This is a genomic window from Streptomyces sp. NPDC001594 (assembly GCF_042893675.1).
Taxonomy (GTDB): domain Bacteria; phylum Actinomycetota; class Actinomycetes; order Streptomycetales; family Streptomycetaceae; genus Streptomyces.
Genome location: NZ_JBIAVB010000005.1, coordinates 47,087 through 102,468 on the forward strand (window position 1 = coordinate 47,087; position 55,382 = coordinate 102,468).

Consider the following 55,382-nt stretch of genomic DNA (forward strand, 5'->3'; position numbering starts at 1 on the left):
CCGAGTCGACTGCGGCGCCCGGGGTTTTCCCCCCACTGGCCCCCGCCCCCCCCCCCCCAACCCCCCCCCCCCCCCGGCCCCCCCCCCCACCCCGGCACCGACCCCGGCCACCCCCGACCCCGCCAACCGCCCCGCCAGGGCAACCGCCCCGACCCCGGCCGCCCCCGACCCCGCCCACCGCCCGGCCAGGGCAGCGGCTCGCCGACCCCGTTGACACGTGGTGACGCCGCAGCGGAGACTGCGGGCGCGCCCCACCGGGCGTGCCCGGTGGTGTGGTCCGGGGCCGCCCACATCGGCGCCGCCCGCGCCGCCGCTCGTACGGAGCCGCCCAGGAGAGCCCCCATGAGCATCCGCACCGTCCGCGACGTCTACGTCGTCGACGCCGTCCGCACCCCCATCGGCAAGTTCGGCGGCGCCCTCGCCGGAGTCCGCCCCGACGACCTCGCCGCGCACGTCGTCCGCGCCCTCGTCGACCGGACCCCCGACCTCGACCCCGCCCGCATCGACGACGTCGTCTTCGGCGACGCCAACGGCGCGGGCGAGGACAACCGCGACGTGGCCCGCATGGCCGTGCTCCTGGCCGGACTGCCCGTCACCGTCCCCGGCGCCACCGTCAACCGCCTCTGCGGCTCCGGCCTGGAGGCCGTGATCCAGGCGGCCCGCGCCATCGCCCTCGGCGACGCCTCCGTCGCCATCGCCGGCGGCGTCGAGTCGATGACCCGCGCCCCCTGGGTGGTGCAGAAGCCCGAGCGCGCGCACCCCGCCGGGCACCAGCAGATGTGGTCCACCACCCTCGGCTGGCGGATGACCAACCCCCGCATGCCCGCGGAGTGGACCGGCTCCCTCGGCGAGGGCGCCGAGCTCATCGCGGAGAAGCACGGCATCACCCGCGAGGCCCAGGACGCCCTCGCCCTCGACAGCCACCGCAAGGCCGCCGCGGCCTGGAACGCCGGCCTGTACGACGGCGAGGTCGTCCCGTACCCCGGCGTGGACCTCGTCCGCGACGAGTGCATCCGCGAGGGCTCCACCCCCGAGGCGCTGGCCCGCCTCAAGCCGGCCTTCCGCACGGACGGCTCCGGCACCGTGACGGCGGGCAACGCCTCGCCCCTCAACGACGGCGCCGCCGCCCTCCTCCTCACCGACGAGGCCGGCCTGGCCGCCACCGGCCGCGAGCCGCTCGCCCGGATCAGCGCCTCCGCCGTCACCGGCATCGAGCCCCAGTTCTTCGGCCTCGGCCCGGTGGACGCCGTCCAGCGCGCCCTCGCCAAGGCCGGCCGCGGCCTCTCCGACCTGGCCGCTTTCGAACTCAACGAGGCCTTCGCGGCACAGGCGCTGGGCTGCCTGGCGGCCTGGCCGGAGCTGGACCCCGCCGTGGTCAACCCGCGCGGCGGCGCCATCGCGATCGGCCACCCCCTCGGCGCCTCGGGCGCCCGGCTGGCGGGCTCGGTCGCCCACCAGCTGGCGGCCGCGGGCTCCGGCACGGGCATGGCGGCGCTGTGCATCGGCGTGGGCCAGGGCATCGCCCTGGTCCTGGAACGCTGAACGGAAGCACCCGCCCCGGGGCCGGGCCGGGCCGGCCCGGGCCGACCCAGGCCGCCCGGCCCCCGGCGCAGCGATCGTTTCCGGACAGGACCCCGCACCAACTGCCCAATAACTGAACAGAATCCGGAGCCCCCGGTCTGGCACGATGGCGCCTGCCACCGCCGCCCCCCGCCCCGCCCACCCCCTCCGGAGGCCCCGCGTCATGCCGCTGCTCGACCCGACACTCTGGCAGGACGGACCCACCCTCACCGGCGGCACGGCCCCGGTGGTCGAACCCGCGACCGGGCGGACCCTCGCCACCCTCGACCTCGCCGCCCCCTCCGACGTCGCGGAGGCGGCCCTGCGGGCGGCGGCCGCCCAGCGGGACTGGGCGGGGACCGGCCACATCGAACGGGCCGCCGTGCTGCGCCGCGCCGGGGACCTGTTCGCGGCCCACGCCGACGAGCTGAGGGAGTGGCTCGTGCGGGAGTCGGGCTCGATACCCGGCAAGGCGGACTTCGAACTGCACGTCGCCGCCCAGGAGTGCTACGAGGCCGCCGCGCTGGCCTCCCGCCCGGCCGGGCAGGTGCTGCCCAGCGAGGCGCCCCGGCTCTCCTACACCCGCCGCGTCCCGGCCGGGGTGGTCGGGGTGGTGGCCCCGTTCAACGCACCGCTGATCCTCTCCATCCGCTCCGTCGCGCCCGCCCTCGCCCTCGGCAACGCGGTGCTGCTCAAGCCGGACCGCCGGACCGCCGTCTGCGGCGGCCTCGCCCTCGCCGCCGTGTTCGCCGCCGCCGGGCTCCCGGCCGGGCTGCTGCAGGTGCTGCCCGGCGGGGCCGATACGGGCGCCGCCGTGGTGGCCGACCCGCGCGTGCGCGTCGTCTCCTTCACCGGGTCGACTGCCGCCGGCCGCCGCGTCGGAGAGCTGGCGGGCCGTCACCTCAAGCGGGCGCACCTGGAGTTGGGCGGGAACTCGGCGCTCGTCGTGCTCGCCGACGCCGATGTCGAGGCCGCCGTCGCGCAGGCCTCCTGGGGCTCCTTCTTCCACCAGGGCCAGATCTGCATGACCGCCGGGCGCCACCTCGTCCACGCCTCGCTCTACGACGAGTACGTGGAGCGCCTCGCCGCCCGCGCCGAGGCGCTCGCCGTCGGCGACCCCCACCGCGAGCGCGTCCACCTCGGGCCGCTGCTGGACGCCGCCCAGCGGGAGCGGGTCCACGGCCTGGTCGAGGAGAGCCTGGAGCGCGGCGCCAAGCTCGTCGCGGGCGGGACGTACGAGGGCCTGTTCTACCGGCCCACCGTGCTCGCGGGGGTCGGCGACGACACCCCCGCCTACACCGAGGAGGTCTTCGGCCCGGTGGCACCCGTACGCTCCTTCACCACCGAGGACGAGGCCGTGGAACTGGCCGCCGCCGGCCCCTACGGGCTCTCCCTCGGCATCGTCACCCGCGACGCGGCCCGCGGCCTGGAGCTGGCCGAGCGCATCCCGACCGGCATCGCGCACGTCAACGACCAGACCGTGAACGACGAGGCGGTGGCCCCTTTCGGCGGGGTCGGGGTCTCCGGCACGGGCGCCCGGTTCGGCGGCGAGGCCAACCTCGACGCCTTCACCGAACTCCGCTGGACCACCGTCCGCCGCACCCCGCCCGGCCACCCGTTCTAGGGACACCGGCGCCGGACCGGAATGCCACGGGACGGCCGTTCGTTCCAGCAGGGCAAGCAGAACGCAGCGACCAGGAGGTCAGGAAACCGTGGCTACCGTCGAGCTCACCAAGGAGAACTTCGACCGTACGGTCGGCGAGAACCCGTTCGTGCTGATCGACTTCTGGGCCGGCTGGTGCCGCCCCTGCCTCCAGTTCGCCCCCGTCTACGAGAAGGCCGCCGAGGCCAACCCGGACCTGGTGTTCGCCAAGGTGGACACCGAGGCCCAGCAGGAGCTGGCCCAGGCCTTCCAGATCACCTCGATCCCCACACTGATGATCGTCCGGGACCAGGTGGCCATCTTCGCGCAGCCCGGCGCCCTGCCGGAGGCCGCGCTCACCGACCTGATCGGCCAGGCCCGCGCCCTCGACATGGACGAGGTCCGCGCGAAGATCGCCGCGCAGCAGCAGGCGGCGACGGGCGAGGAGCAGGGCGGCACCCCCGGCACGCCGGAGGGCTGAGCTTGCCGGACGCGGCCCCCGTCCCCCGGGGACACTGGACGGCATGACCGAACCGGTGGAGTACGACGTCGTGGTGCTCGGCGGGGGCCCGGCAGGCGAGAACATCGTCGACCGGACCCGCGCCGCCGGGCTGAGCACGGCGCTGGTGGAGAGCGAACTCGTCGGCGGGGAGTGCTCGTACTGGGCCTGCATCCCCAGCAAGGCGCTGCTGCGCCCGGTGCTGGCCCGCGCCGACGCGCGCAGGGTGCCCGGCCTGGCCGGGGCCGTCTCGGGGCCGCTCGACGCCGAGGCGGTGTTCGCGCACCGCGACTACTGGACGGGGGACTGGAACGACGGCGGCCAGGTCGACTGGATCGCCTCCACCGGCGCCCACCTGTACCGGGGCCACGGCCGGCTGTACGGCCTCCGCAAGGTCGCCGTGACCAGCCCCGAGGGCGTGCACCACGTGCTTTCCGCCCGGCACGCCGTCGTCGTCGCCACCGGTACGCGGGCCGTCCTGCCGGACCTCCCCGGGCTGCACGGGGCCGGTGCGTGGACCAGTCGGGAGGCCACCTCCGCCCGGCACGTCCCCGGCCGGCTGCTGATCGTCGGCGGCTCCGTCGTGGCCTGCGAGATGGCCACCGCCTGGCAGGCCCTCGGCTCGCGGGTCACCGTCCTGGCCCGCGGCTCAGGGCTCCTGCCGAGGATGGAGCCGTTCGCCGGGGAACTGGTCGCCGAGGCCCTGACCGCGGCCGGCGCGGACGTCCGCACCGGGGTGGCCGTCGAGGCCGTCGTACGGGACGGGCCCACGGGCCCCGTCACCGTGGTCCTCGAGGGCGGCGAGCTGTTGGAGGGCGACGAACTGCTGATGGCGACCGGGCGCGCGCCGCGCACCGAGGACATCGGGCTGGACACCGTCGGGCTGACCCCCGGCGACTGGATCGCGGTCGACGACAGCTGCCGGGTCGAGGGCCACGACTGGCTGTACGCGGTCGGGGACGTCAACCACCGCGCCCTCCTCACCCACCAGGGCAAGTACCAGGCCCGGATCGCCGGAGCCGCCATCGCGGCCCGCGCGGGCCGGGGGACCGGCGCCCCCGCCCCGGACACCGCCCGCTGGGGCCCGTACGCCGCGACCGCCGACACCGAGGCCGTACCGCAGGCCGTCTTCACCGACCCGGAGGCCGCGTCGGTGGGCCTGACCCTGGCGGAGGCCGAGCGCTCCGGGCGCCGGGTGCGCGCCGTCGACCACGACCTCGGCAAGGTCTCCGGCGCCGGCCTGTACGCCGACGGCTACCGGGGCCGGGCCCGGATGGTGGTCGACCTCGACCGGGAGGTGCTCCTCGGTGTCACCTTCGTCGGCCCCGGCGCCGCCGAGCTGCTGCACGCGGCCACGGTCGCCGTCGTCGGGGAGGTCCCGGTCGACCGGCTGTGGCACGCGGTGCCGGCCTTCCCGACCATCAGCGAGATCTGGCTCCGCCTGCTGGAGGCCTACCGGGGCTGAGCGGCGGCCGCCCGTTCACGTGCGCAGGTACGAGGCCCCGTTGACGTCGAGGACCGCGCCCGAGCTCCAGCGGGCCTCGGGCGAGGCCAGGTACAGCACGGCGGAGGCGATCTCCTCGGGCTCGGCGACCCGGCCGAAGGGGCTCTGCGCGCGGATCCCCTCGCCCTCCGCGCCCCGAAGCCGGCCGGAGACCCGCTCGGTGGCCACGAAACCCGGGGCCACGGAGGCCACGGTGATGCCGTGGGGCGCCAGGGAGACGGCCAGGGACTGGCCGAAGGCGTGCAGGGCCGCCTTGGTGGCCCCGTACGCGGGATGGTCGGGTTCGCCCCGGAACGCCCCGCGCGAGCCGACGTTGACGATGTGACCCGGCCGGCCCTCGTCGATCATCCGGCGGGCCACGCAGTAGCTGACGTCGGCCGCGCCGAAGAGGTTCACCGCCGCCGTGCGCCGCCAGGCCTGCTGCCACTGCGCGTACGAGGTGGTGGGCAGCGGGTGCGCGACCATCGCGGCGGCGTTGTTGACCAGGACGTCCACCCCGCCGAGGGCCGCCGCCGCCTCGGCCACCAGCTCCTCGACGCGCGCCGGGTCGCCGAGGTCGCCGGTGACCAGGGCGTGGCCCTCCCCGTCGAGGGCGGCCAGGGTCTCGCGGGCCTCGGCGTGCGGCGCGGAGGCGTGGACGGCGACCCGGTCGCCCTGCCGGGCGAACGCGGCGGCGACGGCCCGCCCGATGCCCCGGGAGGCACCGGTGACCAGGACCCCCCGGCGCACGGCGGGGGGTGCGGAGCCGGGCGCGGGCTGGGGCTGGGGCATGGGAACTCCTTCGGTGGCCGGCCGGGGGCCGGAGTCCGGCCCGCTGACCGCCCCATACGATCATGAAAGCGCGCCCTGCCCACCCGTATTCCGGCGTCACCCGTGCCCGTCCTCCGGCGGCTCTCCGCCCCCCGCCCGGGCCAGTAGGGCGACGACCTCCTCGTCCGGGGTCTGGGAGAAGTCCCGGTACCACTCGCCGACCGCGCGGAACCCGGGCCGTACGGAGGGGCAGACCACCTCGTCCGCCGACCCGCGCAGCGCGTCGACCGCCTCGGGCGGTGCCACCGGGGCGGCCAGCACCACCCGCGCCGCCCCCGAGGCGCGGGCGATCGCGCAGGCCGCCGCGGCGGTGGCCCCGGTGGCGATCCCGTCGTCCACGACGATCACCGTCCGCCCGGCCAGCGGGACCCGCGCCCGGCCCTCCCGGTAGCGCCGCGCCCGCCGTTCGAGCTCCGCCTCCTCGGCGCGCTCGACGGAGTCCAGGTCGGCCCGGGAGGCGCGGCTGCGGCGGAGCACGTCCTCGTTGACGATCCGGACCCCGCCCTCGCCGATGGCACCGAAGCCCAGCTCCCGGTGGCCCGGGACGCCGAGCTTGCGGACCACGATCACGTCGAGCGGGGCGCCGAGGGCCCGGGCCACCTCGTACGCCACGGGCACACCGCCCCGGGGCAGGCCGAGGACCACGGGGCCCGCGCCCGCCAGGTGGCGCAGCGCGTCCGCCAGCACGCGCCCCGCGTCCGCGCGGTCGGCGAAGAACCTGCCGCCGAAGGACGTCACCACGGCTCACCCCGTCCCGGGGACCCCCGTCGAACGGACCCCCTTCGAACGAACCCCATCCGCGGCCGTCCCGCAACCGGACGGGAAGGCGAGCACCCCGCCACGGTGGCGGAAGGGACGGCCGCCGCCGCTCCCACCTGGTCGGTTAGGTTGAACGGGCCTTCCCCGGGCCCCAGATGACCGGTCGTCACCGGTGCGGTCGGGGCCGGGCGCCCCGTACCCGCGATGGAGGAGCCACCGCCCGTGATCGTGATAGCGCAGCTCAGTGACGTCCACTTCGACGGCGGCCCCCGGTCCGCCGAGCGCACCCGCGCGGTGCTGGAGTACCTGGACGCCCTCCCGTACGACCTGGACGCGGTGCTGGTCAGCGGGGACATCGCCGACAACGGGACCCCGGCCGAGTACGAGCAGGCCCGCGCGCACCTCGTCTCGCGGCACCCGATGGTGGTCTGCCCCGGCAACCACGACGAGCGCACCGCCTTCCGACGCGGCCTGCTGGGCGAGGCGGAGCCGTCCGCCGGGCCGGTGGACCAGGTGCTGCGCGGGGAGGGCTTCGTGCTGGCCGTGTGCGACTCCTCCGTCCCCGGCGAGCACCACGGGTTCCTGGAGGACTCCACCCTCGACTGGCTCGACGGGATCCTCACCGGGACCCCGCACGAGGTGCCGGTCCTGGTCGCCTTCCACCACCCGCCGGTCGAGCTGCACACCCCGTACGTGGACGGCATCCGGCAGTTCGGCGAGGAGCGGCTCGCGGCCCTGGCCGGACGCCACCCCCACCTGCGCGCCTTCCTGTGCGGACACGCCCACACCGCGGCTGTGACCACCTTCGCGGGCCTGCCGCTGCTGGTCGCGCCCGGGGTGGCGTCCACCCTGCGGCTGCCCTGGGAGGCGCCGTCCGGCCCCGACGAGCACGTCCACCTCGACGAGCCCCCGGCCGTCGCCTTCCACGTGCTGGGCGAGGACGGGCGGCTGACGACCCACTACCGGGTGGTCGTCGCCCGCCGGTAGCTGCTGCCGTCCCGGGTCCGGGTGAGGTGTCCCGAGGTGATCATGTAGCGGCGCAGCGCCGAACAGTCCTCGTGCACGGTCCGCAGCGCGTCGTTCACCTCGGGCTCCGAGTACTCCCGCTCCGGGTCGAACAGCGTCTCGGTGAGGTGGGCCAGCAGCTGCTCGCGCCGCGCGGCCTTGCGCGGGATGGCGACGAGACGGCCGCCGGAGAACAGGTCGGACACCCCGCGCGGCGTCCGGGCGGCGGGTTCCCGCGAAGGCGCTGCGGCGCTCTGCTGGTCGGCGCTCCGCTGCTGGGTGCTGTGTTGATCGGCGCTGTGCTGATCGGCACTCTGCCGACCGGTGGTCTGTGACATGCCCCGAGCTTCGCCCGTGCCCCGCGGCCGGGGCAACGCAATATCCGCCGCCGCCCCCGCGGACCGCGGGGGCGGCGGCGGACCGGGCCGCCGTCAGGGCGTGACGGTGATCTGCTGCGCCGGGTCGGTGGTGTCGGAGACCAGGTAGACCGCGTTGAAGGCGGACGAGGTCGCGCTGGTCGGGCAGCCGAAGCCGCCGGTCACCGTCACCGGCACGGAGGCGCCCGAGAAGGTCAGGCTGGACGGGGCGCCGTTGGCCCAGGTGGCCGGGACGCTCGCCGGGCCGCTCGGAGCCGCGGTGACCGTACAGGTGGCCAGGCCCGTGGTGTGGACGACCAGACCGCCGGTGGGCACCGTCATGGTGGCCGTGATCGGCGATCCGTTCTGCATGGACACCGACCAGGCGCCGCTCGTGGTCACGGTCGGGGTCACGCCCGGCATGCTGGACGTGCAGGAGCTGTAGGTCGGCGGGGAGATCGGCGAGGAGACCGGGCCGGCCGCGTTGTGGTTGCCGGGGGCGGCCGGCACCGAGCCGGTGGAGACGGAGACCGAGCAGGTCACCGTGACCGAACCGGCCTTGAGGGTGGCCTTCCCGCTGAGCGACGCCTTGAAGGCGTGCCCGGCGGGGGTGACGGTGGTCGACCCGGCCAGCGGTAACGGAGCGGCGTGGGCGGTGGTGGAGGCCACCGTCAGGGCGGCGGCCGCCGCCATGCCGAGGGCGAGCGCGGTGCGCGTACGGCTCATGGCTGTGCTCCTTGGGGATCGGGGTGCGGAGTGGGGGAGGTCCCGGCGGGGGAGGGCCGGGCGGGGGCGGCGGAGCCCCCGGTGCGCGGGGCGGCGACGGGCTGCCAGGCGAACATCAGGCCGCCGCCGAGGATGCCGAGCAGGGTGCCGATCAGGAACCCGCCGAGGTTCGACAGGACCAGCGCGGCGGTGGCGATCAGGGTGGTGAGCACCCCGGCGAGGGCGCGCTGGCGGGGCGAGAGCCAGGCGGTCAGACCGAGGACGATCATGATGACCCCCATCAGGACGGACGGGATCCCCGCGATGCCCTGCTGCAGCATGATCTTCAGTGGTGCCAGCGGAAGCACGCAGATCCACGCCCCGGCCAGGACGGCGAAGAGGCCGCCCCAGAAGGGCCTGCCGCGCCGCCACCGCCGCCAGCGGCTCAGAAGCATTCCTTCTTGCCCTTGCTGATGCCCATGCTCAGCCCGGAGAGCTTGAAGGTGCCGGCGTTGGTCGCCCACGCCGTCTGCTGGAGGCTGCTGATGGTGACCTTGTCCGCCTGCTGGGCGAAGAGGTCCTGCATGCCCTGCGCCTCGGCCGGTCCCTTGTCCAGCGTGGAGGCGTCGCGCCCGATCTCGATGTTCGTGAACTCCGCGTCACCGGCGAGCTGGGTGGCGTCCACGAACAGGTTGGAGGCCTCGACCGGGGACTTCTTGCCGGCGGTCAGGTTGAGGGAGATGTCCCCGATGACCGGCAGGGTGGTGACCACCGACTGGCAGAGGCTGTGGAGCTTGGCCTCCTTGATGGCGGTGACGGCCACCGGGATCAGCTCCTGGCGGGCGTTGACGTCGACGCTGCCGTACTGGGCGAAGCCCTCGCCCTCCAGGCTCTCCGCCGACACCTTGAACTGCTGGCCCGACACCGCGAAGGAGGCGGCGAGCGCGCCCTGGGCGAGGGCGACCCCCAGCCCGGCGGTCACGGCCACGGCGGGCACGGTCAGCAGTGCGAACCGGCGCCAGCGGACCCTGCCCTCGACTCTGCTCGCGGACTCGGCTCCGGCTCCGGCATCGTCCTCGGAATCGAATTCTGGTAAGTACGGTGAATCCGCCATGAGATCGTCCCTTATCTCGGCTGTGCACCTTTGTTACCGACGAGTTGAATGTAAGAGTGCCAATGGTGGTTGGCAAGGTTGTGCGAGCGCACCCTTTAGGCCGACTCCTACTGCTCCGTACGCAGCAGTTCGGCGACCTCCGCCTCCACCCGCCGCCCCATCGCCCGGGCGAACTCCGAGGCCACCACCTCACCCGCCACGGGCCGCAGCGCCGCCACCGCCTCGCGGACGTGATCCAGCTGGGTGGCCGAAAGCGGCCCCAGCCCCTCCGGGCCGATCACATGCCTGCGGAACAGTCCCACGAACCGGTCCGCCAGCGCCGCCGCCTGTTCCTGCACGAACTCCCCGGCGTCCAGGATCTCCCCGAGCGGCATCCCCTGCCGCACCAGCGCCACCGTCGCCTCCAGCAACCGCCGGCTCGGATACGTCACCCGGTCCCCGTCGACCCGTACGTAACCCAGCTCGGCCGCCCGCCGGGTGTGCGCGGCCGTCGCCCCCGGCCCGAACAGCTCGCGCAGCTCGGCCCGGGTCATCGTCACCGGCTCCTCGGACACCCAGTCCCGGGTCATCTCCCGCTCCAGGCCCAGGAGTTGTGAGATACCCCCGCCCTGCTCCCAGGCGTCCAGCAGCTCGCCGATCCCGTGGACCGTGTAGCCCCGGCCCAGCAGGTCGCTGATCAGCCGCAGCCGGGTCAGGTGGTCGTCGGAGTACCAGGCGATCCGGCCCTCCCGGCGCGGCGGGGGCAGCAGCCCGCGCTCCTGGTAGTAGCGCAGGTTGCGCACCTTCACCCCGGCCGCCCGGGCCACCTCCTCACGGCGCCAGCGCCGCCGCCCCTGCCCGTCGTCCGTCCCCGCCCCAGTGCTCACGCGGCCGAGTGTAGGACCTACCGGCGGGTGTACCGGCAGGTCACATGGGGCGGCGGGGGCGTGTCACCGCCCGGGCTGCCGCGCCTCGCGCTTGACGGCCCGCAGGACCACGAACCGCGGTTCGCTCGCGGTGACTTCGCAGTTGCCGAAGAGGCGGCGCAGGTGCGTGTGGTAGCCCATGTGGCGGTTGGCCACCACCCACAGCTCGCCACCCGGGCGCAGCGCCTTGCGCGACTGCGCGAACATGCGCAGCGCCGTCGCGTCCGTCGTCGCCTGGTGCGAGTGGAAGGGCGGGTTGTTGAGGATCAGGTCCACCGAGGACGGCGGCAGCATCGCCACCCCGTCGCCGACGAGGAACTTCGCCGTCCGCCGGCCCGGGCGGACGTTGGCCTCGTAGGTGGCCCGCGCCGAGGCGACGGCCTGGTACGACTCGTCCGTGAACACCACCTCGGCGTCCGGGTCGGCGACCTGGACCGCCGTGCCCACGACGCCGTTGCCGCAGCCCAGGTCCACGACCCGGGCCCCGTCGGTGTTGGTCGGGATGGACTGGAGGAAGAAGCGGGTGCCGACGTCGAGCCGGTCGGCGCAGAAGATCCCGGCGTGGTTGACCACGGTCAGCCCGGCGCCCGAGCCGCCGTCCTGGTCCACCGTGTAGGTCAGCGGCCATGGCGAGGCCCCGCCGGCGGCCAGCAGCGCCGGGTCCGGGGTGCAGAAGATGAGCCGGGCCTTCTTCTCCGCGAGGGAGGTCCGCGTCGGGCCGAGGATCTTCTCGAAGAGGTCCAGGGTCGAGGTGTGGATCTCCTTCACCATGCCGGTGCCCACGACGACCGTGCCCTCGTGCAGGCGCGGGGCCAGCCGCCGGAGCTGGTCCTCCAGCAGCGCCAGGCTCTTGGGCACCCGGACCAGCAGCACGTCGATCCGCGCCGGCGGCTCGTCCCGGGTGGTCAGCAGGGTCACGGTGGACTTGGCGGTGCCGATGCCGGCCCGGTCCAGGTTGGCCTCGGTGGCAGCCCGGGCCAGCGCGGAGTCGGTGATCTGCGCCGGGTGGTACGCGGCCAGGGCCGTGGTCAGCGCACCCCAGCGGTCGCCGACGACGGTGATCTGCCCGGCGCCGGCCAGGTCCACCGGGCCGCGCTCGCCGGTACCCGCGTCGAGGTGGTGCAGCAGGTACTCGTCGGCGGCGTCCCAGGCGCGGAGCCGGTCGCGCGGGTCGGCGGGGAAGCGGGTGAGTTCGTAGGAGCCGAAGGGCGTGGTCAGGCGGTTCATATCGGACCCAGGCTAGCCGAGGCGGCCGCCGGTCCCCGCACGCCGCGTCCTTCCGCGGAAAGGAACGGGGCAACGGGACCCCGCAGGGCTACCTTGTCCCGTATGAGCAATCTCGATCGCCAGCCCGCGCTCTCCTCCTGCGGCGGCCGCGGCTTCGTCGTGGCCGAACCGGTACGGGAGCTCCTCAGCCCGCGCACGGTCAGGCTGGGGGAGTCCACCGAGGTCCGCCGCCTCCTGCCGAACCTGGGCCGCCGCATGGTGGGCGCCTGGTGCTTCGTCGACCACTACGGCCCCGACGACATCGCCGACGAGCCCGGCATGCAGGTCGCCCCGCACCCGCACGCCGGCCTCCAGACGGTGAGCTGGCTGCACGAGGGCGAGGTGCTGCACCGCGACAGCGTGGGCAGCCTCGCCACGATCCGCCCGCGCGAGCTGGGCCTGATGACCTCCGGCCGGGGCATCAGCCACTCCGAGGAGAGCCCGCGCCCGCACGCCCGCTTCCTGCACGGCGCCCAGCTGTGGGTGGCCCTCCCCGACGCCCACCGCGACGTCGCCCCCCACTTCCAGCACCACGCGGACCTCCCCCAGGTCACGGCACCCGGCCTGAACGCCACCGTCATCCTCGGCACCCTGGACACCGCGACCTCCCCGGGCACCGCGTACACCCCCATCGTCGGCGCCGATCTCGCCCTGGCCGCCGGCACCGAGACCCGCCTGCCCCTCGACCCGGACTTCGAGTACGCGGTCCTCTCCATGTCCGGCGAGGCCCACGCCGACGACGTCCCCCTCCTCCCGGGCTCGATGCTCTACCTGGGCTGCGGCCGCACCGAACTCCCCCTGCGCGCAACGTCGGACGCGGGCCTGATGCTGCTGGGCGGGGAACCGTTCGAGGAGGAGATCGTCATGTTCTGGAACTGGATCGGCCGCTCCCACGAGGAGATCGCCCAGGCCCGCGAAGACTGGGCCGAGGGCACCCGCTTCGGCGAGGTGAAGGGCTATGCCGGCCCTCCGCTTCCGGCCCCCGAACTCCCGCCGACCCACCTGAAGCCGCGGGGTCGGGTGCGTTGACCAGATGACGTCGGCCGAAGTCCCAGGGGGCGGAGTGATGACAGAAGGGACCTCGGCGATGCGCATCGCCCCATGGATGCATGTCGTCGCGCCGGGCGGTGGCGTGCGGCTGGACGAACTCTTGCCCGTGTCCGGCACCGTTCACGTGGTGCGTCTGAACGGGCAGGACATGCCGGACGAGATTTCGGCCTTTCGGGAGTTCGATGAAGCGCTGAGGTTCCCCGAATACTTCGGATGGAACTGGGACGCCCTGTACGACTGCCTTCGTGACCTGCGATGGCTTTCGGCGGATGCCCATGTCCTGATCATCGAGTCCGCCGAGAGCGCCCTGGCCGATGACGAGGTTGCTCGCGACGAGTTCTTCAGGACCCTCTGGCGCGCGGGTCGGCGGTGGTCTTACACCAAGCGGCCCGAAGGTGCGACGCTCAGTCGTCTCTTCGTTGTCCTGTCATGTGGCACGGAGTCCGCGGACAGCCTCGCGACACGGCTCGGGGAAATCCAGGGGTCGTCCGACCACTGACCTGGGTCATGTGTGACGGGCCGCCGGTTCGTCGGTGGTCCTCACGGTGGGGTCAGGGCAGGTCGAGGAGGGCCTGGTGGGTGCCGCCGAAGGCTGCTTGGAGGTCGGTCAGGTGGAGTTCCAGGAGCCAGTGGGCCCGCCAGCCGCCCGTGGTCGTGCGGCGCAGGGGGCGGTCGTTGTCCGGGGAGATGTGGGCGTCCGCCCGGGCGCACATCGGGTTCGCGGCCGGGGCCTCGCCCGCGAGGTGGCCGGCGTGCCAACCGCCCAGGGTCCAGCCCGACTTGGCGGCGAGGGCCTGGAGCTCGGCGTACAGCTGCCGGCCGGTGATGCCCGGGTCCGCGCGGAACGCCTCGCGGGCCGCGCCGAACAGCTCCGGCAGGTCCTCGCGCAGCCGCAGACGGGCCGGGTCCTCGCCGAGGACGACGGTGTGGGGGCCGGAGCGGACGATCCGCCCGGGGCACCGCGTCCGGGTGCCCAGCACCTCCCGTGCCAGGTCCCCGATCCGGTCGGTGACCTCGTACTCGCTGCGGCCGGCGGCGAACAGCCCGCGCCGGGCGGCTTCGGCGAACAGGGCCCGGGCCCTGCCCTGGGCCTCCGCCAGGCCCAGGGCCCTCAGCCGCACGTCCATCCGGTCGGGTGTCGCCATCGTCATCGCCATCGTGCCGTTCTCCCGTCCGTCCTGCCGGCCGGGTGTCAGGACCAGAGCCGGAAGCGGCTCCAGCCGTTCACGGTGCGCTCGTAGCGCAGCCGCGTGTGGACGCGGTCGGCCGCCGCCTGCCAGAACTCGGCCTCCACCGGTGCGAGGGTGTAGAGCGTCCAGGCGGAGTCGACCAGGGAGGGGTCCTTCCCGATGAGGCCCAGGGCCTTCTCCAGTGCCTGGTCGCGTTCGCCGGTGTCGGCCAGGTACTGGCTCTGCCGCCCGAGCAGGGCCCCGGCGCGGGCGGTGGCGGAGCGGGCGGGGAAGTCCGCGGCGTTGTCCCGCGCCGAGCCGGGGGTGACGGGCCCGCGGAGCCGGACCTGCCGGCCGTGCTCCGGCCAGTAGAAGGTCAGCGCGGCGCGCGGGTGCACGGCCAGCTGATGCCCCTTGGGGCTGAACGCGTGCCCGGCGAACCGCCACCCGGCCGCGTCCACGTCCACGTCCTTGAGGATCACCACCCTGGCATCGGGGTCGCCGGCCTCGTCGACCGTGGACAGGGTCATCGCGTGCGGGTCGCGCAGCCCGTCCGCCACGGCGTCGGACAGCCACGACAGGAAGAGGCGGACCGGATCGGCCGGGGCCCGCTCGGGGGCGAACCCGGGCAGCGGCCCCGCGAAGACCTCGATACCGCGGAGCCACGCGCGGACGCCGCCGCCCCGCTCTCCGTCATCCATCTGCCACCTCCGCAACGGCACACCTTCGTGTCTCATCTTGCATCTGCGGCGAAAATTCGACAATTAGCTGGCAAATGCCTGGGTCATGGCCCAAAGGTGGCTGTTTTCGGGTGGGTGGATTTGGAGCTAGCCACAAGGTGGGCCGGTTCCTCGGCCGCCCGCCGTGCGGGGTGATGCTGAGTGAGTCCCGCTGCGGCGGAGGGGCTGGCGGAGGGGCCGGGTGAGGGGCGGGAGTCCGGTGGCCGTTGGCCTCGATTTTCCGTGGCGGCCGTCCGCCGGTCGTCCGGGAGGGAGGTTCCGTTTGTGGTCGCCGGTGGGGGCGGGCCGGAAGCGGGGTATGGGGTTCCGGGGGCCCGCCGGAGCGGGTACGCGCCATTCGCGGTTCCGGGGGCCGTCCGGACAGCGGAGCCGGGGGGTGGCGGTCGGGACCCTCCGTGGACTGCCCGTATACGGTGGGTGATCATCGCTCCGAGGGGTGCCGGGGCGCCTTCGCGGGGCGCACACTTCCGGCCGTTGCGCGCCCCCCGCGCTCCCCGGGGGGCAGACGCCGCGCGAGGCCTCGTCCTAGCCTCCCGGGCCATGCGATCACCTCTGAAGAGCCGACTCGGCCCCACCGCGTTCCTCGCCCTCGTCCTGGCCCTGTTCGGACTCGCCCCCGCGGCCCAGGCCGACCCCGCGCCGGCCGCCCTGACGTTCGCCACGAACGCCGCCACCGTCACCCCCGGCGGCACGGTGAACCTCTCGATGACGCTCACCAACAACAAGACCTACGACGTCTGGTTCGTCTACCAGACCATCTCGCCGACCTGGCTCACCAACCAGCGCGCCGACCTCAAGTACAGCTTCACCGGCTGCAGTGTGGCCACCCCGAGCGGCGCCGCCGCCTGTTCCGGCGTCGGCCCCTCCGACCTCGGCGGCAACTACGGCGCGACCATACCCCCCGGTCAGAGCCGCACCGTGACCCTCACCCTCAAGGTCGCCGCCGACTCCGGCTGCAACGGCAACATCGGCTTCTACTCGTACTACTACGCCGAGTTCAGCGACAGCACGAACACCAGCGGCGGCCCGGTCTACACACCGGAGACCCGCGTCCTCTGCGCCTGAGGGCCCCCGCCCCGACCAGGAGTGGCTTGAAATCGCCCCCCGCGTAAGACCCCTGGTGGTCCAGACCACCAGGGCAGGGTGCCGCCGGACCCCTCGGGTCCGGCGGCACCGCGCTCGGCTCCGGACCGGCCCTCATGGTGATCGGATCCGCCCGCCCGCCAGGTTCCGGAAACGGTCCGCAGCGGTGCCTGAGGGCAACTCGCCCTACCGAACGCCCAGTTGGTCGCCTGCGTTTTTCCGTCGGTTTTCGCAACGCCCCCACGAAAGCTACACACAGGCACCACCATGTGACGCGACGGATGCGTCGACGACTGGTTTCTGAGGGGGAGACCGGCGTGGCGCAAGGGGGGCGTCCGCCGCTTCGTGCGTGCTGCGCTCACCCCTGCCCGGGGAGGGGACTTTCACCGCATGAAGCGAAGCAGGCGCAGCATACGTACCGCCGTCTTATCGGTGGGCGCGCTCATCGCCGCCGCCGGGCTGCCGGCCGGCGCGGCCCACGCCGCCGACGCGGCCGCACCCCGTGTGGACCTGCGGGTCCTGGTCGTGGCCGACGGCGGCCCGGCCGTCCAGGCCATCACGGCCGAGCTGGACTCGGCGGGCACGCCGTACACCCAGGTCGACCTCACGCGGCCGGACCGGCCCACCATCGACGCCGCCTTCCTCGCCGACACCGTCGGCGGCCGGCCGCGCGCCAAGTTCCAGGCGGTCGTCCTGCCCAACGACAACCCCTTCGCTGCGGGTTCCGCCGAGATGGCCGCCCTCGCGGCCTACGAGCAGACCTACGAGATACCCCAGGTCGACGCCTACACCTACGCCCGCCCCCAGGTCGGCCTCCAGTACTTCGTCGCCGGCGGATACGCCGGCAGCGTCGACGGCGCCCAGGCGGCCGTGACCACCGCCGGCCGCTCCGGCCCCTTCGGCTACCTCGAGGGCTCCGTCCCCTTCGAGGACAACTCGCCCACCGTCGGCGAGAGTTACGCCTACCTGGCCCAGCCCGCCCCCGGCGCGGACTTCACCACCTACGTCGACGCGCCCATCCCCGGCACCGCCCGGCGCGGCTCGCTCGTCGGCGAGTACAAGCACGACGGCCGCCGCGAACTCGTCGTGACCTTCGTCTACAACCGCTACCAGCAGCAGTACCGGCTGCTCGCCCGCGGCATCGTGGAGTGGATGACCGGCGGGATCCACCTGGGCGCCTCCCGCAACTACTTCTCCGTCCACGTCGACGACGTCTTCGCCGCCGACGACCGCTGGGACACCCGGCTCAACTGCACCCCCGGCGACGTCGACTGCGCCGGAGGCGGCGGCGGAACCCCCCAGCCCATCCGCATGACCGCCGACGACGCCGAGTACGCCAAGAACTGGCAGGCCGCCCGCAACTTCACCCTCGACATGGTCTACAACGGCGCCGGCAGCCTCGACCAGCGCGAGGACAACAACGGCGTCGACCTGCTCGCCGACAAGCTCCAGGCCGACCGCGGCACGTTCCGCTGGATCAACCACACCTACACGCACGCCTTCCTGGGCTGCGAACAGGACGTCAGTGTCGTCCCCTGGCGGTGCGCCACCAACCCCGACGGCAGCACCAGGTGGGTCAGCCGCAGCACCATCGACAACGAGATCGTGCTCAACCGCCTCTGGGGCCAGAGCTTCGGCCTGCCCCTGCAGAACGACGAGCTGGTCACCGGCGAGCACTCCGGCATGGCCGTCCTGCCCCAGCAGCCGCAGGACAACCCCAACCTGGCCGCCTCCCTCACCGGCAACGGCGTCAAGTGGGTCGCCTCGGACAACTCCCGGGACCCCGAACCGCGCCAGGTGGGCTCCGCCTCCACCGTCGCCCGCTACCCCATGAACGTCTACTACAACGTCGGCAAGGCCGCCGAGGCGGCGGACGAGTACAACTGGATCTACACCTCCCGCGCCCAGGGCGGCAGCGGCATCTGCGAGGACCACCCGGACACCACGACCTGCCTGCCCGCACCCCTGGACACCGCCACCGGGTACGCGCAGAAGATCGTGCCGGCGGAGACCCGCACCGCACTCGGACACGTGCTGTCCAACGACCCCAAGCCGCACTTCATCCACCAGTCCAACCTGGCCGAGGAGCGCCTCGCCTACCCGGTGCTGGGCGGGGTCATCGACGGCTACGACGCCCTGTTCGCCGCCAACACCCCCCTGGTGAACGAGCGGATGAAGGACATCGGCACCGAACTGAAGCGCCGCGGCGCCTGGAAGAACGCGCTCCAGGCCAACCAGGTCACCGCCTACCGCATGGGCACCGCCGTCACCGTCGTCGCACCGGCGGGGCTCGACGTCACCGCCACCCTGCCCGCCGGCACCCGGCTGGGCACCGCCGCCTTCGGCAGCCCCTACGCGGGCCGGGCCTCCGGCTGGACCACCTCGAACGGCACCGCCCTCCAGCTGACCCTGCCGCCGTCGGCGCCCGCCGCGCCGACCGCCGCGGCCGCACCCCGACCGGCGCCCGCCACCGCACCGGCACCCGCGGCGAACGTCCCCGCCGCCGTGCGCGACGGCGCGACGGGCACCGACCGGCGCTGAACCGGCGTCCCGCCCGTCCGGGCCGCCCCGCGCGGCCCGGACCGGCCCGACCACCCCCACACCCCGGCCGTGGAGCACACCCATGCACGCTCAAGCCGGCGCGCGGCGCCCCGGCGCGCCGCACGTCACCCTGCTCACCGAAGGCACCTATCCGCACAGTCACGGCGGGGTCAGCGTCTGGTGCGACCAGCTCGTCCAGGGCATGCCCGACATCGACTTCGACGTCATCGCCGTCACCGGAACCGGCCGGGAATCCCTGGCCTGGGACCTGCCCGGCCATGTCCTCGGGGTCCGGTCGGTGCCCATGTGGGGCGCTCCCCCCGAAGGCCGCGCCCCGCGCGGCCGCGGCCACCGCAGGCTCTCCGGCGCCTACGAACAGTTCCTCACCGCCCTCCTCGACCCCAGCGCCGAGGCCGGGTTCGCCCCCGCCCTCTCCACCATGGCGCGGGCCGCCTCCGACGGCGCCCTGAGCCCCTACCTGCGCGGGGACCACGCCATCGCGGTGCTCGCGGCGGTCTGGAACCGCCCCGGGCTCACCGTGCGCGAGGCCCGCCCCACCCTGCACGACGCCCTGACCGCGACCTCACTGCTGGAGCACGCCCTGCGCCCGCTCGCCGCCCCGCCCCCGGAACACGGCGTCGCCCACGCCGTCAGCGGCGGCGTCGCCGTCCTGCCCGGACTCGCCGGACTGGAACGGCACGGCGTCCCGCTGCTGCTCACCGAACACGGGGTCTACCTGCGCGAGCGCTACCTCGGCTACCGCACGGCCCCCTACCGCTGGCCCGTCAAGGCCGTCGTCCTCGGCTTCTTCCGGCTGCTGGCGGAGGAGAGCTACCGGCGGGCCGCCCTGGTCACCCCCGGCAACCGCTACAACCGGCTGTGGGAGGAGGAGGGCGGCGCCGACCCGCAGGCCATCCGCACCGTCTACAACGGCGTCGACCCCGCCGCCTTCCCGCCCGCCGGGCCGGAGCCGGACGCGCCCACCCTCAGCTGGGCCGGCCGGGTCGACCCCATCAAGGACCTGGAGACCCTGATCCGCGCCTTCGCCCTGGTCCGCGAACGGGTCCCCGAAGCCCGGCTGCGCCTGTTCGGCGGCACCCCGCGCGGCGGCGAGGCGTACCGCGACCGCTGCGAGGCCCTGGCCCGCGACCTCGGGCACGCCGACGCGGTCACCTTCGAGGGCCGGGTCGACGACATCAAGGACGCCTACGCGGCCGGGAACGTCGTGATGCTCTCCAGCATCAGCGAGGGCTTCCCCTTCACCCTGATCGAGGCCATGTCCTGCGGGCGGGCCACCGTCTCCACCGACGTGGGCGGGGTACGGGAAGCCGTCGGCGAGGCCGGCCTCGTCGTACCGCCCCGGGATCCGCAGGCCATGGCCGAAGCGGCCCTCGAACTCCTCGGCGACGCCCCCCGCCGCGCGGCCATGGGGGAGGCGGCCCGGCTGCGGGTCATCGAGCAGTTCACCCTCCGCCAGACCATCGACACCTTCCGCTCCATCTACCTGGAACTGCCCGGCCTGGACCGCGCCCCGCTCACCGCGGCCCCGGTACCGGCGAAGGCCGCCCCCGCCCCCGCCCCGGCCGTCCCCGCCCCCGTCCCCGCCCCGGCCCTCCTCACCCCCGTGGCCGTCGCCGCCGGGCGGGCCCGCAGACAGGAGCGGGCCCGTCCGCCCGCACCCGTCCGGACCCTCACGGCCGACGGGCGGCCGGCCCGCGAGACCGAGACCCCCGCGGCCACAGGCACCGGGAGCCTCGCCGGATGAGCGGGCCCATGCAACTCGAACCCGGCGGGGCGCACCAGGACACCCTCGCCCTGCGGCTGGCGGACACCAGCGCCCGCCCGGCCCGCCGGGCGTGGGCCGAGACCACCCTCACCCTCAGACTCCCCGGCCCGAACGAGGAGGAGGTCAGCCGGCTCGCCGCCGAACTGGCCGACCGCGTCGGGGCCGCCGTCCACCCGTACGAGGTGGCCGCCCTGCTGGAGGCGGAGGGACTCTCCGCCGAGGTGATCCGGGAGCGCTACGGACACCCCAACATCTTCTCCCTCGCCGCCGCCCTCTACGAGCGGGTGCCCCGCGTCTTCCCGGACCCCGCCCGGCCGCCGGACCCCTGGCGCCCGGACACCGTACGGTGCCTGCTGCGCGGGGTGCTCTTCGCCCTCCCCGGGCTGGCCTACCTGCTCACCGCCCCGCTGTGGCACCCCGGCCGGCACGCCGCCGGGCCGGTCGTCGCCGGGATCGTCTCCTGGGCCTGGGGCCAGGCCCTCGGGCACCGCGCCTACCTGCGCATGGTGGCCGGGCGGCGCGAGGCGGCCCGGACCCTGCTCGTCGGGGCACCGCTCGGCGCGGCCGCCGCCACCGCGGCGGGGGCCGCGGCCGCCGGGGGCTCCGCCGTCACCTGGGCGGTCGCCGCGCAGTCCCTGTACCTGGCCGCCGCCGGGATCCTGCTGGTCCTCGGCCGGGAACGGCTGCTGCTGGCCGCCCTCACCCCGCTGGCCGCCGGTGCCGCCGTCCTGCCCTGGTGGGAACCCGGCCCCCTGATCCGGGCGGCCCTCCCGGCGCTCGCGCTCCTCGCGACGCTGGCCGCGGTCGCCCGGGTGCTGCGCGGCGCGTACGCCACCCCGGCCGCCGCCGACGGCGGAGCCCGGCCCCCGCTGCGCCGCTCCCTGCCGTACGGGCTGTTCGGCCTCGCGGCGGCCGTACTGGTCCTGCTGGAAGGGCGCGCCGAGCCGTACGCGGTGATCGCGCTGACCGTGAGCATGGGCCCGGCCGAATGGCTGCTCTACCGCTTCCGCGGCCTGTCCGTCACCGCCCTCGGCTCGGCCTCCACACCCGCCGGGTTCCTGCTCCGGTCCACCGGGGTGCTGGGCCTGTGCCTGGCCGGGTACCTGCTGCTCCTGCTGCCCGTGGCGCTGCTGACCGGCGCGGACCCCGCCGCCCTGCTGCTGCTCGCCGCGACCCTGTGGACCGCCCTGCTGCTCCAGGCCTTCGGGGTCGCCTGGCCCCCGGCCGCCCTCTGCGCGGCGGCCGCCGCCGGTGCGGGAGCCGCCACCCTGCTCGGCCGGTCCCAGGGCCCGCCCGCCCTGACCCTGGCCTGCGGCCTCGCCGCGGCGGCCCTGGCCGTCTGCACCCTCCGCATCCTCGGCCGCCCGGCCCGCCACGCCTGACCGCCGGACCCCCGCTCACACCCGTACAACCAGCCAACCCACCTGAAAGGTGCACCAGTTGACCACCGCACCGCTCGCCGCCGTCACCGGAGCCGAGGGCTTCATCGGCTCCCACCTCACCGAGGCCCTCGTCGCCCGCGGCTACCGGGTCCGCGCCATGGCCCAGTACAACTCCTTCTCCTCGTACGGGTGGCTGGAGGCCCTGGCCCCGGACGTCCTTGACCAGGTGGAGATCGTCCTCGGCGACGTCCGCGACCCCGGATCCGTCCGCGGCCTCCTCGAAGGCGCCGAAGCCGCCTACCACCTGGCCGCCCTCATCGCGATCCCGTACTCCTACCGGGCCCCGCACAGCTACGTCGACACCAACGTGACCGGCACGCTCAACGTGCTCGAAGCCGTCCGCGCCCTGGGCACCCCCCGCCTCGTGCACACCTCCACCAGCGAGACGTACGGCACCGCGCAGACCGTGCCGATCACCGAGGACCACCCCATCAACACGCAGTCCCCGTACGCCGCTTCCAAGGCCGGCGGAGACCGGCTGGCCGACAGCTACCACGCCAGCTTCGAGACCCCGGTGGTCACGCTGCGCCCGTTCAACACCTACGGGCCCCGCCAGTCGATGCGCGCGGTGATCCCCACCGTCATCGGCCAGGTCGCCGCCGGGGAACGCGTCATCACCCTCGGGGACCTGCGCCCCACCCGCGACTTCAGCTTCGTCAAGGACACCGCGCAGGCCTTCCTCGCCGCCGGCACCGCACCGGCCGCACAGGTCGTCGGCCGCACCTTCAACTCCGGCACCGGCGGCGAGATCTCCGTCGCCGACCTGGTCACCCTGATCGGCAAGGTCATGGACGTCCCCATCGAGGTCCGCGAGGACACCGAGCGGCTGCGCCCGCCCGCCTCCGAGGTGATGCGGCTGGTCGCCGACGCGAGCCGGCTCACCGCCGCCACGGGCTGGCGGCCGGGCCACACCCTTGAGGAAGGCCTCGCGCACACCGTCGAGTTCTTCCGCGACCCGGCCAACCTGGCCCGCTACAAGACCGGCATCTACAACATCTGACCGTCGGGCACACCGCCGACGTTCTCCACAACCCCACGTCACTCACCTCCCCCCACCCAACCCTAGGAGGAGACCCATGTACGCAGTGATCCTGGCGGGCGGCAAGGGCGTCCGGCTGCGGCCCTACACCACGGCCCTGCCCAAGCCGCTCGTGCCCATCGGCGACCAGCACGCCATCCTCGAAATCGTGCTGCGACAGCTGTCGGGCGCCGGCTTCACCCGGTGCACCCTCGCCATCGGGCACCTCGGCGAGATCATCCGGGCCTACGTCGGCGACGGCTCCCAATGGGGGATGAGCGTCGACTACGCCACCGAGGAGAGCCCGCTCGGCACCATGGGCCCCCTGCTCAACCTGCGCGACCGCCTCCCCGAACACTTCCTCGTGATGAACGGCGACGTGCTCACCGACCTCGACTACGCCGACGTGCTGCGCAGCCACGAGGCCTCCGGGGCGCCGCTGACCATAGCGACGTACCCGCGCAAGGTGCACGTCGACTTCGGGGTGCTCACCACCGACGCCAGCCGGGTCGTGGGCTTCACGGAGAAGCCCAGCATGGACTACCACGTTTCCATGGGGGTGTACGGTCTGAGCCGCTCCACCCTCGACACCTACACGCCCGGCCTGCCGCTGGGCTTCGACGAACTCGTCCTCGACCTGCTGGGCGCCCAGAACCCGCCGCACTCCTACGCGTTCGACGGCTACTGGCTCGACATCGGGCGGCCCGACGACTACGACCGGGCCAACGCCGAGTTCACCAGCCGCAAGTCCTTGCTGCTCAAGGGAGCCTGAGCACCTCATGCGCATTCTCGTCCTGGGCCGGACCGGCTACCTGGGCGCCCATGTCGCCGACCGCCTGCGCGCCCTCCCGGGCGCGCGGGTGTTCGACGGCGGACGCTCGCCCGGCGCCGACTTCGGCATCGACCTCGCGGCCGACCGGCCGCGGCGGCTGGCGGCCGTCCTGACCGCCGCCGCGCCCGACGCGGTGGTCAACTGCGCGGGGGCGACCGGCGGCGACGCCCTGACCCTCGCCGAGGCCAACGCCCGCGGCCCCGCCGCCCTGTGCGCCGCGCTGCGCGAGGCGGCGCCCGCGGCACGCCTGGTGCACCTGGGCTCGGCGGCCGAGTACGGCCCCGGCACGCCCGGCACCCGGGTCACCGAGACGGCCGCGGCCCGTCCGGTCGGCCCGTACGGGGCCACGAAACTGGCGGGCACCCTCGCCGTCACCGCCTCCGGCCTGGACGGCGTGGTCCTGCGGGTGGGGAACCCGGTGGGGCCCGGCGCCCCGGCCGGCGGACTGCCGGGGCGGATCGCCGCACTGCTGCGGGAGGCCGGCCCCGACCCGGAGGCGGTGCTGAGGCTGGGCGACCTGTCCGCGCACCGCGACTTCGTGGACGTCCGCGACGTGGCCGACGCGGTGGCGCTCGCCGTCACCGCCCCCGGCCCGCTGCCCCCCGTCCTCAACATCGGCGCCGGCCGGGCCGTCCCCGTCCGCGACCTGGTCCGGGGCCTGGCCGAACGGGCGGGCTTCCGGGGGCGGATCGAGGAGGAGGCCCCCGGCTCGGCCCGCTCCGCCCAGGTGTCCTGGCAGTGCTCCGACGTCACCGCCGCCGCCGAGGCCCTCGGCTGGCGTCCCGTCCACGGCCTCGACGACTCGCTCGCCGCGCTCTGGGCGGCGACCGCCCCGGCGGGAACCCTGACGCCATGACCCTGCTCGTTCCGCTGTACGTCCACCCCGCCGAGGACCCCGGCGCCTGGCACCGGCTGATCACGGGCGCCGCCGCGACCTACGGGGTGGTGCTCAACCCGGCCGACGGGCCGGGGGAGCGCCCCGACCCGGCGTTCGCCGCCGCGGCCGCCGCGCTGCGGACGGCCGGAGCCCGCCTCCTCGGCTACGTGGACACCTCGTACGGGGCGCGCGGGCAGGTCGAGGTCGTCCACGAGATGTGCCGCTACCAGGAGTGGTACGCGGTCGACGGCTGCTTCCTCGACCGCGTGGCCGCCACTCGCGAGGAACTGCCCGGCGCCCGCAGGATGATCCGCTCGCTGCGCCGGCTGGGCGCGCGACCCGTGGTGCTGAACCCGGGCGTCCACCCCGTGGCCGGCTACGTCCGCCTCGCGGACCTGACCGTCACCTTCGAGGGGCACTGGTCCACGTACGTCTCCTCCTTCACCCGGCCCGCCTGGACGGCCCGGCACGCCCCCGAGCGGTTCTGCCACCTCGTCTACGGGGTGCCCGAGGCCCTGGTCCCGCTCGCCGTCCGCACCGCGCACCAGCGCGGCGCGGCGGTCTGCGGGCCGGTCACGGGCGAACTCCCCAACCCCTGGAAACAGCCCACCCCCGCACTCACCGGGATGGAACCATGAGCCCCGCCCCGCCGACCCGCCCCCGCCTGCCGGCCCGCACCCTCCTGCTGGCCGCCGTGACGGCACTGGTCCTCACCGGCTGCTCCACCACGGGCGACGAGGACGACGACGCCGCACCCGACCCGGCGGAACCGACCGCGACCCGCGGGACGGGGCCCGCCTCGCCCGGCCCCGCCCCCTCCGGCTCCCCGGCCACCCCCGCCCCGTCCGGATCATCCTCCGGGCCGTCCCCCTCCGCCCCCGGCGGCCAGGGCGGACCCCGCTGGCAGCCGCGGCCCGGCCTGGCCTGGCAGTGGCAGCTCGACGGACGCTCCGACCCCTCGGTCGACGTGCCCGTGTACGACATCGACGGCTTCGAGAACACGACGGAGGACGTGGACCGGCTGCACCGCGACGGCCGCAAGGTCATCTGCTACGTCAACGTCGGCGCCTGGGAGGACTTCCGGCCGGACAAGGACGCCTTCCCCACCAGCCTGTTCGGCAAGCCCAACGGTTGGAAGGGCGAGCGCTGGCTGGACATCCGCCGCACCGACCTGCTCCGGCCGCTCATGGAACGCCGCTTCGACATGTGCCGGGACAAGGGCTTCGACGCGGTGGAACCCGACCTGGTGGAGGCGTACGGCAACGACAGCGGCTTCCCGCTGACCGCGGAGCACCAGCTCGCCTACAACCGCATGATCGCCGAGATCGCCCACGCGCGCGGGCTCGCGGTCGGGCTCAAGAACGACCTGCCGCAGATCCCCCAGCTCGAAGGCGCCTTCGACTTCGCGGTCAACGAGGAGTGCGCCCAGTTCGGCGAGTGCGCCGCGCTCAGCCCCTTCATCAAGGCGGGCAAGGCGGTCTTCCACGTCGAGTACAAGGGGAACCCCTCGAACTTCTGTCCCGAGGCCCGCAAGCTCAACCTCTCCTCGATGCTGAAGAACCAGGAACTGGACACCTGGCGCAAGCCCTGCTGACCGCGCCGCACGGCGGACCGCGTCAACCCCGGGCCGCCGCGTCATCCCACCAACCCGCACGGGGGTGAACGGGGCCCGCCGCAGGCCCGGATGCCAGTGGCGGCGGGGCGTGCGCGGGGGCGGTGCGCGGAGCGTGCTCCCGCGCGGGCGCCCCGGTACGCCGGAGGCGCCCCCGTTCGGTGCCACCATGCGTCGCGGACACGGGTCATGCGACGAGAGGTTGGAACGTGACGCCTCAGGCGACCGGGAACCCCACCCGGCAGCTCTCCGACGGACAGCGGAAGCACCCCCAGGCCGCCGGCGCGGCACCCGGCGGCCCCGGCACCGGTCCCGCCCGGCCCGGACCGGCTCCGGCCGGGGCGGACGGGCGCACCGACACCGAACTCCTCATCGCCGCCTCCGTCCTGCTCGCCGACGCCGCCCTCGCCGCCAGACGGGCCGGGGCCGACCTCACCGGAGCCCTGACCGGCGGCCGCTTCGCCCTCCAGGCCCTGCGCCGCCCCACCTGGGCCGTGGGCACCGCGCTGTCCTGCGTACGCGCCCTGACCGGACCGGCCGGACTCGGCTTCGGGGCCAACGGCGGCATCGTCGGCGAACTCGCCCGGATCGCGGGCAACGTGACGCGCCGCCGACCCGCCGCCGTCGCCATGGCGGTGGACGCCTTCGCCCTGCGCATCGAGGCCGCCACCGTCACCCACCCCAACCTGGACTCCGCCCACGCCCGCCGCCTCACCGGCGCCCTCGTCGCCGGCGACCGGCTGGAGGCCGCCCGCGCCCTGCACGCGCTGGTCGAACGGCTCGGCGTCACCCGGGCCCTCACCACCGTCAGCCCCGTCATCATGGAACTGCTGGCGCTGACCGGACTCCTGGACGAGAACCCCGTCAACGACGAGTTCTCCTGGGTCACCCTCGCCGGAGGAGTCCCCACCACCGACCCGTTCCTCGGCCTGCCCAGCTCCCTCCTCGCGTTCCTCAACCCCGGCCCCGGCCGGGCCGAACGCGCCGAGCCGGACCCGATCCTCGCCAAGGTCCTCGGCACCTCCCGCAACGACATCGTCAGCTACGTCAACGACATCGGCGCCCTCGGCAACCACGGCCTCGTCCTCCTGCGCCGCGTCGCCTGCGCGGACGGCGCCCAGCGCCACGTGCTGCTGCTCCCCGGAACCAGCTTCGCCCTCCTCAGCAACAGCACCCCGCAGGACCTGATCGGCGCCTTCGACGGCTGCCTGCGCACCGACACCACCTACACCCGGGCCGTGAAGAAGCTGCTGCGGCGGGCCGGGGTGCCGGCCGGCTCCGAGCTGATGCTGGTCGGGCACAGCCTCGGCGGCCTGACCGCGATGAACCTGGCCTCCGACCCGGACGTCGCCTCCGAATACCGGGTCACCCACGTGATCACGCTCGGCTCCCCGATCGACAACAAGCGGCCCGCCGACCACACCACCCGGGTCGTCAGCCTGGTCAACAAGCACGACGTGATCCCGATGCTGGACGGCCGCGGCCCGGCCTCCCCGAACGACATCCCGGAGAGCTGGCTGGAACTGGCCTGGCTCGACGAGACGTACGACTACCCCCTCTCGCACGCCCCGCAGGCCTACTCGGACAGCCTGCGCGGCGAACTGGCCCCCTACCGCGAGCAGGTCAACGCCCTGATCGCCCGCTACGACGGCGAGATCACCGCCAACCAGCCCTACATGCTCCGCGACCGGTGACCCGCCCCGAGGCCGCCCCCGGCTCCGCGACCCCGTCCGTGCCCCTGTGTGACCCGAGGGAGAACGCCCCCCGATGACCACCCCCGCCACCGCCTGGCCGCTGGAGAACGCGGTGTTCAGCGCGGCCATGCTCGCCCACCGCCTGCCCTGGGCCGACGCCCCCGCCCGTGCCCTCGGCCTGGACTCCCTCACCCGCGAGGGCGCCGCCCGCGGGGTCCTCGCCCACCTGCGCCGCAGCCGCTCCGGCCGCCCCGTCCGGCTGCGCACCCCGTTCGGCTCGTTCCTCGTCCCGCTCGGCCCGGCCGACACCACCGGGCTCCTCGCCGCGGCCGCCGCCGCGGACGCCCTGGCCCCCGCCGTCCGCCTCGACGCCGCCGGGCGCCGGCACGGCCTGCACCCCCACGTCCCGCTCCCGCCGGACGCCGCCCCGCCCGTGGCGGCCTTCGCCGGAGCGCTGGCCGAGGAACTCCGGCGGGTGGCCGGGGCCCGCCGCGTGGACCACGCCCTGCCCTGGGAGCTCTGGCGGCCCGGGCTGCTGCGCGCCGCCCGCCGGGTGGTGGCGGGCGCGGCCGCGGCGGACGACACCCTGCTCAGCGAGGTCCTGCTGCGGACCGCCGCGGCCGCGGGCAGCCGCGCCCACGAGGACCGGGCGGCCGCCCTGCGCCGCCGGATCGCCCCCTACCTGGCCGACCCGGAACCCGGCACCGTGGCGGCCGGGCTGGCCGCCGGGGCGGCGGCCGGACCCGCGGTGCCCGCCGCCCGTACGGAGGGCGCGGCGCCCGCCGGGGAGGCCGGACGCGCGGAGGCGCTGGCCCACGCCCTGGCCGTGGTCTCGGAGGCGGCCGTCACCACCGCCCTCCAGGCCCTCGCCCTCACCGCCGTCGGCGTCCCCGAAGCGGCCCCCGGCCCCGCCGCGGCCGTGGCCCTCGCGCTGCGCCGCTTCCCCCCGGTCGAGGCCGCCGTCCACCCCGTGCGGACCCGCTTCGTCTGGGACGGGCTCGCCGTCGCCACCGGCACCGAGATCCTGGCCGCCCCCGGCTGGCTCGGGGAGGACGCGGACCCCGTCGACACCCCGCGGCCCGACGCGGGCTCCCCGTTCTGCGGATCCCCGACCGGCTGCACGGCCGGCGCCTTCGCCGCCCGGGTCGCCGAGGAGACCGTCCGCTTCTTCACGGACGCCGCCCCGCCCGCCCTGATCTCCCCGGCCCTCCCCCCGGACCGGATGCCGCTCACCCTGGCCCCGCACACCCTGCTGCTCGCCCTCCCCGCCCCCGGCTCCGCCCCTCCGGCCGCGCGCGCCGCCGGGCCGTCCGCGGACGCGGTGCTGGTCCGTGCCGACGCCGACCGGCTCGACGCCCTGGCCCGCGGCCTCGCCGACTGCGCCGCCGAACCGGGCTGGAGCGGCGACGAGACCGGCGAGGACTTCCGGATGCGGCTGCTGGACCACGCGCAGCGGTGCACCCGGGCGGCCGCCGACGTCCGCGCGGCCGCCCGCCGCCTCGCCGACTGAGCTGCCGGGGCCCCCGGGAGAAGGGGCCCCCGGGAGAAGGGGCGCCCCCCCCGGGAGAGGGGGCGCCCCGGCAGCTACCGCACCAGCGCGTCGCGCCGCTCCCGTTCCCGCTCGACCATCTCCTGGAGGGACCGCTGGACCTCCGAGGAGAGCCTGCGGGCCGCCGCCGCGCGCTCCCCGAACCCCCTGGGCCGCTCCGGCGGGGCGATCGGCTCACCCACGGTGATCAGCCACTTCGCCGGCAGCGGGAACGGAGACGTCAGCGGGAAGTACGGGAGGTCGAGCAACTTCGCCAGCGCCGGCACCTCCCCGATCCGCGGCGAGGACTCCTCCGCCCCGATGACGGTCACCGGCACGACCGGGGCCCCGGTGTGCAGGGCCGCCACCGCGAAACCGGGATTGAACGGCTGGAGCCGGTAGCGCTCCTGGAACGGCTTCTCCAGCCCGGCCAGGCCCTCCGGGAACACCGCGACCAGTTCCCCCTCGCCCAGCCGCTGCATCGCCACCCGCTGGTCCACCGGCACCGCGCCCTTGCGCGCGGCGTACCGGCCCAGCACCGGGAGCCGGAAGACGAACGGCGCGGCCAGCACGTGCAGCGGCCGCCGCAGCGAGCGGACGAGGGTCTTCTGCAGGACGAAGGCGTCCAGCCCCCAGGCCCCGGAATGGTTGGCGACGAGGACCGCCGGGCCGTCGGCGGGGATGTTCTCCAGCCCCAGCACGTCCAGCCGGAACCAGTCGTCGATCAGCCATTCGAGCAGCCGCTCCCAGGCGTTCTCGCCGACGTCTCCGGCCATCTTCCGCAGGAACCGCAGCTCGTTCCCGGCGACCGCGATGACATCGGCCAGGCTCTCTGACACCAGAGGGCCTCCCCTTCTTCCGTGCGTCACAACCAAGCGGCCCTCCCGACAAGGACCTTCACGGTCAACGCCGCCACGTGCCCTTTGATCACGAGGATCGCGCGGATTGCCCAATCGACTCTTCGTTCGCCCGTTCCCCTGCCGCCGCGCGCGCCACGCGACGATCTTCGGCTCGTTGACCCGGTGGACCGTCCACCGACCGACCCTCCAGGAGACCCCATGTCCGAAACCGCCCTGCCGGTGCTCCTCCTCGCCGACCCCGATCCGCTGCGCCGCCACGAGACGGCCGAACAGGTCCAGAGCTGGTACCGGACGTCCTTCCGCGTCCTGCAGGTCGGCGGGCTGTCCGAGGCGGAGCGCGTCCTGGGGCAGCTGGCCGGACGGGCCGTGCCCGTCGCCGCGGTGGTCACCGCCGAGACCCCCGGAGGCCACCCCGAACGCCACCCGCACACACGCTGGCTGCTGCTCGGCGAAGACGGCGGCACGGGCCTGGCGGAGCGGCTGCGCACCGCCCTCGACGACGCCCTGTGCACCTGGAACGCGGAACGCCGGGGCGGCCTGCCCACCGCCGAGGTGCGCGGCTACCGCTTCTCCCCGGCCGCCTACGCGGTCCGCGACTTCCTGGGCCGCAGCGACGTCCTCTTCCGCTGGACGGCGCAGGACCGGCCGGACGCGCCGGTGACCGTCCGGCTCGGCGACGGCACCGAACTCGTCGACCCCTCCATCAGTGAACTGGCCGACCGGCTCGGCCTGATCAGGCCCGCCGGACGCGAACGCTACGACGTCGCGGTCATCGGCGGCGGCCCCGGCGGGCTCTCCACGGCCGTGTACGCGGCGGCGGAGGGCATGAGCGTGGTCGTCATCGAGGACGACGCACCCGGTGGCCAGGCCGGATCGACCTCCCGCATCGAGAACTACCTGGGCTTCCCCGTCGGCCTCACCGGCGGCGACCTCGCCCAGCGCGCGCTCCAGCAGGCCCGCCGGGTCCGGGTCGAATGGCAGCCCACCCGGGTGGCGACCCGGCTGATCCCGGCCCAGTCGGGCGACCACACCGTGGAGTTCGTCAAGGCGGGCACCACCGAGACGGCCTCGGTGTCCGCGGCCGCCGTCGTGGTCGCCACCGGTGTGGAATGGAACCGGCTCGCCTGCCCGGGCACCGAGCGGTTCCTCAACTCCGGCGTCTACTACGGTGCTTCCCTGTCCGACGCGCCCTCAACGGCCGGTGAGGACGTCTACATGGTGGGCGCCGGCAACTCGGCCGGCCAGGCCGCCCTGCACTTCGCCCGGCACGCCCGCTCGGTCACCCTCCTCGTCCGGGGCACCGACCTCGGCGCCTCCATGTCGAACTACCTGGTCCAGCGCATCGAGAGGACGCCGGGCCTGCACGTCCTGCTCGGCACCGAGGTGGCCGAATGCCTGGGCGGGACCAGGCTCACCGGGCTGCGGCTGCGCGAGCGCGCCGGGGGCGAGCGCACCGTCCCGGCGCAGTGCCTGTACGTCCTGATCGGCGGCCGCCCCTCCACGGACTGGCTCGACGGCGCCCTCGAACTCGACGACCGCGGCTACGTCCTCACCGGAACCGCGACCGCGATCGGAACCGGCACCGCAACCGGGACCGGCACTGCCGGCGTCGGCCGTGACGCCCTCCCCATGGAGACCAGCCTGCCCGGGGTCTTCGCCGTCGGCGACGTACGGTCGGGTTCGGTCAAGCGGGTCGGCGCCGCCGTCGGCGAGGGGGCCGCGGCGGCCCACTGCCTGATCGAGTACCGGCGCCGGCACGCGGGCCGCTTCCAGGACGCGGGCGCCTTCGGCGGGTTCTGAACGGCCCCGGCAACCGCGCCGTTCGCACCCCGTCCGTTCACGCGGTGGGGTGCCACTCGGCCAGGAGGATCGTCGCGTCGTCGTGCAGCCGCTGGTCCTGGTGGGTGAGGAGGTCCAGGACCAGCCGGCGCAGGGCCTCGGGGGCCGTGGTCCCCGAGGCCATCGAGCGGATCACGGTGTCGGTCAACCGCTCCTCGCCGAACAGTTCGCCCGTGGCCGAGCGCGCCTCGGTGACCCCGTCGCTGTAAAGCAGCACCCGGTCACCGGGCTGGAGGCGGGCCCGGTGCGCCGGGGGAGGGGACTGCGTGTGGAAGCCCAGGCCGAAGGGCAGTTGGGCCGGGCGTTCCAGGGCCGCCGGCACCACGTGCCCGTCCCGGATCAGCAGGGGTGGCGGGTGGCCGCAGTTGATCCAGGTGAACTCCCCGCGAAGGGTGTCCAGATGGGCGAGGACCCCGGTCATCAGACGGTCCGGGATCCACTGCTGGAGGGTCCGCTCGATGGTGGTGGAGATGTCCTGCAGGGTGCCGCCGGCGCGGCGCGTGGACCGGCACGCGGCCAGCCCGGCGGCGCCGGCCCCGCCGGCCGCGAGGTCGTGCCCCATGGCGTCCAGCAGGGTCAGGTGGAGCCCGCCGTCGGTGAAGTTGTGGTCGAAGGCGTCGCCGCCGATCTCGTACGCGGGCTCCAGGACGGCGGTCGAGGTCGCCTGGCTGGTGCCGATGGTGCGCGGCGGCAGGAACGCCCAGACCAGTTCCGCCTGCAGGGTCATGGGCCGGCTGCGGCCCCGGACGACCAGGAGGTCGTGGTGGGTGGCCTTGGAGACGACGATCAGGGTCGCCAGCGCCGCGAGGGCCCGACACGCCTCCACGCCGCCGTCGTCCAGCGCCGGTCCCGTCACCCGCATGACGCCGACCCGCTCGACGCCGTCGATCATCGGCACCCAGGCGATGGTCCGGTCGCGCGACAGCTGGACCTGCCGGCCGCGGTAGGCCAGACCGGCCAGGGAGGCGTCGATGTCCAGTGCCTCCGCCCGTTCGTCGGCCTCCTCCGTCTCCGCCGCCTCCGGCCGGTCGGCGGCCAGCTGGGGCAGCGCCACGAGCCGCAGCTGCCGGAGGTCGGCCAGGTACAGGCGCGTCTCGGTCAGGCCGAGTTTCCGTGCCGCGTCCTGGATCAGGGCCGGCACCTGCCGGGCCGAGGCCTGGTGCGAGCGCTCCAGCACCCACGCCAGCACCGCGCCCGTCCGGTCGGCCGCCACCACCGGGCTCACCCCGCCCTCCGGGGGCGGGGCCGTGTCAGTCGGCTGCACATGCGCGGCCTCCGTCCCGTCAGCCGGCCGGCGCCGGTTCCCGGCCGCGTCGGTGCGGCCGGGGGCCCCGGATCAGCCGGGCCTCGACGCGGCCCGCGACGACGCGGGTCTCGAAGGCCGGCTGCGGGGCCGTGGCGGGCCCCTCCAGGTTCCAGCCGTCCGCCAGCCGGAACAGACTGCCGTGCCATGGGCAGCGTACACAGCCGTCCTCGAGCCCGCCCTCCGACAGCGGGCCGCCCATGTGGGAGCAGCGGTCGGCCAGGGCGCGGACGGTGCCGTCCTCCTCACGGACGACGAGGACGTCCACCCCGTCGACGCGCGCGAGGGCGGCCCGGCCCAGGGGGAAGTCGGTCACCGGCCCCAGGTGGCGCCATCCGTCCCGCACCTGGTGCGCGACCTGCTCGGCGTGGTTGGCGCCGGCCGCCTGCCGGTAGGCCAGGTGCCCGCCGAGCGCGCTGCCCGCGCCCACCGCGGCGAGTCCGGCCAGGGCCAGGGCGCGGCCGCGCCGGTCCCGGCCGCGGGCCCGGGCGTACAGGGAGGACGCGTAGAGGGCGACCCCGGTGGTGTTGGCCAGGGCGTGGACGAGCCCGGTCCGGGCCTGTTCCGGCGGCAGCTCCGCCCAGTCCGCCCAGCCCGCGGCGGCCGCCGGCGCCGCCGCGGCCAGTCCGATCCCGACCAGGACGGGCGCGGCGCCGCGCCGGCGCCGCCCGGGGAGCAGGTCCACCACGGTGGCCGACAGCCAGGTGCCGATCGGCACCTGGACGAGCAGCGGATGGGCCGGATGGCCCAGCGGTCGGCCGTGGAGCAGGTCGCGGGCCGGGCCGAGCGGCAGGGCCCGGACGGCCTTGCGCAGCCCGCCGATCAGGGCGTCGGCCTGCGGCGCCTGTTCCAGCCGTTCGACCAGGGAGAGCAGCGGGCCCGGTCCCGGTGTCATACGGTGCGTGTCCATGGGGCCGCGTCTACCCGCGACCCCGGGACCCATGTCCGCGCCCGTGGGCGTACGGGAGCCCCGGCCACGCATGCCCGGCCGGGCGACGGGGCAGGGGCGGGCGGGGGGCCAGCGCAGACCTCAGGGAGAGCCGTCATGCCGGAACCGGACCTCGGTGACTTCGCCGTCGCGCAGGACGGCCCGCTGTACGTGGTCACGGCGGCCGCGGACGGACTGCGGGCCGGCTGTCTGGTCGGATTCGCCTCGCAGTGCTCGATCGACCCGCCGCGGTTCGTCGTGTGGCTGTCGGTCCAGAACCACACGTACGGCGTGGCGCGCCGCGCCCGCTACCTCACGGTCCACGTCCTGCGCCGGGAGCAGGAGGCGCTGGCCCGCCTCTTCGGCGGCCGGACCGGCGACCGCACGGACAAGTTCGCCGGGATCGACTGGCGGCCGGGGCGCGAGGGCAGCCCGGTACTGACGGGCGTGGCGGCCTGGTTCACCGGCCGGATCGAGGCCGTCGTCGCGGGAGGCGACCACGAGGGCTTCCTGCTCGCCCCGGTCGAGGACGCGCCGGCCGCACCCGGCCCCGCCACGCCGCTGAGGTTCGGGGACGTACGGGACATCGAGGCGGGCCACCCGGCCTGAGCGCCGCCCGGGGCGGCCCCGTGTCAGGCGGGCCGCTCGTCGGCCCGGCCGTCCTCCAGCCCGGGCCGGTCCGCGCACCGGTGGCCGGGGCGCGGCGCGCAGGCGGAGGCCAGGGCGCGGTCCAGGCGGGCGTGGAACTCCACGAAGCCGGACGTGCGGCTCAGCTGCACGACCGGGTCGGTCAGCCGGCGCGTGCCCACCAGCAGCAGGCGGCGGCCGTGCGCGGACAGGGTGCGTCCCAGCTCGGTCAGCACGACCGTGGCCGCCGGTGTCATCAGCCGCAGGCCTCCGAGCTCGACCACGTAGGCCGGTGTGCCCGGGTCGGCCCCGGCCAGGGCGTGCCGCAGGGCCGCGCGCTCGTGCGGTTCCACGGAGCCCTCCAGGAAGACCACCCAGAGACCGTCGCCGGGGTCCGGAGCTTCCAGCCGGGCCCGGCTCACCTCGAAGCCGCGCGCGCCTCGCGGTTCCGGCGGCGCCGTCGCCCGCCGTGGCGTACCGGGGGCCGCCCCGCCGGTGGCGGGGGCCGGCGGGCCCGCCACGTCGAGGAGGCGCCGGACCGCGGGCGGCGCGGCCGTGACCGTCAGCGGCCGGTGCCGGGCCGCCGCGGCGCGTTCCACCTCGAGGAGCGCGTTCAGTCCGGAGCAGTCACGGAACCCGGCGCGGGCGAGGTCGAGGCTGATCCCTCCGGGACAGGCGTCCAGGGCGGCCAGCAGTGCGAGCCGCAGCTCGTCGGCCCGGTCGGTCCCGACCTCCCCGGTGATCCGGACCGCGGCCGTGTCCGGGCCGTCCCGGCGCACGGTCACGTTCATCGGCCTGTCGGGAAGGCCGTGCTCGTCGCGGGGGATCTCGGGGTCGGCGTAGGCGCTCATGGGACTCTCCAGAAGGCCCGAAGAGATGCTCTGATCGGATTTTCAACGGATTCGGCATGTACGTCAAGATTTGCCGGAAATCCAATACAGGTGATCCATCACTCCCCATATGCGGCATAGTGGTGGATATGGAACCGGCTATCGAGCGTCGGCCCCGGTGGACCTTCCTCACCAGCCACGCCCGCGTCCTCCTCGCGATCTCCCGGGACCCCGGCGTCCGGCTGCGTGACGTGGCGGTGAGCTGCGGTCTCACCGAACGGACCGTGCAGGCGATCGTCGCCGACCTGGAACAGGACGGCTACCTGCGGCGGGACCGGGCCGCCGACGGGCGGCGCAACCGGTACGCCATCGTGCCCGGAGGCCGGTTCCGCCACCCGGCCGAAGCGGGGCACGAGATCGTCGGCCTCCTGGAGCTCCTCGCCGCCGGTCCGCTGCCCGGGGCCGGAGCGGCGCGGGCACCCGACGGGCTGCCGGAGCCGCACGGGATCCGCGGCGCCGCCGGGAGGTGAGGCGCGGGGCCGACGGGGACGGGCCGGGCGCCGATGGCTGGGAGGTGAGCACCGTGCCCCTGGACCGGTCGGACGAGCACGACCCCCGGGCTCGCGGTGACCCCGGCGAGCAGCACCCCCCCGGCGAACCCGGCGACGTCGTGCGCGGGCTGGTGCACGCCCTGGACGGGGTCCCCTCGGAGCTCCTGCCCTCCCGGCTCTGCGGCGCCGTCCTGGATCTGCTGCCCGTGAGCGGGCTGGCCATGAGCGTGAGCGGCGAAGGGGGCGCCGTGACCCGGCTCTGCGCGAGCGACGAGACCGCTGGCCGGCTCACGGAGATCCAGTTCACCCTGGGGGAGGGGCCGGCCGTGCGGGCCGTGGAGGTCTTCGCCCCCGTCCTGGCCCCCGACCTCGCCCGCGGCTCCGACGCCCGCCGGTGGCCGCTGTTCGCCCCGCAGGCCGTCGAGGCCGGGGCGCGGGCGGTGTTCTCGGTGCCGCTGGGCACCCCCGCGGCGGTCCTCGGCACCATGGACCTCTACCGCGACAGCCCCGGCATGCTCAAGGCGCCGGACCTGCGCGCGGCCATGCTCGCCGCGGACGCCGTGACGGTCCTGCTGGCCGCCTTCGACCACAGCCCCGCCCCCGTGGAGGGGGTCGCGGCCTGGCTCCACGACGCCGAGAACCACCGGACCGAGGTCTACCAGGCAGCCGGAATGATCATGTCCCAGCTGAAGCTGGGAGCCGACGAGGCACTCGCCCTGCTGCGCGCCCGGGCCTTCCGCGAGGGGCGCACCGCGACCGAGGTGGCCCGCGACGTGATCGGCCACCTCACGGACTTCCGGGAGAACGACTAGGGCCTGTCCGGCGGATCATGGCCGGGGCTGCGGTGTCCGGCACGGCGCCTCGCGGCGTTGCCGAAACGCCCCAATAGCTCCGCTATCGAGACGCTCCGGCGCCTTGCGATGCACCGCGCCGGACACCGCGGCCTGTCCGACCCTGATCCGCCGGACAGGCCCTAGGCGGAGGCGCCCTCCGCCGGGGGTTTGAGGACTGACGCCACACGCGTCACAGGGCGATGACGATCCCGTACGCGAGGAAGAACAGCGCGACGAGCACCGCCAGGAGCACGATGGCCACGAGCGGCCCCTTGGACCAGCCGCGCTTGAGCGGGCGGTGGGGTCCGGCTCCGGACGCGGTGCTCGCCTCGGCGGGCGGGGTCTCCCCGGGCGGCACCGAGCCGCCGGGTTCCAGACCTGTGGTGTTGCGGGGATCGGGGTCGGGGGAGTGGGCACTCATGCCCGGCGCCTCCCCCGAACCGGGGCGGCCATGTCTGCGCGGGCGGACTTTCCCCGACCGGCGGCCCCGGTGTCCGGCGGCGGAGGGCGGGCAGACGCGCACAGGAGCCCACGGCGCGGCCCGCGGCCCAGGCGGACGTGGCCGCCCGCCCCGACGAAAGGTGCTGTCCATGACCGAGTTCGGCTATTTCCTGGCGTGCGAGGAGTTCACCCCCGCGCAGCTGCTCGACCAGGCCCGCCGGGCCGAGGAGGCCGGATTCACCCGGCTCGCGATCTCCGACCACTTCCACCCGTGGAACGACGCCCAGGGCAACAGCCCCTTCGTGTGGTCGGTGATCGGGGCGCTCTCGCAGGCCGTCTCCCTGCCCGTCACCACCCTGGTCACCTGCCCCACCGTGCGGATCCACCCCGCCGTCACCGCCCAGGCGGCGGCCACCTCCAGCGTGCTGCTGGACGGCCGCTTCACCCTCGGAGTGGGCACCGGCGAAGCCCTCAACGAGCACGTCCACGGCGACCGCTGGCCCCCCTTCGCCGACCGGGCCGCCATGCTGGAGGAGGCCGTGGAGGTCATGCGCCGGCTCTTCACCGGCGAGCTCGTCAGCCACCGCGGCGAGTACTACACCGTCGAGAACGCCCGCCTGTACACGGCGCCCGACGCGCCGCCGCCGGTCCTCGTCTCCGGCTTCGGACCGAACGCGGCCGAACTCGCCGGGCGCATCGGGGACGGGTACGTCCTGATGAGCCCGGACGAGGAGCTCATCGGCGCCTTCCGCGAGGGCGGCGGCGCCGGAAAGCCGGTGGTCGGCGGGCTGAAGGTCTGCTGGGACGAGGACCGGGACCGGGCCGTGGACACCGTCCACCGGCTCTGGCCCAGTGAACTCCTCCCGGGCGAACTGGCCCAGATCCTGCCCACCCCCGCCCACTTCGAGCAGGCGAGCGAGCTGGTCACCCGGGAACAGGTCGCGCAGTCCGTCCCCTGCGGCGACGACCCCGAGGCCCACGTCGAAGCCGTCCGCGCGTACGTGGACGCCGGCTTCGACGAGGTGTACATCGGCCAGATCGGACCCGACCAGGCCCCGTTCTTCGAAAACTTCCGCACCAAGGTCCTCCCGGCCCTCTCCCCGTCCCACTAGCCGCCCTGAGCTCCGCTCCGGCCGCCGCTGTCCGACGGCGTGGCGGAGCTCCCGGTTCGGCCGGACGGCCCCGGGTAGGCGCCGCTGGCGGGGCGGCCCGAGGCCACGGCCACCGGCCGGACTCCGCCGAACCCCAACCCCCAACCCCCAACCCCCAACCCCGAACTCCAGGGAGAGAGCATGTCCGAGACGTACGAGCCCGACCACGCCGCCTCCGCCGGCTCCCCGCCCCGGGCACCGGGCAGGCCGGGAGCGGCCGCGCCCGGCCTCGGGGAACCGGCCGGCCCGCGCCCGCCGCTGCCGCCCAAGCCCGACCAGGAGGGCCCGGAGACCGTCAGCCCGACCGGACAGCCCACCGGTACGCGGCCGGCCCGGGAGGCCCAGAGCGGCCCCTACCTGACGAGCGCGCAGGGCACCCGGCTGTACGAGAGCGACCACTCCCTGAAGGCCGGCCCCCGCGGGCCGGTCCTCCTCCAGGACCACCACCTGCGGGAGAAGCTCACCCACTTCGACCACGAACGCATCCCCGAGCGCGTGGTGCACGCCCGCGGCGCGGGCGCCCACGGCGTCTTCCGCGGCTACGGGGCGGCCGGAGAGGTCTGCAAGGCGGCCTTCCTCGGCCGAGACGTCGAAACCCCCGTCTTCGTCCGGTTCTCCACCGTCCTCGGCTCGCGCGGATCCGCCGACACCGTGCGCGACACCCGGGGTTTCGCGACGAAGTTCTACACCGAGGAGGGCACCTTCGACCTGGTCGGCAACAACATCCCCGTCTTCTTCATCCAGGACGCCCTCAAGTTCCCCGACGTCGTCCACGCCGCCAAACCGCACCCCGACCGCGAGATTCCGCAGGCCCAGAGCGCGCACGACACCTTCTGGGACTTCGTCTCCCTGCACACCGAGGCCACCCACCACACCCTCTGGAACATGTCGGACCGGGGCATCCCCCGCTCCTACCGGATGATGGAGGGCTTCGGCGTCCACACCTTCCGCCTGGTCAACGAGGCGGGGGAGACGGCCCTGGTCAAGTTCCACTGGAAGCCGGAACTGGGCGTGCACTCCCTGACCTGGGAGGAGGCCCAGATGATCGGGGGGACGGACCCGGACTTCCACCGCCGCGACCTCTTCGACGCCATCGAGTCCGGCGCCTTCCCCTCCTGGGAACTCGGCGTCCAGGTCTTCCCCGACACCCCCGAGCAGACCTTCGAGGGCATCGACCTCCTCGACCCCACGAAGCTCGTGCCCGAGGAGCGCTGCCCCGTGCAGCCCGTCGGCCGGCTGACCCTGACCGCCAACACCAAGAACTTCTTCGCCGAGACCGAACAGGTCGCCTTCCACCCCGGCCACCTGGTGCCGGGCATCGACGTCACCGACGACCCCCTGCTCGCCGGCCGGCTCTTCTCGTACCTGGACACCCAGATCAGCCGGCTCGGCGGACCCAACTTCGCCCAGATCCCGGTGAACCGCCCGCACGCCCCCGTCAACGACATGCTGCGCGACGGCATGCACCAGACCGCCGTGCACACGGGCGTCGCCCCCTACCGGCCCAACAGCCTGGACGGCGGCTGCCCCTTCCTCGCGGGCCCGGACTCGGCCGCGTTCATCGAGGCCCCGGTCCACGTCCCCGCCGCGGACAAGACCCGCGAGGCCCCCCTCTCGTTCGCCGACCACTTCAGCCAGGCACGCCTGTTCTGGCTGAGCATGAGCCCGCCCGAGCGCGCGCACATCGTCGCCGCGTACACCTTCGAACTGGGCAAGTGCCAGGAACAGGCGGTGCGGGAACGGATGGTGGGCGTCCTCGCCAACATCGACCCCGGGCTGTGCGCCGAGGTCGCCGCCGGACTGGGGCTGCCCGCCGCCGAGCCCGGCGTCCCCCTCGCCGACGTCGAACCCAGCCCCGCCCTCTCCCAGCTGGGCGGGAGCTGGCCGGTCGACGGCCGGGTGGTCGGCATCGTCGCCGACCCGGCCGGGAAGCCGGAGGACGTGCGGTCCGTGCGGCGGGCCGCCCTCGCACAGGGCCTGATCCCACTGGTCATCGCCCCCACCGGGGGCGCCCTCGACGGCGGGGACGGCGAACCCGTCGCCGTCCAGCGCACCTTCGCCACGGCACGGTCGGTGGAGTACGACGCCCTCGTCCTCGCCGGGGCCCCGCGTCCCGCCGCCGACGCCGGCGGAGCCCGCGACGCCAAGGCGGGCGGCCCCGGCGCGCCGGAGGTGGACCCGCGCGTGCTGCTCCTGGTCACCGAGGCCTACCGGCACGGCAAGGCCATCGGCGGCTGGAACGGGGGCGAACGGGCCCTCCGGGCCGCCGGTGTCACCGCGGACGCACCCGGCGTCATCGTCGGCGACTCGGGCGAGTCGGTGGTCGACGCACTCGCCGCGGCCCTGGAGAAGCACCGCGTCTGGGAACGCTTCCCCAGCTGACCGGTCCGGCCGGGCCGCGCACCCCCGGCCGCGCACATGGGACGGCCCCGGGAACACCTCGTTCCCGGGGCCGTACGGCCGGGGGCGCCCCTACGGCTCGGCGTCCGGCTCCTCCGGCTCCTCCTCGACCACGTGCACGGCCGCCTCCTCGGCGGAAGCGGCCCCGCCGTTGATCCCGGCGTCGCGGGCCAGCACCGAGATGTGCCGCACCGGTCGCTCCTCCTCGGCCGGGGCCATCCGGCCCGCCCGGTCCCGCCCGGCGGTGGAGGCGTCGCCGTAGGGGTCTCCGGTCATGTCCTCGCCCCCGTCACCGCCCCCGTCGCCGCCCACCCCGGCCAGGTCCTCGCCCGGAGCGGCCTCGGACCCCCCGCCCGCGCCGGTGCCGTCCGGCTCCGGCTGCTCCTGGGCGAGCCGCTGGTCGAGGGTCTCCCCGGCGCGCTGCTCCTCGGCGGTGGTGCCGTGGCGGGTGACCGCCAGGGGGCGGTCGGGCGGGGAGTAACCGCTGTCCAGCGTCTGGTCCAGGTCCGGTTCGCCCAGCGCGTTCTCCATGTCCGGCTGGGACTCCCCGGGCTCCGCCTCGTCATGAGGCTGGTACACCTCGTCCCCCCGCGTCTCGTTCTCGCTCATGGCCGTAGGCTCCTCTCCGGCGCGTTCTCACCGCCGCTCCCGCGCCCCGCGGGGCGAGCGGGGTCGAACAGGTCGAGCATCCGCTCCAGGACCTCGTCGAAGTCCTGCCACGGACCGGCCGGTTCCACGGTGGCCCGGCGGACGGTCCCGTCCGGGCGGCTGCTTCCCTGCGCGGACATGGCCACCTCCTCTGTGACTCTCGGATGCGGGCTTCTGCCCCGGATCCGCGGGCCCATGCCGTGCGAACGGGTGAACGCGGGCACCCATGACGGCGCCCGGAGGGGGTAGGCGCGGGACACGGCCGGCACCAGCCGGCCCGTCCCCCGAGGCAGGGAAAGGAGAAGGCCATGCCCCGTGGTTCCTCCCCGAAGAGGGAACGGCAGTACGAGCACATCAAGGACTCGGCACTCGACCGCGGCGAGTCCACGAAGCGGGCCGAGGAGATCGCCGCCCGCACCGTGAACAAGGAACGCGCCCGCTCCGGCGAGTCGAAGACGGCCAGCAGGTCCTCCATCGAGGACATGTCCTCGTCCGAGCGAGGCGGCCGGCGGTCGCACAGCGGCTCCCAGGGACCGACGAAGGACCAGCTCTACAACGAGGCGAAGCAGCGGAACATCAAGGGCCGGTCCCAGATGGACAAGGCCGAGCTGAAGAAGGCCCTCGGCCACTGACCGCCCCCGTCCCGACCCGTTTCGGCCAACCGGCCGGGGTAGACGCACAGGACACCGGCCGGCCGCCGGCAGGGCGCCGGCCGCTTCCCCTCCAGGAGGCGCCATGCGCCCTTCACGCTTCGTCATCGCGGCGGCCGTCGCCGCCGTCGCCATGGGCACGTTCACCCCGGCGGCCGTCGCCGCCGGACAGACCGGCCACGACGACCAGAAGTTCGTCGTGACCGTCCACCAGGGCAACCTGGCCGAGATCGCCGCCGGTACGGACACCCGGGCGAACGCGCGGGACACCTGCGTCAAGGACGTGGGCCGCACACTGGTCAAGGACCACACCAAGCTGGACACCGACCTCAAGGCGCTCGCGGGGAAGCTGCACGTCACCCTCCCCGGCAAGCCCACCGAGGCCCAGCGGGCGCAGCTGGCGGAGATCCAGGCCAAGGCCGGGACCCCCGGCTACGACACGGCGTGGCTGAAGGCCCAGGCCGACGCCCACCAGGCCACCCTCAAGACCATCGACGACGAGATCGCGAACGGTGAAGACGCCCAGGTCGTGGCCGCCGCGAAGAACGCGCGGCCCGTGGTCGCCATGCACCTCGACATGGTCCGCGGCGGCACCTGCCACGTCATGGGCTGACGCGCGCCGCCAGGATCCGCGGGCCCCGGGGGTTGGGGCCGCACCGGCGGGGCAGACGCGCCACGGGACCCCGGGGCGCGTCGTGATCTCCCCCCGGTCCACGACCCCCGCGGTCCCGCCCGGCCCCCCTCACCTCCCCCGGGGCCGGGCTTCCGCACGTCTCCTCTCACACGCTCGTCAGGAGCTGGGGAGCCAGGTCCTTGATCATGGTGTTGGTCCAGCGCATCTGCCGCAGGGTCTGTGGGTGACAGGCGGTGGCCAGCTCCAGGAGGCGGGGTTCGCGCGCGGCCTGGGCGGCCTGGGCGAGCATCTCCCAGTAGAGGGAGTTCCCGGCCGCGGCCAGGTGCAGTGCGCGCAGGTCGCTCAGCAGGAGCAGGCCCGCCCGCGGCCGCGGCCCGAGGGCTTCGGTCGGCTTCTCCCGCAGCGCGGACACCAGTGCGGAGGTGGGGGAGCCGGCGGGCCCGTCGAGGTCGAGGCCGTAGGGGCGGCCCGCTTCGGCGATGCGCCGGCAGTGCTCCTCCGACCAGCGGACCAGGTCCTTGGCGACGTGGTGGACCTCGTGGTCCGTGCGGTGGCGTTCCGCCACGACTTCCAGATCGTGGGCCAGTCCGCGCTCGCCGTGGTGCAGCGCGTGCAGGGTGAGCCCGATGCCGTCCATGCCCTTCACCGGGTGCCTCCCGTCGGTCGGTCAGGGCCCGCCGCGTCCGGGTACGCGACCTCGGACACCTGGGCCGCGGGGCCGCCCCGCGTGGCCGCCGCGGTGCCGCCGCGCACGGGGGCGGAAGCGGTGGTGGTGGGGGCCGGGGCGGGCCGGCCGTCGCCCTTCGCCACCAGCCGGACCGCCGCGGCGGCCGTCTTGAACAGGGGCTGTTTGGACACCGGGTCCCAGTCGGTGACGGTGGTCTCGTTCGCCGCCCGGCCGGGCACCGTGCCGTCGGGGCCGCAGCCCGCGGGGGTGTCCCAGTAGCCGTAGTGGAAGGGCACGAACAGCAGCCCCGGCCGGATGCCGGTCACCCGCAGCCGGCCGCGCAGGGCGCCCCGGGCGTTGGAGACCTCCACCAGGTCGCCCTCGTCCAGGCCGCGCGCGTCCGCGTCGGCCGCCGAGATCTCCACCCAGACGTCCGGTGCAGCGGCGTCGAGCTGCGGGGTGCGGCCGGTCTTCGTACGGGTGTGGAAGTGGTAGAGGGTGCGGCCCGTGGTGAGCTGGAAGGGGTGGTCCGCGTCCGTGTCCTCGTGCGGCGGGAGGTACTCGGCGGCCTTGATCACCGCCTTGCCGTCCGGGTTGAGCGAGCGGTACTCGACCACCGACACGGCGGCGCCGGTGACCAGGTCCTTTCCGTAGGACTCGCAGACGTCGGGGTGCGCCCAGCCGATGCCGTCGGTGTAGAGCCGGTCCGTTCCCCCGGGGGCCGACGCGTCGCACGGCCACTGGATGCCGCTGCCGCCGCGCAGCTTCCCGTAGGACAGGCCCGTGTAGTCGCAGGGCCGGCCGGCGCTGCACCGCTTCCACGCCTCGAACGCGGACTCCGGGTCGTGCCAGGAGACCAGGGGGGCGCCGTCCTTGTCCCGGAAGTCCATGCGACGGGCGTAATCGAGGAAGATGTCGAGGTCCGCCCGCGCCTCACCGGGCGGGTCGACGGCCCGGTCGGAGAGGTGGACGGTGCGGTCGGCGTTGGTGAAGGTGCCGGACTTCTCCCCCCAGGTCGCCGCGGGCAGGACGACGTCGGCCAGCTGCGCGGTCTCCGTCAGGAACAGGTCCTGGACGACGGTGAACAGCCGCCGCCGCGACAGCACCGAACGGACGCGGGCCAGTTCGGGCAGGGAGACGGCCGGGTTGGTGCCGCTGATCCACAGCATCCGCAGCGAGCCCTGCTCGGCGTAGCGGAACATCTGCATGGCGTGCGTGGGCGGCCTGTGGCGGGGGATGGCCGAGGGGTCCACGTTCCAGACCTCGGCCAGGTCGGCGACGTGCTCCTCGTTCTCCCAGTTGCGGAAGCCCGGCAGGTCGCCGTTCGCGCCGCATTCGCGGGTGTTCTCCGCCGTGGGCTGTCCGTTCATCTGGAGGATCCCGGCGCCCGGCCGGCCCAGCATGCCGCGGATCAGGTGCAGGTTGTTGACCTGCACGGCCGCGGCGGTGGCCTGGTGGGACTGGTAGACGCCCTGGAGGACGGTGGACAGCAGCCGGTCCGCCGTGCCCAGCAGTTCGGCCGCCGCCATGACGTCCGCGACGCGGACGTCGCAGATGTCCGCCGCCCACCGGGGACCGCAGTCCGCTACGGCCTTCTCCAGCTCCTCGAAGCCCACGGTGTGGGCGTCGATCCAGTCGCGGTCGATGTGCCCGGCGCGGATGACCTCGTGCAGGAGGGCGTTCAGGAGGGCCACGTTGGTGCCGGCGCGGGGCGCGAGGTGCACGGCGGCCCGGCGGGCCACCGGGGTGGGGCGCGGGTCCACGCAGAGCAGCCGCGGCGGGTCGGCGCCGTCGAGCCGGTCCAGGATCCGCATCCACTGCACCGGCTGGGTCTCGGCGATGTTGTGGCCGTAGAGGGCGATGACGTCGGCGTGGTCGATGTCGTCGTAGCTGCCGGGCTGTCCGTCGCAGCCGAAGGTCTCCTTGAGGGCCTCGGCCGCCGTGGCCGTGCACAGGCGGGTGTTGCCGTCGAGGTGGCTGGTGCCGATGCCGGCGCGGGCCAGCACGGCGAGGGTGTAGTACTCCTCCAGGAACAGCTGGCCGGAGGTGTAGAAGCCGATCGAGCCGGGGCCGTGCTCGGACAGCAGGTCCCGGGAGCGGGAGACGACGAGGTCCATCGCGGTGTCCCAGTCGGCGGGGACCAGCCGCCCGGCGCGGCGGACCAGGGGGGTGGTGAGCCGGTCGGGGGAGGCGTTGGCCTGCCAGCCGAACGCGTCCTTGGGGCCGAGCCGGCCGCGGTTGACCCGGTCCACGACGCGTCCGCGCACCCCGACCATCGCGCCGTCGCGGACGGCGATGTCCATGGCGTCCCCGTCGGAGTGCAGGATCGAGGCGGTCTGCACCCACCGCTCGACGTCCTGCGGCCCCACCCCCTCGGCCAGGTACGCGTCCTGCCGGGCCGGCCATTCCTGGTGGCGCCCGTAGGGCGTCCGGCCGCCCCAGGGCTCGGCGATCCGGTCCACCCGCTGTGTCCTGCGCCGTGCGCCGTCCATGGTCGGCGGCTACCCGGCGGCCCCGGGGGTACACGTTCCCCTCGACCCCGCCGGCCCCGGCCGGCGGGGTCGAGGGGGCGGCCGTGACGGGGGCTCATTCGCGCTGCTGGGACGCCGCCGGCCGGGGAACGGTTCACGGCCCCTGCGTGGCGAACACCACGATCGCCGCGCAGGGGCCCCGGGCCGGTGATCCCGGGACGGAGAGAGCCGCTCGTCCGTCCGGGGCCGGTGCGTGTCAGTGAACCAGGGGTGACCCCGGCGGGGCGACTGGATCCGGACACGGAATCAGGCCACTGGGGGTCGAGTGGGGACAGTCAATCATCCAAGAGGCATTCCCATTCATGACTGCGGCAAGTGCGGGACTGAAGGCGCTGTTCACATCGCTCCTGTGGAGACCGCCGGGGTCCGGTGCGGCTCCGCGAGGAGGGCCGCCAGTGCCAGTCGGGCGCGGGCGACCCGGGAGCGCACGGTGCCGACGGGGCAGCCGACGGCGGCCGCCGCCTCGGCGTAGCCGAGGCCGTAGACCTGGGTGAGGAGGAAGGCCTCCCGGCGCTCGGCCGGTATCACGGCCAGCAGGTCCGCCAGCGCGATCCCGTCCTCGAAGCCCGGCAGTCCGGACGGCTGGCTCCGCTCGGCGGCCGCCTGCCAGTCCTGCCGGTCCGCGAGCCGCGGGCGGGCGGCGGCGCGGCGGAAGCCGTCCGCCACGGTCCGGCGGGCGATGGACAGCAGCCAGGTCCGCGCCGAGGAGCGGCCCTCGAACCGGGGGAGGGCGGCCAGGGCCCGCAGGAACACCTCCTGGGTGAGATCGTCGGCGGCTTGCCGGTCGCCGCTGAGGTGGGCCACGTAATGCCACACGTCGCGGTGGAGCGCGCGGACGAGGCGGTCGGTCTTGGCCGGGTCGCCGTCGCGGGCGTCCAGGGCCAGCCGGGTGGTCCGGGCGTCGGAGCCCGGGGTGTGCGGGGCAGGGGTCATCGCCACAAGTTCCTTCGAGGCACGGGAAATCCGGCGCCGCGCCCGGCGGCACCGGTGAAGGGTGATCGGCCTGCCGCAGGGCATGGCCGAGACCCGGGCCGCGACGCGCGGAGCGTCGGCGGGCGCCCGGGGATCCGGCTGTCAGCAGACAGCGGTTCCCGGAGGCGGCCCCCGTGAGGTGAGGGAACGGACGAGGAGCAGCCGGCGCGGCGCGTGCTCCCGGCGGGCCCGGAGGACATGGATCCGGGGGTGGTGCGGTACCGGCGCGAAGGGACCGAACAGCACGCGCAGGGGCGTCCGCAGCCGCGCCGCCAGCGCACGCAGGACGCGGAAGACCCCCCGCTCCGCGTAGGCGAGCCACAGGGCGCAGAGCACCGCGGCGAGCACGTGCCCGGCGAGCATCCCGACGGCGGAGGGGTCCGCCGGGGACAGGTGCGCCATGGTGTGGCCGCATCCCGTCGCCATGGCGGCGCCGTCGGGCACGGCGGGCACGGCGGGCGACGGCATCGACGGCATGGGCATGGAGCGCATCGCCATGGACGGCATGCCCCGCGCGGCGCACATCGCGTGCGGGCCCGCCGCGGCCGTACCCGCCGGAGCCGCACGCTGCGCCAGGGTGAACCCGCCGTGCAGCGCCGCCTGGACGGCCAGGGCCGCCGAGGTGACGGCCAGCGGCCCGCGCTCGCGGCCCGCGAGACCCCAGGCCCCCGCCGCCGTCCCCGTGAACGCGGCCGCCAGCGCCCACCAGGGGACGGGGCGGTCCGACATCAGGAGGTGGCCGGTCGCCGCGAGCAGCACGCAGAGGGCCGCGAACATCGCGGCCCGCGCGGCGCGTAACCAGTGGCCCGGGGTCATGGCGCGTTCATCCTCGCACCGGCCCCCCGTCCGCCCCGACCCGGGCGCCACCCCGACGAAGGGCCCGACTCCCGGTCCCTCCACCGGCCTTGGGCAGCCCCCGCCCTCGCCGTACCTACGGCTCCGCCTCCGGCAGGGGCGTACCGGAGGATTTCCGGCGGACCGGCCCCCGAGGCGTCCGAGGCCTGGTCAAACGGGGGCCGCGTGCGCAAGGATCACGCCCGCACCACGCGCACACCTCCCCACCCCCCCGTCCCAGGAGGATCTGTATGGCTCGCCGCATATCCCGCGGCCTCGTCGCCGCGGCCACCGCCACCGTGGCCACGCTCACCCTCGCCGGCCCCGTCTCCGCCCAGTCCGCCGGCACCGCCGCGGCCGCCCCCACACCGCCCCAGGGGCGGATCTTCATGGTCAACCCCGTCCAGTCCTCAGGCGACCAGACGCTCACCGACGGCAAGGACGGCGACGCGGCCGTCCCGGCCTCCGCCTACACCCTCGCCGCGCTGCGCAACCTCGACGCCAGTGGCACCCTCTCGGGCAAGTGGGCGGCCGTCCGGTCGGAGACCGGCGCCCCGGTCCGCGTCACGGACGCCGCCTCCTTCAGCCGCAAGGACGACGGGTTCGAGCAGGTGATGGCCTACTTCTGGGTCAACGAGGCGCAGGAGTACCTGCAGGGCCTGGGATTCGGCAGCGAACTGCCCGGCGCCAACGACCGCGCGCAGCCCGTACGGATCAACCAGTGGGGCGCCGACAACTCCTTCTTCTCCGACAAGAAGGCCGAGATCCGCTTCGGCAAGGGCGGCGTGGACGATGCCGAGGACGCCGAGGTCATCGTCCACGAGTACGGGCACGCCGTGCACAACGCCCAGGTGCCCGGCTTCGGCAGCTCGCCGGAGGCGGGCGCGATCGGCGAGGCCTTCGGCGACTTCCTGGCCGTCTCCGTCGGCGCGAACGCGGACGAGCGCTACGGCTGGCCGCGCAAGACCGACCTGGCCTGCGTGGGCGACTGGGACTCGGTGGAGTACAGCGCGGCCCCGCACTGCCTGCGGCGCATCGACGGGAACAAGGTCTACGCCGACCGCGTCGGAGAGGTCCACGCGGACGGGGAGATCTGGTCCCGGGCCCTGTTCGACATCCGGCAGTCGCTCGGTGCGCGGACGGCCGGCCGGATCATCGTCGACGCCCAGTTCGGCTTCCGCCCGGACACCGGCTTCCAGGACGCGGCGCTGACGACCATCGCCACCGCCCAGCGGATGTACGGGGCGGACGCGGCGGCCGCCGTCCGCGCGGCCTTCCGGGCCCGGCAGATCCCCGGAGTGTAGGGACGCGCGCGGGTGCCGCCGGCCCGGGCCGGCGGCACCCGCGGGGGGGAAGTCCCCGCTCAGGCGTTGAGCAGGCGGTTGAAGAACGAGCGGTAGTGCCGGAGGGCCTGGCGCAGGTCCTCCGTCGCCACGTCGTCACCCCGCTGCCACTGCCCCTCCAGCTCCTGCTTGTGCGAGGCGAAGGTGCCGGCGAGGCTCTGCATCACCTCGGCCACCAGGGTGTCCGCCGAGGTGACCGCCTCGCGCGGGTCGTCGACGAAGCGTCCCTGGATCTCGCCCCAGGCCGTCCGATAGCGCTCCGTGTCCCCGGGGTCGAGCAGGGGCTCCCCGTCACCGCCCTCGGCCGCCGCGGCTCCGGCCGCCGAGCCGTCCCGGGAGTCCTCCGCGGGCCGGTCCGCCGCCTCGTCGTCCGTCCGGCCGGCCAGGAGGTCCTCCTCGTCCCGGCCGGCGGTCTCCTCGTCCTCGTCGGCGGATCCGCCGGACAGGGACCCGCCGGACAGGGACTCACCGGTCGCCTCGCCCGGGTAGACCGGGGGTCCCGCGTCCGGTTCGCCGGCCGCGCCCGGTCCCGCGAGGTCCTCCGTGGTCAGGGGGGTTTCGCCCCGCCGTATGTCGTCGTGGGTGCCCATGTCACCGGCTCCTCTGGTCCGTCAGCAGTTCGTCGAACAGTGCGCGGTAGTGCACCATCGCCGCGCGGAGTTCCTCCGTGGTCGCCTGCCCGTCCGCGCTGCGCGACCTGACCTCGTGCGCGGCCCGGTAGTGCTCCAGCGTCCGGCCGTGTTCGACCGACAGGTCACGGACGGCGCCGTGGTACCCGTCGGTGGGGTAGCCGCGCTCCCGCATCAGCTTCGCCACCAGTTCGTCGGCCTCGTCGACCGACCCGGCCGGCTGGTCCACGAAGTGTTCCTGGACCTCGCTCCACCGGTCGGCGAACTGGCGCCGCCGCTCCGGCGGCAGCTCCCGGATGTCGAGCTTGTCGTGCCGGACCTCGCGGGCGTGCAGGTCGCGCTCGGCGGCCAGGACGCCGCCCTTCTCCTCGACCGCGCGCTCGTACTCGGGTCCGAACCGGCGGCGCAGATGACGCCGTCGGCCGAGCAGCGCGAGGGTCACGGTGATGGCGAGCACCACGACCACCGCGGCCACCACAATGGCTATGAGTGTGCTTGTCGACATCTCGGTCCTCCGTCCCGGGTGATTACCCGCCCGCAGGGACGCGGCTGCCCACCCGGCCTCCCGGCAAACCGGAACCGGTCGCGACAAAAGGTGAACGGGACCTCAGTACAGCGGATTGTGGCCCTGCGGGACCGCCTCCGCGGGCCGTACGGGGCCGGGGGCGGTGCCGTCGCCGAAGGGGCGGCCGCCCAGGGCGGCCCGGCCGTGCGGCGCGAGCCATCCCCGGGTGTCGGGGCCGGCCGGCACGATGCCGGTCGGGTTGATGTCCGTGTGCACCAGGTAGTAGTGCCGTTTGATGTGGTCGAAGTCGATCGTGTCGCCGAACCCCGGCGTCTGGAACAGGTCCCGGGCGTAGTCCCACAGCACCGGCATCTCGCTCAGCTTCCGCCGGTTGCACTTGAAGTGGCCGTGGTAGACCGCGTCGAAGCGCACGAGGGTGGTGAACAGCCGGACGTCGGCCTCCGTGATCGTGTCGCCGACGAGGTAGCGGGAGCCGGCCAGCCGCTCGGAGAGCCAGGTGAGCCGGTCGAACAGCTGCTGGTACGCCCGCGCGTACGCCTCCTGGGAGCCGGCGAAGCCCGCCCGGCAGACGCCGTTGTTCACGTCCCGGTACACCACCTCGTTCACCGTGTCGATCTGCGGGCGCAGCTCCCGGGGGTAGAGGTCGGGGGCGCCCGCGCGGTGATGGGCGGTCCACTGGAGCGACAGGTCGAGGGTGATCTGCGGGAAGTCGTTGGTCACCACCCGCCCGGTCGGGACGTCCACGATCGCCGGCACCGTGATCCCCCGGTCGTAGCCGGGGTCCCGGGCGAAGTAGGCCTCCTGGAGCCGTTCGATGCCGAGCACCGGATCGCGCCCGCCCGGGTCCAGGTCGAAGCTCCAGCTGCGCTCGTCGTGGACCGGCCCGGCCACGGCCATGGGGAGGGCCTCCTCCAGCCCGAGGAGCCGCCGCACGATGATCGCCCGGTTCGCCCACGGACAGGCCCGGCTGACCACCAGACGGTACCGCCCGGGCTCCACGGGGAACCCGTCCCGGCCGTCCGCGGTGATCCGCGTGGTGAGGTAGCGGTCGTCCCGGGAGTACTCCTGGCCGGAGGTGACGTAGCTCATGTGCGGCGCCTACCCGCAGCGGGCGGTGGTGAACGCAGGTCCGTATCCGCGGCTGGACTGGAGGAGAACGTTCCGGGAAGGACAGGAGGCGTGGGGCCCGGACCTCCCGGAGGTGCTGTGAGATGGCTGTGAAGCGACGGGCCCGGGGGGTCCGGGGTGCGGGAAGAGTGCCGACAAGTTCTATATTCGTACGAACCACGCGCGGCGGCCCGGCTGCGGTGATCAGGGGGGACGACAGGCATGGCCGACACCGACACCGTTCCGGGCGCCCGGACGGAGTCCCGGAGTGCCCGCAAGCTCCAGCGCAAGGCTCGCGGCCGCAAGCGCCTGGGCATAGCCGTGGCCGTCCTCGCCATCGGCGGGGCGGCCGCCACGGCGTACGCGTTCACCCTCGGCGGCACCCCCGCCCAGGGCGAGGCCAAGCTCGCCGCCACGGAGAGCGCCGCCGAGGCGGCCGCCGCCGCGAAGGGCGCCGAGCAGCCCTGGGACGGCAAGGTCAAGGTGCTGGGCGACGGCTCCACCTCCTACACCGGGCCGCAGCCGGGACAGCTCAAGCCCGAGAAGCTCAAGCCCGGCGAGAAGCCGCCGCAGTTCGTGGTCTTCTCCTGGGACGGCGCCCTGGAGGGCGACGACCACCTCTTCTCGCACTTCCGTCAGGTGGCCAAGGAGAGCAAGGCCCACATGACCTTCTTCCTCACCGGCATCTACCTCCTGCCCGACTCGAAGAAGATGCTCTACCACCCCCCGCAGCACCCGCAGGGCTCGTCCGCCATCTCCTACCCGACCGTGCCGCACGTGAAGAGCACCCTCGCCCAGCTGCGCGGCGCCTGGGCCGACGGCGACGAGATCGGATCCCACTTCAACGGGCACTTCTGCGGCCCCAAGGGCGGCGGGGACTGGAGCCCCGACGAGTGGAAGAGCGAGATCGACCAGACGTACGGGTTCGTCAAGAACTGGAAGACCAACACCGGCTTCACCAGCGAGGAGCCCCTGCCCTTCGACCCCGACCGCGAGGTCGTCGGCGGCCGCGCGCCCTGCCTGGAGGGCCAGAAGAACCTGCTCACCGCGATCAAGCCGTACGGCTGGCGCTACGACGCGAGCTCCTCGGGCGACTTCCAGCTGTGGCCGTCCAAGACGAGCGGCATCTGGAACTTCCCCCTCCAGCTCGTCCCCCTCCAGGGCAAGGAGCTGCAGGTCCTCTCCATGGACTTCAACTTCCTCTACAACCAGTCCGGCGACAGCACCAAGGGCGACCCGGCGAAGTACCGGGGCTGGGAGGCGCAGACCCGCGCCTCGTACCTGAACGGCTTCAACCGCGTCTACAACGGCAGCCGGGCCCCCATGTTCATCGGAAACCACTTCGAGGACTGGAACGGCGGCATCTACATGCAGGCCGTCGAGGACGTCATGCGGGACGTCTGCCCGCGCCAGGACGTCCGCTGCGTGTCCTTCAAGGAGCTGTCGGACTGGCTCGACGCCCAGGACCCCAAGGTCCTGGCCCAGCTGCGCATGCTCGACCCCGCGCAGGCGCCCGACTGGAACACCCTGGTCAAGTAGGGCGGCCGGGGCCCGGGCCGCCCCCGGCCCCGCTCCCGCCGCGGTCTACTTGACCGCCTTGATGTAGTCCGTCCACAGCCGCACCGCCCGGTCGCTGCCCGGCGTGCCCGGCGCGTCCCCGCCCAGCCCGGTCAGCGGCAGCGCGATCAGGTCGGTCAGCGCCATCCGGTAGACGACCACCGCCGTGGACTCCTTCGCGGTGTTCGCCACGAACCAGCCCGCCGTGTTCGCCGCGGTGGTCCCCGTCTTGCCGGCCGCGCCCGGCTGCGCCTTGGCCGCGGCCTTCGCCGCCCCCTCGGTGACCGAGCTCCGCAGGGCCTCCGTCACCGACCGGGCCGTCTTCGCCGACATCGCCCGGACCGGCTTCGGCGCCTCCAGCGGCAGCGCCGCCCCGTTGCGGCTGGCCGAACGCACCGAGTACGGGTCGGTGTGCATCCCGTCCGCCGCGAAGGTCGCGTAGGCGCCGGCCATGCGGATCGCGCTGGGCTTGGAGTTCTCCCCCAGCGAGAACGTCGGGATCCGCGTCCCGAGGCTCGACGGCAGCAGGCCGGCCCGCTCCGCGAACGACTCCACCCGGTCCAGCCCCACGTCGAGCCCGAGCTGGAGCATGGGGGTGTTCACCGAGTTCGCCACCGCCTGCTGGAGGGTCACCTGCCCCCAGCTCTTGTTCCCGTCGTTGTGGCCCTTGACCACCTTGCCGCTGCGGTCCCAGTACGGGCCCTCCGGCGTCTGCACGGTCACCTGGTCGTTGCCGTCGTAGACCGTGGACGGCGAGACGGGCGTGCGGTCCTTGCCGCGGGTGCGCACCACCCCCTCCTCCAGCGCCGCCGCGTACACCAGCGGCGTGAACGCCGTCCCGACCGGGATCGTCGTCGAGTTCGCCTGGTTGAACCCCTGCTTGAGGTAGTCGGGGCCGCCGTAGACCGCGAGCAGCCGGCCGTCGGCGGCCACGCTCGCCGCGCCGATCTTCGCGTGCGTGTCGGTCCCGGGCCGCTTCTCCGCGTCGAAGTCCTGCTGCGCCTTCTGCACGGCGTCGGTCAGCGCGGCCATCCGTGACCGGTCGAACGTGGTGTAGATCTGGTAGCCGCCGAGGTCGAAGTCGGAGTCCTTGATGTGCCCCGCCTTGATCGCGTAGGCCTTGGCCAGTTCCACCAGGTAGCCGTTCTGCGCGCCGGGCGTGCCGGCCGTGCCCGGGCCCGTGGGCTCCGGGAACGTCTTGTACGTCGCGCGCTCCGCGGGCGTGAGCGTGCCCGTCTCGACCATGCGGTCCAGGATCCAGCCCCAGCGCTCCACCGCCCGCTTGTGGTTCTCCGGGCCGAGCGCGGGGTCGTACAGGCCGGCGCCCTTGAGCAGGGAGGCGAGGAAGGCGCCCTCGCTGGGGGAGAGCTTCGAGACGTCCTTGCCGTAGTACGCCTGCGCGGCGCGCTGGATGCCGTAGGTGCCCCGGCCGAACCAGCTGGTGTTGAGGTAGTCCTGCAGGATCTGCTTCTTGCCGGTCTGGTTGTCCAGCTTCAGGGCCAGCAGGATCTCGGTGAACTTCCGCGAGAGGGTGCGGTCCTGGTTCAGGTAGGCGTTCTTCACGTACTGCTGGGTGATGGTGGACCCGCCCTGGGTCTCGCCGCCGGTGAGGGCCGCGCGCACGGCGCGCATGACCCCGGAGGGGGAGACCCCGGGGTCGGTGTAGAAGCTGGCGTTCTCGGCCGCGAGCACCGCGCCCTGGACCTTGGGGGGCACCTTGTCCAGGGGCATCTCCTGCCGGCTGACCCAGCCGGTCCGGGCCATCGTGGAGCCGTCGGCCCAGTAGTAGACGTTGTCCTGCTGTGTGGCGAAAGAGTTGAGGTCGTCCGGTATGTCCGTGGTGGCGTACGCGATGCCGACGAAGGCGACGAGACCCGTGAACAGGTACAGGCAGGCGCCCAGCCACTGGCGCCAGGAGGGTATCCAGCGGCGCCAGCCGCTGCGCCCGGGCCTCGGGTACGCCGGCCGCATCCGCCGCAGCAGCGGGCGCACCCGGGCGGCGGCGGGCCCGAGCACCCGCTCCA

General features: G+C 74.6%; 52 protein-coding genes and 1 pseudogene. 28 read left to right on the forward strand and 25 right to left on the reverse strand.

From position 1 onward, the window contains the following. Window positions 1-342: 342 nt before the first annotated feature. The 4 genes from ACFY0O_RS11690 (at window position 343) to ACFY0O_RS11705 (ending at window position 5,166) form a co-directional block, all read left to right on the forward strand. The gene (locus ACFY0O_RS11690; RefSeq protein WP_388945746.1) at window positions 343-1,542 is read left to right on the forward strand and encodes a thiolase family protein; all 1,200 of its coding nucleotides are present in this window, start codon (window positions 343-345) and stop codon (window positions 1,540-1,542) included. Between the two features lie 202 nt (window positions 1,543-1,744). After that, entirely contained in the window at window positions 1,745-3,184 is a 1,440-nt protein-coding gene (locus tag ACFY0O_RS11695) for an aldehyde dehydrogenase family protein (protein WP_388945748.1), read from the forward strand. 88 nt (window positions 3,185-3,272) lie between these two features. Then, window positions 3,273-3,683: a thioredoxin family protein gene (locus tag ACFY0O_RS11700; RefSeq protein WP_388945750.1), complete on the forward strand. Its 411-nt coding sequence runs from the start codon at window positions 3,273-3,275 to the stop codon at window positions 3,681-3,683. A gap of 43 nt (window positions 3,684-3,726) precedes the next feature. Next, window positions 3,727-5,166, forward strand: coding sequence for a dihydrolipoyl dehydrogenase family protein (locus tag ACFY0O_RS11705; protein WP_388945752.1), 1,440 nt, complete (start codon window positions 3,727-3,729; stop codon window positions 5,164-5,166). A 15-nt stretch (window positions 5,167-5,181) separates the two neighbouring features. On the opposite strand, the gene ACFY0O_RS11710 is transcribed toward ACFY0O_RS11705, so the two are convergent. Then, the gene (locus ACFY0O_RS11710) at window positions 5,182-5,976 is read right to left on the reverse strand and encodes an SDR family NAD(P)-dependent oxidoreductase (protein ID WP_388945755.1); all 795 of its coding nucleotides are present in this window, start codon (window positions 5,974-5,976) and stop codon (window positions 5,182-5,184) included. 114 nt (window positions 5,977-6,090) lie between these two features. After that, window positions 6,091-6,753, reverse strand: a pseudogene (locus ACFY0O_RS11715) (phosphoribosyltransferase); the annotation flags it as partial. 243 nt (window positions 6,754-6,996) lie between these two features. Between ACFY0O_RS11715 and ACFY0O_RS11720 the strand changes: the two are divergent. After that, complete coding sequence (locus ACFY0O_RS11720) at window positions 6,997-7,761, forward strand: metallophosphoesterase (protein ID WP_388945758.1); 765 nt, start codon at window positions 6,997-6,999, stop codon at window positions 7,759-7,761. On the opposite strand, the gene ACFY0O_RS11725 is transcribed toward ACFY0O_RS11720, so the two are convergent. From ACFY0O_RS11725 to ACFY0O_RS11750, 6 genes are all read right to left on the reverse strand, one after another. Continuing rightward, window positions 7,734-7,985, reverse strand: a complete 252-nt coding sequence (locus ACFY0O_RS11725; RefSeq protein WP_388946685.1) for a DUF2087 domain-containing protein — start codon at window positions 7,983-7,985, stop codon at window positions 7,734-7,736. The two genes, ACFY0O_RS11720 and ACFY0O_RS11725, sit on opposite strands and share 28 nt — an antisense overlap. A 225-nt stretch (window positions 7,986-8,210) precedes the next feature. Further along, entirely contained in the window at window positions 8,211-8,861 is a 651-nt protein-coding gene (locus tag ACFY0O_RS11730) for a hypothetical protein (RefSeq protein WP_388945760.1), read from the reverse strand. After that, window positions 8,858-9,295 (reverse strand): DUF6114 domain-containing protein, encoded by a 438-nt coding sequence (locus ACFY0O_RS11735; RefSeq protein ID WP_388945763.1) that lies wholly within the window; start codon window positions 9,293-9,295, stop codon window positions 8,858-8,860. The genes ACFY0O_RS11730 and ACFY0O_RS11735 overlap by 4 nt, the downstream gene beginning before the upstream one ends. Then, complete coding sequence (locus ACFY0O_RS11740; protein WP_358892610.1) at window positions 9,286-9,843, reverse strand: DUF6230 family protein; 558 nt, start codon at window positions 9,841-9,843, stop codon at window positions 9,286-9,288. Before ACFY0O_RS11740 ends, ACFY0O_RS11735 begins: the two co-directional genes overlap by 10 nt. A 218-nt stretch (window positions 9,844-10,061) precedes the next feature. Beyond that, window positions 10,062-10,820 carry a MerR family transcriptional regulator gene (locus tag ACFY0O_RS11745; protein WP_388945766.1) on the reverse strand — a complete coding sequence of 253 codons (759 nt, stop codon included), beginning with the start codon at window positions 10,818-10,820 and terminating at the stop codon, window positions 10,062-10,064. A gap of 63 nt (window positions 10,821-10,883) precedes the next feature. Beyond that, window positions 10,884-12,077, reverse strand: a complete 1,194-nt coding sequence (locus tag ACFY0O_RS11750) for a methyltransferase (RefSeq protein WP_388946686.1) — start codon at window positions 12,075-12,077, stop codon at window positions 10,884-10,886. A gap of 111 nt (window positions 12,078-12,188) precedes the next feature. Here ACFY0O_RS11750 and ACFY0O_RS11755 point away from each other — a divergent pair, with 111 nt between their 5' ends. Further along, entirely contained in the window at window positions 12,189-13,154 is a 966-nt protein-coding gene (locus ACFY0O_RS11755) for a pirin family protein (protein ID WP_388945769.1), read from the forward strand. 58 nt (window positions 13,155-13,212) lie between these two features. Then, window positions 13,213-13,674: a barstar family protein gene (locus ACFY0O_RS11760; protein WP_388945771.1), complete on the forward strand. Its 462-nt coding sequence runs from the start codon at window positions 13,213-13,215 to the stop codon at window positions 13,672-13,674. A gap of 52 nt (window positions 13,675-13,726) precedes the next feature. Here the strand turns inward: ACFY0O_RS11760 and ACFY0O_RS11765 are convergent, their stop codons facing one another. Both ACFY0O_RS11765 and ACFY0O_RS11770 read right to left on the reverse strand, forming a co-directional pair. Further along, the gene (locus ACFY0O_RS11765; RefSeq protein WP_388945773.1) at window positions 13,727-14,320 is read right to left on the reverse strand and encodes an aminopeptidase; all 594 of its coding nucleotides are present in this window, start codon (window positions 14,318-14,320) and stop codon (window positions 13,727-13,729) included. A gap of 47 nt (window positions 14,321-14,367) precedes the next feature. Then, window positions 14,368-15,045, reverse strand: a complete 678-nt coding sequence (locus ACFY0O_RS11770; RefSeq protein ID WP_388945776.1) for a pyridoxal 5'-phosphate synthase — start codon at window positions 15,043-15,045, stop codon at window positions 14,368-14,370. 579 nt (window positions 15,046-15,624) lie between these two features. Between ACFY0O_RS11770 and ACFY0O_RS11775 the strand changes: the two genes are divergently transcribed. The 11 genes from ACFY0O_RS11775 to ACFY0O_RS11825 all read left to right on the forward strand — a co-directional run bounded on the left by ACFY0O_RS11775 (window position 15,625) and on the right by ACFY0O_RS11825 (window position 29,479). Next, a complete protein-coding gene (locus ACFY0O_RS11775) occupies window positions 15,625-16,149 on the forward strand; it encodes a hypothetical protein (protein WP_388945778.1) in 525 nt (174 codons plus the stop codon). Window positions 16,150-16,557: 408 nt separating this feature from the next. Continuing rightward, on the forward strand, window positions 16,558-18,708 hold the full coding sequence (locus tag ACFY0O_RS11780; RefSeq protein WP_388945781.1) for a hypothetical protein: 2,151 nt from the start codon (window positions 16,558-16,560) through the stop codon (window positions 18,706-18,708). 82 nt (window positions 18,709-18,790) lie between these two features. Further along, entirely contained in the window at window positions 18,791-20,473 is a 1,683-nt protein-coding gene (pelF, locus tag ACFY0O_RS11785) for a GT4 family glycosyltransferase PelF (protein ID WP_388945784.1), read from the forward strand. Then, the gene (locus ACFY0O_RS11790; RefSeq protein WP_388945787.1) at window positions 20,470-21,876 is read left to right on the forward strand and encodes a hypothetical protein; all 1,407 of its coding nucleotides are present in this window, start codon (window positions 20,470-20,472) and stop codon (window positions 21,874-21,876) included. The genes pelF and ACFY0O_RS11790 overlap by 4 nt, the downstream gene beginning before the upstream one ends. A 58-nt stretch (window positions 21,877-21,934) precedes the next feature. Further along, window positions 21,935-22,936: a GDP-mannose 4,6-dehydratase gene (locus ACFY0O_RS11795; protein WP_388945790.1), complete on the forward strand. Its 1,002-nt coding sequence runs from the start codon at window positions 21,935-21,937 to the stop codon at window positions 22,934-22,936. Between the two features lie 76 nt (window positions 22,937-23,012). Next, complete coding sequence (locus ACFY0O_RS11800) at window positions 23,013-23,726, forward strand: NDP-sugar synthase (RefSeq protein WP_388945793.1); 714 nt, start codon at window positions 23,013-23,015, stop codon at window positions 23,724-23,726. Between the two features lie 7 nt (window positions 23,727-23,733). After that, window positions 23,734-24,642 carry an NAD-dependent epimerase/dehydratase family protein gene (locus ACFY0O_RS11805; protein WP_388945796.1) on the forward strand — a complete coding sequence of 303 codons (909 nt, stop codon included), beginning with the start codon at window positions 23,734-23,736 and terminating at the stop codon, window positions 24,640-24,642. After that, the gene (locus ACFY0O_RS11810; protein ID WP_388945798.1) at window positions 24,639-25,301 is read left to right on the forward strand and encodes a spherulation-specific family 4 protein; all 663 of its coding nucleotides are present in this window, start codon (window positions 24,639-24,641) and stop codon (window positions 25,299-25,301) included. The genes ACFY0O_RS11805 and ACFY0O_RS11810 overlap by 4 nt, the downstream gene beginning before the upstream one ends. After that, complete coding sequence (locus ACFY0O_RS11815) at window positions 25,298-26,257, forward strand: endo alpha-1,4 polygalactosaminidase (RefSeq protein ID WP_388945801.1); 960 nt, start codon at window positions 25,298-25,300, stop codon at window positions 26,255-26,257. The genes ACFY0O_RS11810 and ACFY0O_RS11815 overlap by 4 nt, the downstream gene beginning before the upstream one ends. A gap of 227 nt (window positions 26,258-26,484) precedes the next feature. Beyond that, window positions 26,485-27,969: a hypothetical protein gene (locus tag ACFY0O_RS11820; protein ID WP_388945804.1), complete on the forward strand. Its 1,485-nt coding sequence runs from the start codon at window positions 26,485-26,487 to the stop codon at window positions 27,967-27,969. Between the two features lie 73 nt (window positions 27,970-28,042). Continuing rightward, window positions 28,043-29,479 (forward strand): hypothetical protein, encoded by a 1,437-nt coding sequence (locus ACFY0O_RS11825; RefSeq protein ID WP_388945807.1) that lies wholly within the window; start codon window positions 28,043-28,045, stop codon window positions 29,477-29,479. 74 nt (window positions 29,480-29,553) lie between these two features. Here ACFY0O_RS11825 and ACFY0O_RS11830 read toward each other — a convergent pair whose 3' ends face one another. Continuing rightward, entirely contained in the window at window positions 29,554-30,336 is a 783-nt protein-coding gene (locus tag ACFY0O_RS11830) for a lysophospholipid acyltransferase family protein (RefSeq protein ID WP_388945809.1), read from the reverse strand. Window positions 30,337-30,555: 219 nt separating this feature from the next. Between ACFY0O_RS11830 and ACFY0O_RS11835 the strand changes: the two genes are divergently transcribed. Then, on the forward strand, window positions 30,556-32,157 hold the full coding sequence (locus ACFY0O_RS11835; RefSeq protein WP_388945812.1) for an NAD(P)/FAD-dependent oxidoreductase: 1,602 nt from the start codon (window positions 30,556-30,558) through the stop codon (window positions 32,155-32,157). 37 nt (window positions 32,158-32,194) lie between these two features. Here ACFY0O_RS11835 and ACFY0O_RS11840 read toward each other — a convergent pair whose 3' ends face one another. Continuing rightward, the gene (locus tag ACFY0O_RS11840) at window positions 32,195-33,460 is read right to left on the reverse strand and encodes a PP2C family protein-serine/threonine phosphatase (RefSeq protein ID WP_388945814.1); all 1,266 of its coding nucleotides are present in this window, start codon (window positions 33,458-33,460) and stop codon (window positions 32,195-32,197) included. A 19-nt stretch (window positions 33,461-33,479) separates the two neighbouring features. Next, window positions 33,480-34,409 carry a Rieske 2Fe-2S domain-containing protein gene (locus ACFY0O_RS11845; protein WP_388945816.1) on the reverse strand — a complete coding sequence of 310 codons (930 nt, stop codon included), beginning with the start codon at window positions 34,407-34,409 and terminating at the stop codon, window positions 33,480-33,482. Between the two features lie 135 nt (window positions 34,410-34,544). Between ACFY0O_RS11845 and ACFY0O_RS11850 the strand changes: the two genes are divergently transcribed. Then, the gene (locus ACFY0O_RS11850) at window positions 34,545-35,036 is read left to right on the forward strand and encodes a flavin reductase family protein (RefSeq protein ID WP_388945818.1); all 492 of its coding nucleotides are present in this window, start codon (window positions 34,545-34,547) and stop codon (window positions 35,034-35,036) included. A 23-nt stretch (window positions 35,037-35,059) separates the two neighbouring features. Here ACFY0O_RS11850 and ACFY0O_RS11855 read toward each other — a convergent pair whose 3' ends face one another. Then, window positions 35,060-35,905 carry an STAS domain-containing protein gene (locus tag ACFY0O_RS11855; protein ID WP_388945821.1) on the reverse strand — a complete coding sequence of 282 codons (846 nt, stop codon included), beginning with the start codon at window positions 35,903-35,905 and terminating at the stop codon, window positions 35,060-35,062. A 128-nt stretch (window positions 35,906-36,033) separates the two neighbouring features. On the opposite strand from ACFY0O_RS11855, the gene ACFY0O_RS11860 reads away from it, so the two are divergent. Together ACFY0O_RS11860 and ACFY0O_RS11865 are read left to right on the forward strand one after the other, a co-directional pair. Beyond that, window positions 36,034-36,414: a winged helix-turn-helix domain-containing protein gene (locus ACFY0O_RS11860; RefSeq protein WP_388945824.1), complete on the forward strand. Its 381-nt coding sequence runs from the start codon at window positions 36,034-36,036 to the stop codon at window positions 36,412-36,414. 44 nt (window positions 36,415-36,458) lie between these two features. Continuing rightward, a complete protein-coding gene (locus ACFY0O_RS11865; RefSeq protein WP_388945827.1) occupies window positions 36,459-37,247 on the forward strand; it encodes an ANTAR domain-containing protein in 789 nt (262 codons plus the stop codon). A 211-nt stretch (window positions 37,248-37,458) separates the two neighbouring features. On the opposite strand, the gene ACFY0O_RS11870 is transcribed toward ACFY0O_RS11865, so the two are convergent. Then, the gene (locus ACFY0O_RS11870) at window positions 37,459-37,689 is read right to left on the reverse strand and encodes a DUF6480 family protein (RefSeq protein ID WP_388945830.1); all 231 of its coding nucleotides are present in this window, start codon (window positions 37,687-37,689) and stop codon (window positions 37,459-37,461) included. Window positions 37,690-37,858: 169 nt separating this feature from the next. Here ACFY0O_RS11870 and ACFY0O_RS11875 point away from each other — a divergent pair, with 169 nt between their 5' ends. Then, window positions 37,859-38,821, forward strand: coding sequence for an LLM class F420-dependent oxidoreductase (locus tag ACFY0O_RS11875; RefSeq protein ID WP_388945833.1), 963 nt, complete (start codon window positions 37,859-37,861; stop codon window positions 38,819-38,821). A gap of 180 nt (window positions 38,822-39,001) precedes the next feature. Then, window positions 39,002-41,242: a catalase gene (locus tag ACFY0O_RS11880; RefSeq protein ID WP_388945834.1), complete on the forward strand. Its 2,241-nt coding sequence runs from the start codon at window positions 39,002-39,004 to the stop codon at window positions 41,240-41,242. 90 nt (window positions 41,243-41,332) lie between these two features. Here the strand turns inward: ACFY0O_RS11880 and ACFY0O_RS11885 are convergent, their stop codons facing one another. Both ACFY0O_RS11885 and ACFY0O_RS11890 read right to left on the reverse strand, forming a co-directional pair. Beyond that, window positions 41,333-41,869, reverse strand: coding sequence for a DUF5709 domain-containing protein (locus tag ACFY0O_RS11885; protein WP_388945837.1), 537 nt, complete (start codon window positions 41,867-41,869; stop codon window positions 41,333-41,335). Beyond that, window positions 41,866-42,048, reverse strand: a complete 183-nt coding sequence (locus ACFY0O_RS11890) for a hypothetical protein (protein WP_388945840.1) — start codon at window positions 42,046-42,048, stop codon at window positions 41,866-41,868. Before ACFY0O_RS11890 ends, ACFY0O_RS11885 begins: the two co-directional genes overlap by 4 nt. Before the next feature lie 168 nt (window positions 42,049-42,216). Here ACFY0O_RS11890 and ACFY0O_RS11895 point away from each other — a divergent pair, with 168 nt between their 5' ends. After that, window positions 42,217-42,540, forward strand: a complete 324-nt coding sequence (locus ACFY0O_RS11895; RefSeq protein ID WP_388945842.1) for a plasmid stabilization protein — start codon at window positions 42,217-42,219, stop codon at window positions 42,538-42,540. A 103-nt stretch (window positions 42,541-42,643) separates the two neighbouring features. Continuing rightward, window positions 42,644-43,171, forward strand: a complete 528-nt coding sequence (locus ACFY0O_RS11900) for a DUF4142 domain-containing protein (protein ID WP_388945845.1) — start codon at window positions 42,644-42,646, stop codon at window positions 43,169-43,171. Between the two features lie 166 nt (window positions 43,172-43,337). On the opposite strand, the gene ACFY0O_RS11905 is transcribed toward ACFY0O_RS11900, so the two are convergent. The 4 genes from ACFY0O_RS11905 to ACFY0O_RS11920 all read right to left on the reverse strand — a co-directional run bounded on the left by ACFY0O_RS11905 (window position 43,338) and on the right by ACFY0O_RS11920 (window position 48,178). Then, window positions 43,338-43,829 carry a hypothetical protein gene (locus tag ACFY0O_RS11905; protein WP_388946687.1) on the reverse strand — a complete coding sequence of 164 codons (492 nt, stop codon included), beginning with the start codon at window positions 43,827-43,829 and terminating at the stop codon, window positions 43,338-43,340. A 5-nt stretch (window positions 43,830-43,834) separates the two neighbouring features. Then, on the reverse strand, window positions 43,835-46,351 hold the full coding sequence (locus ACFY0O_RS11910; RefSeq protein ID WP_388945848.1) for a molybdopterin oxidoreductase family protein: 2,517 nt from the start codon (window positions 46,349-46,351) through the stop codon (window positions 43,835-43,837). Window positions 46,352-46,726: 375 nt separating this feature from the next. Further along, complete coding sequence (locus tag ACFY0O_RS11915; protein WP_388945850.1) at window positions 46,727-47,323, reverse strand: sigma-70 family RNA polymerase sigma factor; 597 nt, start codon at window positions 47,321-47,323, stop codon at window positions 46,727-46,729. A gap of 141 nt (window positions 47,324-47,464) precedes the next feature. Further along, window positions 47,465-48,178 carry a hypothetical protein gene (locus ACFY0O_RS11920; RefSeq protein ID WP_388945852.1) on the reverse strand — a complete coding sequence of 238 codons (714 nt, stop codon included), beginning with the start codon at window positions 48,176-48,178 and terminating at the stop codon, window positions 47,465-47,467. A gap of 269 nt (window positions 48,179-48,447) precedes the next feature. On the opposite strand from ACFY0O_RS11920, the gene ACFY0O_RS11925 reads away from it, so the two are divergent. Further along, window positions 48,448-49,500, forward strand: coding sequence for a M36 family metallopeptidase (locus ACFY0O_RS11925; RefSeq protein WP_388945855.1), 1,053 nt, complete (start codon window positions 48,448-48,450; stop codon window positions 49,498-49,500). A 59-nt stretch (window positions 49,501-49,559) separates the two neighbouring features. Here the strand turns inward: ACFY0O_RS11925 and ACFY0O_RS11930 are convergent, their stop codons facing one another. From ACFY0O_RS11930 to ACFY0O_RS11940, 3 genes are all read right to left on the reverse strand, one after another. Then, the gene (locus ACFY0O_RS11930; protein WP_388945858.1) at window positions 49,560-50,129 is read right to left on the reverse strand and encodes a hypothetical protein; all 570 of its coding nucleotides are present in this window, start codon (window positions 50,127-50,129) and stop codon (window positions 49,560-49,562) included. A gap of 1 nt (window position 50,130) precedes the next feature. Beyond that, window positions 50,131-50,673: a hypothetical protein gene (locus tag ACFY0O_RS11935; protein ID WP_388945860.1), complete on the reverse strand. Its 543-nt coding sequence runs from the start codon at window positions 50,671-50,673 to the stop codon at window positions 50,131-50,133. Between the two features lie 102 nt (window positions 50,674-50,775). Beyond that, the gene (locus ACFY0O_RS11940; protein ID WP_388945863.1) at window positions 50,776-51,783 is read right to left on the reverse strand and encodes a glutathione S-transferase family protein; all 1,008 of its coding nucleotides are present in this window, start codon (window positions 51,781-51,783) and stop codon (window positions 50,776-50,778) included. A 240-nt stretch (window positions 51,784-52,023) separates the two neighbouring features. Between ACFY0O_RS11940 and ACFY0O_RS11945 the strand changes: the two genes are divergently transcribed. Further along, window positions 52,024-53,340: a hypothetical protein gene (locus tag ACFY0O_RS11945; RefSeq protein WP_388945866.1), complete on the forward strand. Its 1,317-nt coding sequence runs from the start codon at window positions 52,024-52,026 to the stop codon at window positions 53,338-53,340. Window positions 53,341-53,385: 45 nt separating this feature from the next. Here the strand turns inward: ACFY0O_RS11945 and ACFY0O_RS11950 are convergent, their stop codons facing one another. Further along, a complete protein-coding gene (locus tag ACFY0O_RS11950) occupies window positions 53,386-55,329 on the reverse strand; it encodes a transglycosylase domain-containing protein (protein ID WP_388946689.1) in 1,944 nt (647 codons plus the stop codon). Window positions 55,330-55,382: the final 53 nt, after the last annotated feature.

Bases quoted from the DNA above. Each gene is read 5' to 3' on its own strand.
- ACFY0O_RS11905 (WP_388946687.1), bottom strand. From the start codon at position 43,829: ATGGACGGCATCGGGCTCACCCTGCACGCGCTGCACCACGGCGAGCGC.
- ACFY0O_RS11945 (WP_388945866.1), top strand. From the start codon at position 52,024: ATGGCCGACACCGACACCGTTCCGGGCGCCCGGACGGAGTCCCGGAGT.
- ACFY0O_RS11950 (WP_388946689.1), bottom strand. From the start codon at position 55,329: ATGCGGCCGGCGTACCCGAGGCCCGGGCGCAGCGGCTGGCGCCGCTGG.
- ACFY0O_RS11755 (WP_388945769.1), top strand. From the start codon at position 12,189: ATGAGCAATCTCGATCGCCAGCCCGCGCTCTCCTCCTGCGGCGGCCGC.
- ACFY0O_RS11705 (WP_388945752.1), top strand. From the start codon at position 3,727: ATGACCGAACCGGTGGAGTACGACGTCGTGGTGCTCGGCGGGGGCCCG.
- ACFY0O_RS11855 (WP_388945821.1), bottom strand. From the start codon at position 35,905: ATGAGCGCCTACGCCGACCCCGAGATCCCCCGCGACGAGCACGGCCTT.
- ACFY0O_RS11880 (WP_388945834.1), top strand. From the start codon at position 39,002: ATGTCCGAGACGTACGAGCCCGACCACGCCGCCTCCGCCGGCTCCCCG.
- ACFY0O_RS11810 (WP_388945798.1), top strand. From the start codon at position 24,639: ATGACCCTGCTCGTTCCGCTGTACGTCCACCCCGCCGAGGACCCCGGC.
- ACFY0O_RS11930 (WP_388945858.1), bottom strand. From the start codon at position 50,129: ATGGGCACCCACGACGACATACGGCGGGGCGAAACCCCCCTGACCACG.
- ACFY0O_RS11805 (WP_388945796.1), top strand. From the start codon at position 23,734: ATGCGCATTCTCGTCCTGGGCCGGACCGGCTACCTGGGCGCCCATGTC.
- ACFY0O_RS11920 (WP_388945852.1), bottom strand. From the start codon at position 48,178: ATGACCCCGGGCCACTGGTTACGCGCCGCGCGGGCCGCGATGTTCGCG.
- ACFY0O_RS11770 (WP_388945776.1), bottom strand. From the start codon at position 15,045: ATGGATGACGGAGAGCGGGGCGGCGGCGTCCGCGCGTGGCTCCGCGGT.
- ACFY0O_RS11775 (WP_388945778.1), top strand. From the start codon at position 15,625: ATGCGATCACCTCTGAAGAGCCGACTCGGCCCCACCGCGTTCCTCGCC.
- ACFY0O_RS11850 (WP_388945818.1), top strand. From the start codon at position 34,545: ATGCCGGAACCGGACCTCGGTGACTTCGCCGTCGCGCAGGACGGCCCG.
- ACFY0O_RS11710 (WP_388945755.1), bottom strand. From the start codon at position 5,976: ATGCCCCAGCCCCAGCCCGCGCCCGGCTCCGCACCCCCCGCCGTGCGC.
- ACFY0O_RS11925 (WP_388945855.1), top strand. From the start codon at position 48,448: ATGGCTCGCCGCATATCCCGCGGCCTCGTCGCCGCGGCCACCGCCACC.
- ACFY0O_RS11875 (WP_388945833.1), top strand. From the start codon at position 37,859: ATGACCGAGTTCGGCTATTTCCTGGCGTGCGAGGAGTTCACCCCCGCG.
- ACFY0O_RS11760 (WP_388945771.1), top strand. From the start codon at position 13,213: ATGCGCATCGCCCCATGGATGCATGTCGTCGCGCCGGGCGGTGGCGTG.
- ACFY0O_RS11935 (WP_388945860.1), bottom strand. From the start codon at position 50,673: ATGTCGACAAGCACACTCATAGCCATTGTGGTGGCCGCGGTGGTCGTG.
- ACFY0O_RS11915 (WP_388945850.1), bottom strand. From the start codon at position 47,323: ATGACCCCTGCCCCGCACACCCCGGGCTCCGACGCCCGGACCACCCGG.
- ACFY0O_RS11765 (WP_388945773.1), bottom strand. From the start codon at position 14,320: ATGGCGACACCCGACCGGATGGACGTGCGGCTGAGGGCCCTGGGCCTG.
- ACFY0O_RS11885 (WP_388945837.1), bottom strand. From the start codon at position 41,869: ATGAGCGAGAACGAGACGCGGGGGGACGAGGTGTACCAGCCTCATGAC.
- ACFY0O_RS11695 (WP_388945748.1), top strand. From the start codon at position 1,745: ATGCCGCTGCTCGACCCGACACTCTGGCAGGACGGACCCACCCTCACC.
- pelF (WP_388945784.1), top strand. From the start codon at position 18,791: ATGCACGCTCAAGCCGGCGCGCGGCGCCCCGGCGCGCCGCACGTCACC.
- ACFY0O_RS11800 (WP_388945793.1), top strand. From the start codon at position 23,013: ATGTACGCAGTGATCCTGGCGGGCGGCAAGGGCGTCCGGCTGCGGCCC.
- ACFY0O_RS11790 (WP_388945787.1), top strand. From the start codon at position 20,470: ATGAGCGGGCCCATGCAACTCGAACCCGGCGGGGCGCACCAGGACACC.
- ACFY0O_RS11730 (WP_388945760.1), bottom strand. From the start codon at position 8,861: ATGAGCCGTACGCGCACCGCGCTCGCCCTCGGCATGGCGGCGGCCGCC.
- ACFY0O_RS11815 (WP_388945801.1), top strand. From the start codon at position 25,298: ATGAGCCCCGCCCCGCCGACCCGCCCCCGCCTGCCGGCCCGCACCCTC.
- ACFY0O_RS11900 (WP_388945845.1), top strand. From the start codon at position 42,644: ATGCGCCCTTCACGCTTCGTCATCGCGGCGGCCGTCGCCGCCGTCGCC.
- ACFY0O_RS11690 (WP_388945746.1), top strand. From the start codon at position 343: ATGAGCATCCGCACCGTCCGCGACGTCTACGTCGTCGACGCCGTCCGC.
- ACFY0O_RS11910 (WP_388945848.1), bottom strand. From the start codon at position 46,351: ATGGACGGCGCACGGCGCAGGACACAGCGGGTGGACCGGATCGCCGAG.
- ACFY0O_RS11835 (WP_388945812.1), top strand. From the start codon at position 30,556: ATGTCCGAAACCGCCCTGCCGGTGCTCCTCCTCGCCGACCCCGATCCG.
- ACFY0O_RS11860 (WP_388945824.1), top strand. From the start codon at position 36,034: ATGGAACCGGCTATCGAGCGTCGGCCCCGGTGGACCTTCCTCACCAGC.
- ACFY0O_RS11895 (WP_388945842.1), top strand. From the start codon at position 42,217: ATGCCCCGTGGTTCCTCCCCGAAGAGGGAACGGCAGTACGAGCACATC.
- ACFY0O_RS11735 (WP_388945763.1), bottom strand. From the start codon at position 9,295: ATGCTTCTGAGCCGCTGGCGGCGGTGGCGGCGCGGCAGGCCCTTCTGG.
- ACFY0O_RS11940 (WP_388945863.1), bottom strand. From the start codon at position 51,783: ATGAGCTACGTCACCTCCGGCCAGGAGTACTCCCGGGACGACCGCTAC.
- ACFY0O_RS11890 (WP_388945840.1), bottom strand. From the start codon at position 42,048: ATGTCCGCGCAGGGAAGCAGCCGCCCGGACGGGACCGTCCGCCGGGCC.
- ACFY0O_RS11825 (WP_388945807.1), top strand. From the start codon at position 28,043: ATGACCACCCCCGCCACCGCCTGGCCGCTGGAGAACGCGGTGTTCAGC.
- ACFY0O_RS11845 (WP_388945816.1), bottom strand. From the start codon at position 34,409: ATGGACACGCACCGTATGACACCGGGACCGGGCCCGCTGCTCTCCCTG.
- ACFY0O_RS11780 (WP_388945781.1), top strand. From the start codon at position 16,558: ATGAAGCGAAGCAGGCGCAGCATACGTACCGCCGTCTTATCGGTGGGC.
- ACFY0O_RS11870 (WP_388945830.1), bottom strand. From the start codon at position 37,689: ATGAGTGCCCACTCCCCCGACCCCGATCCCCGCAACACCACAGGTCTG.